The organism is Micromonospora sp. DT231, assembly GCF_049847025.1.
Classification (GTDB): Bacteria; Actinomycetota; Actinomycetes; order Mycobacteriales; family Micromonosporaceae; genus Micromonospora.
On the sequence record NZ_JBNCNO010000003.1, the window covers coordinates 1 to 57671 of the forward strand.

Here is a 57671-nt window from a genome sequence, read left to right on the forward strand (position 1 = left end):
CGGGTGAAGCCGTTGGTGGTGTCGCATGCGTTTCATTCGGTGTTGATGGAGCCGATGTTGGGTGAGTTCGCGGAGGTTCTCGCGGGGTTGACGTGGAATGAGCCGCGGTTGCCGATTGTGGCGGGGGTGGTGGGGGGTGTGGCGGATCATCGGGATCCGGGTTATTGGGTGCGGCATGTGCGGGAGGCGGTGCATTTTCTGGATGCGGTGCGGGCGGGTGAGCGTGCGGGTGTGGATCGGTGGTTGGAGGTTGGCCCGGACGCGGTGTTAGCCGCGCTGCTACCGGGTTGTTTGACTGCTGATCCGGTGGTGATCGCCGCGACCGGCCGCCGCCCCCGGACCACCACTACGCCAACCACCACCACGGCAACCGGCCAGCACGACGCCACCGAAAACACCACCCCCACGGCAACCACCGACCAGCACGGCGCCACCGACAACACCGCCCCCACGGCGTTCGCCGACCCGCAGGACACCACCGAGGCCGCCCCCCGCACGGCGGCCAGCGACCAGCGCGACGGCACCGAGGTCACCACCTCCACGGCGGTCACCGATCAGCGGGATCGCGATGAGGTGGTCACTCTTCTCACTGCGGTTGCCCGGTTGTTCGTGACTGGGACCCCGATCGCGTGGGATGCGATCGTTCCGGCGCCGGATGTGGAGTCGATTCCGGTGGCGCCGACGTATCCGTTTCAGCGGGAACGGTTCTGGTTGGCTCCTAGTCCGGCTGTTGGGGACGCGTCGGCGTTCGGGTTGCGGCCGGTTACTCATCCGTTGTTGTCCGCCGCCGTCACCGTCGGCGAACACCTCGTCCTGACCGGGCGTCTCACGGCCGCCACGACAGCGTGGTTGGGCGAGCACGTCATCGCCGGGACCCCGATCCTGCCGGGTACCGGGTTCGTTGATCTGGCCATCCACGCCGGTGACCAGGTCGGCGCCACCACCGTCGGGGAACTCACCCTGCACGCCCCCCTGACCATCCCCTCCGACATTCAGGTGCAGATCACCCCGACCGGCACCGACGGCCACCACGACCTGACCATCACCTCTCCCACCGGCCTACACGCCACCGGCACCCTCACCACCGGCGTCCTCACCACCGACAGTCGACCAGAAACAGACCCCGACCTCGCCACCTGGCCGCCACCGGGAGCCGAACCCGCCGACATCAGTGACCTGTATCCGGCTCTCACCGCAGCCGGTTACGACTACGGACCCACCTTCCACGGACTCCAGACCGCCTGGACCGACGGCGATCACGTCTACGCCGACGTCGTCCTGCCCGAGGGCACCGACACCACCGGCTACGGCATCCACCCCGCACTCCTGGACGCCGCCCTGCACGCCATGTCCCTGACCCACCAGACCACCGAAACCCTGCTGCCCTTCGCCTTCACCGACGTCCGCCTACACGCCTCAAACGCCACACACCTCCGGGTCCACCTCACCCGCACCGGAGAACGTGAGGTCTCCCTGCTGGCCACGGACACCGCCGGGCTGCCGGTGGTAGCGGTTGGTTCCCTGCGGCTGCGGCCGGTCGAGCAGGATCAAGTCGGTGTCAGGGCGGCGGTGCTTCACAGTGTTCAGTGGCGTCTCCTCGAGGAGGGTGGCAACGTCGAGGTCGACACGACTGTGGCGGCGTTGAGTGGCTCCGGCACGGCGACTGACCGTGCTGCGGAGGCGCTCGGGCTTCTTCAGAGTTTCCTGCGGGACGCACCTGCCGATGCCCGCCTGGTTCTGGTGACCGAGGGCGCCGTGGCGGCCGCCGATGGCGAGACTGTGCGTGATCCCGCCGCGGCCGCGGTGTGGGGGATGGTCCGGTCGGCGCAGTCGGAGCATCCCGGTCGGTTCGCGATCGTCGATGTCGACGAGCCGGGGGCGGCTGGCCTGGCGGGTGCGATCGCTTCCGGCGAGCCGCAGGCTGCGGTGCGCGGCAGCGCGGTGCTGGTCCCGCGCCTTGCGGTCCTTGCGGGCGGGCGTGAGCCGGTCGCCGACGTCTGGGACGGCTCCGGGACGGTGCTGATCACCGGCGGGACCGGGACGCTGGGCACCCTTGTGGCCCGCCACCTCGTGCAGCGGCACGGCGTGCGCAACCTGATCCTCGCCAGCCGCAGCGGAGCGGTACCAACGCCGGGTGAACCGGGCCGCGATGGACAAACAGCGGGCTTGGAGGACCTCGACGCCACGATCCGGGTGGTCGCCTGCGATATCGCCGACCCTGATCAGCTAACCGCCCTCCTCGCCGAGATCCCGGCGGACCGCCCGTTGACCGGCATCGTGCACGCGGCCGGCGTCCTCGACGACGCCACGGTCGAGCAGCTCGATCCGGATCGCCTCGCGGCCGTGTTGCGGGCCAAGGCCGATGCCGCCGTACACCTGCACGAGTTGACCCGCACCGCACCGGTGACGGCGTTCGTCATGTTCTCGTCGGTCGCCGGGGTTCTCGGCGGTGCGGGTCAGGGCAACTATGCGGCGGCGAACGCCGTCCTGGACGCTCTGGCGTCCCTGCGGCACGCGGAGGGCCTGCCGGCGACGTCGATCGCCTGGGGACTGTGGCAGGCGCGAAGCGGTATGACGCGAGCGCTCGCGGATGGTCAGCTGCGCCGGATGGGTGCCGCGGGGCTGCGTGCGCTGCCGGCCGACGAGGGTCTCGCGATGTTCGACGCCGCGGTCGGCTCAGGCCGAGCGGCCGTGGTCGCCGCGGGGTTCGAACCGGCAGTTTGGCGCGCTGCGGAGCCTTCGGCGGTGCCGCTGCTGTTGCGGGCTCTCTTCCCGGGGCGGGCGCGCCGGGCGGCCGAGGCCGGGCGGGCCACATCGGATCTGCTGTCCCGGCTCACCGGGCGGGACCCGCAGGAGCAGGCCGCCGTCCTGGTCGAGGTGGTCCGGACCGCGGTCGCGGCGGTGCTGGGGCACGTCAGCGCGGAGGCGGTGGACCCGGCGCAGGCCTTCAACGAGCTCGGCTTCGACTCACTGACTGCCTTGGAGCTGCGTAACCGGCTTACCGAGGCGACCGGGCTGCGGCTGCCGGCGACGCTCATCTTCGACTATCCGACGTCGGCCGCGCTCGCCGGCAAGCTGCGCACCGATCTGCTCGGTGAGGTGGGGGCCGCGGCGCCCGTGCCGGTGGCCGCGCCCGCGTCCGACGATCCGGTCGTGGTGGTGGCGATGGCGTGCCGCTATCCCGGCGGGGTGCGGTCGCCGGAGGAGCTGTGGCAACTGGTCCGCGAAGGCGGTGACGCCATCGGGCCGTTCCCGGCGGACCGAGGCTGGGACCTGGCCGAGCTGGCCCCGGCGGCGGAGGGCGGCTTCCTCTACGACGGCGACCATTTCGACCCGGCGTTCTTCGGGATCAGCCCGCGTGAGGCGCTGGCGATGGATCCGCAGCAGCGGCTGCTGCTGGAGCTGACCTGGGAGACGTTCGAACGGGCGGGGATCGACCCGGCCACGGTGCGCGGCAGCCGCACGGGTGTCTTCGCCGGCATGATGTACGCCGACTACGGCGCCCGCCTGCACACCATCCCCGAAGGCTTCGAGGGATATCTGAACAACGGCAACGCGATGAGCGTCGCGTCCGGGCGGGTGGCGTACACGTTCGGGCTCGAGGGGCCGACGATGACCGTCGACACGGCCTGCTCGTCGTCGCTGGTGGCGCTGCACCTGGCCGCGCAGTCGCTGCGCCAGGGCGAGTGCGACCTGGCGCTGGCGGGCGGCGTCACGATGATGTCCACACCCAACCTGTTCGTCGACTTCAGCAAGCAGGGCGGGCTGGCCATGGACGGCCGGTGCAAGTCCTTCGCCGCGACCGCGGACGGTACCGGCTGGAGCGAGGGCATCGGCATGCTGTTGCTGGAGCGGCGCTCCGACGCCGAGCGCCGCGGTCACCGGGTGCTCGCCGTGATCCGGGGCAGCGCGGTCAATCAGGACGGTGCGTCCAACGGGCTGACCGCGCCGAACGGGCCTGCGCAGGAGCGGGTGATCCGGCAGGCGCTTGCCAACGCTCGGCTCGCGCCCACCGACGTGGACGCCGTGGAGGCGCACGGCACCGGTACCACGCTCGGCGACCCGATCGAGGCACAGGCGCTGCTGGCCACGTACGGGCAGGACCGGGCGGAGCCGCTGTGGCTCGGCTCGGTGAAGTCGAACATCGGGCACACGCAGGCCGCCGCCGGCGTGGCAGGGGTGATCAAGATGGTGCAGGCGATGCGGCACGGCGAGTTGCCGCCGACGCTGCACGCCGACGAGCCGTCACCGCACATCGACTGGTCCACCGGCAACGTGGCGCTGCTGACCGGCGCACGGCAGTGGGCGCAGCCGGGCCGTCCCCGCAGGGCCGCGATCTCCTCGTTCGGCATCTCCGGAACGAACGCCCACGTGATCATCGAGCAAGCCCCGGCCACCGAGCCGGAGCAGCTGGCCCCGGCAGACCCGGAGCAGCAGGTCCCGGCCGGCTCGAAGGCCGCGGAAGCGCCCCAGCCGCCCGTGATCCCGTGGGTCCTCTCGGCCCGGACGCCGAAGGCGCTCGCCGCCCAAGCAGACCAGCTCGCCGCCCAGGCAGACCAGCTCGCCGGCCACACCTCCGCCGACCCCGCCGCGGTGGGCCTGGCCCTGTTGCGCGACCGCGCCCGCTTCGACCACCGCGCCGTGGTGGTCGGCGCGACCCGCGAAGACCTGCTGGCCGGCCTCGCCGCGCCTCGCACCGGCCGGGTGACACCCGGCGGCAAACTGGCGATGCTCTTCACCGGCCAGGGCGCGCAGCGCGTCGCGATGGGCACCGGCCTGCGCCGCGCCTACCCGGTCTTCGCTGCCGCGTTCGACGAGGTGTGCGCCGGGTTCGAGGGGCTGCTGGAGCTGCCGCTGGCCCAGGTGGTCGACGGCGGCGGTCCGTTGGACACCACCGGATACGCCCAGCCGGCGCTGTTCGCGTTCGAGGTGGCGCTGTTCCGGCTGGTGGAGTCGCTGGGCGTGCGCCCGGACGTGGTCGGCGGCCACTCGCTCGGCGAGATCGTCGCCGCGCACGTCGCCGGCGTCCTGGACCTGTCCGACGCCTGCCGGCTGGTGGCGACCCGCGGACGGCTGATGCAGGCGCTCCCCGACGGTGGGTCGATGGTCGCGGTGCAGGCCTCGGCCGAGGAACTGGTGGGCACCCTGGGTGAGGCGTCGCTGGCCGCGGTGAACGGACCGGCCGCGTGCGTGATCTCCGGTGCGGCGCAGGACGTCGCCCGGGTTGCCGACCACTGGCGGCGGCAGGGACGGCGGACCAAGCGGCTGCGGGTCAGCCACGCTTTCCACTCCGCGCTGATGGAGCCGATGCTGAGCGAGTTCGCGGCGCTTGTGGAGACGCTGACGTTCCACGAGCCGACCGTGCCGGTCATCTCCAACGTGACAGGTGGCTGGGCCGACCACACCGATCCGGGTTACTGGGTGCGGCACGTGCGGGAGGGGGTCCGCTTCCTCGAGGGCGTACGCACCGCCGAGGCCGCCGGCGTGACCCGGTGGTTGGAGCTGGGCCCGGACGGCACACTCGCCGCGATGGTGCGCGACTGCCTCACCGACACCCCGGCCGTCGTCTCGGCCGCGCAGCGCGCGGGCCGCGACGAGCCCGCCACGCTCCTCACCGCGCTCGGCGACCTGTTCGTCACCGGTACGCCGGTCCTCTGGGAACGCCTCTTCGACGACACCCGCCCAGCCCACGTCGACCTGCCCGTCTACCCGTTCCAGCGGCAGCGCTACTGGTTGGAGAGCCCGAACGCGGGCGTTCGCTCCGCGGCGGAGAGCCGGTTCTGGGCGGCCGTCGAGGGCGGCGACCCGGCAGGCCTCGCCGCGGTGCTCGGCGCCGACGAACCGGCGATCGCGGCACTGCTGCCGTTGCTCGCCGAGTGGCGGCGCAGCGAGCCGGCCGGCGCTCCGGTCGTGGACATCCCCGAGCCGCTCGCGGAGGGCGGCGAGTCGCTCACCGACCGGCTCGCCGGCCTGAGCGCGGCGGACCGCGAAGCGGAGCTGCGGAACTTCGTCACCGGGCAGGTCGCGGCCGTGCTGGGCCACGACGCCACCGCCGCGATCGGCCCGGACGACGACTTCATCGACCTGGGCTTCGCCTCGCTCTCCGCGGTCGAGTTGCGCAACCGCCTGCAGGCCGCGGCCGGTGTCGAGCTGCCGGCGGCCCTGGCCTACGAACACCCGTCCGTCTCGGCGGTGGTCGCGTTGCTGCGCGACCTGCTCGCCGCACCCGCCCAGCCCTGACACCCCCGGTAAGGAGCACCGATGGAGTTCAGCCTCTTCTACTTCGCCGACGACAGCGTGGGTTCCGCCGCTCCCGGCGCCGATCCGCGCCGCTACCGGCTGCTGCTGGAGGGTGCCCGGTTCGCCGACACGCACGGCTTCAGCGCGGTCTGGACGCCCGAGCGGCACTTCCACCCGTTCGGCGGCCTCTACCCCAACCCGGCGGTCACCGCGGCCGCGCTCGCGACGATCACGGAGCGGATCCGGATCCGCGCCGGCAGCGTGGTGGCGCCGCTGCACGACCCGATCCGGGTCGCCGAGGAGTGGATGGTGGTCGACAACCTCTCCGGCGGCCGCGCCGAGGTCTCGTTCGCCTCCGGCTGGCACCCGTCGGACTTCCTGCTCCAGCCGGGTAACTACGACCAGCGCCGGGAACTACTGGTGTCCACGGTGGATACGGTGCAGCGGCTGTGGCGCGGCGAGGAGGTGGAGCGCCGCGACGGCCGGGGCGAGCCGATCCGGGCCCGCGCGTACCCGCCCGCCGTGCAGCCCGAGCTGCCCGTGTGGCTGACCAGCGCGGGCAGCACCGGCACCTTCAAGGCGGCCGGCGCGATGGGTGCCGGCGTGCTCACCCATATGCTCCAGCAGGACCTGACGACGCTCGCGGCCAACATCGCCGAGTACCGGGCCGCCCTCGGGGGGCGTACGGGGAAGGTGGCTCTGATGTTGCACACCTTCGTGGGCGCGGACACCGCCGAGGTTCGATCCGTCGTACGGGAGCCGCTGAAGGCCTATCTGGCCAGTTCGGCGGAGCTGTTCTCCGGCGCTTCCGCGGCGACCGGGCAGGATCTCGACCCGGCGCTGTTGGAGGAACTGCTGGATCTGGCCTTCGAGCGCTACTTCACGGCGGGCGGCCTGTTCGGCTCGGTGGAGCACGCCGCGGCCATGGTGCGGCGTGTGCGGGAGATCGGGGTGGACGAGATCGCCTGCCTGATCGACTTTGGTATTCCGGCCGACACCGTCATCGACAGCCTGGGCCACCTGGACGAGTTGCGCGCCGCGAGCGCCGCCTGAGAGCGCCGGGCCGTTCCGCCGAGCGGCGGAACGGCCCGCGTGGGTTGCGAGGTCAGGGCTGCTCGGAGGGGTCCAACTGGAGCCACACCGGCAGGTTGCTGCGGCCGCCGACATCGAGCTTGCGGTAGATGCGGGTGAGATGCTGCTCGACGGTGCTGTTGGTGATGAACAGCTTGTGCGCGATCTCCCGGTTGGAGTAGCCGTGCGCGGCCAGGACCGCGACCCGGTGCTCCGCCTCGCTGAGGACGGTCGCCGCAGCCTCGGGCGTGGCGTCGACCGGTTCCGCCCGGCTCGGCTGCAGCTTGGCGATCAACGGCTCGGCCCGGCAGACCCGGGCGAGATGGTGTGCGCGCCGGGCGGTCATCCGGGCCCGGTTGGACTCGCCCATCGCGTAGTAGGTCTCGCTGAGGTCGGCGAGCGCGTGGGTCAGCTCCAGCTTGTCGCCGGAGGTGTGCAGCACCTGCACGGCCTCGGACAGGATGGGCACCTGTTTGCGCCGGCTGGAGGTCTGGGCGAGCGCGCGCAGGGCGGCGCCTCGCACCCGGGCGGAGACGGCGCGCCCGGCGGAGATCTGCGCCTCGAGCATCGCCCGCGCCGACCGCGTCTCGCCGAGCTGCAGCAGCGCGCGGGCGGCCCCGACCTGCCACAGCGACTGGGTCTTCATGCCCCAGCGGTCGAGGCGGTCGCCGATCGCGCGGAAGTCGTCGAGGGCCTCCTGCGGCCGTCCCTGCGCGAGCCGCAGACGGCCGCGGGTGTACAGGAAGCCGAGGCCGAACGACGTCTCCATCATGGTCTCGGGGTGCGGCTGCTCCAGGATGTCGGCGGCCTGCTCCACCCGGCCCATCTCGATCATCGCGAGGACCAGCGCGGCGCGCGGGGTGCCGATCGCGACGCCCCAGCCGCTCGCCGGGATGCGGGCGAGCGCCGACTGGGCGCGCCGCTCGGCGGCGGGCAGGTCACCGAGCCGCAGCGCGGCCTGGGCCCGAATGCTGTCGAGGATCGCCTGCCACATCGGCGCCTCGGCCAGCCCGGTCCGGGTGCCGAGAACGTCGCACCAGGTCAGCGCGCGGTCCGGTTCGTCGAGGTAGAGCAGGGCACCGAGGGTGGGCAGGATCGGCTCGACCATGCGCGGGTCCAGCAGCGCGCGTTGCAGCAGGCGTTCGACCAGGGCGAGGGCTTCGTCGCCGGGCTGGCGCAGCGCGACGGTGAGCGTCTGCGCGCCCCGGGTCCGCGGGCCGGTGCCGCGGCGGGCCGACGCCCGTTCGGCCAGTTGCTGGCCCAGGCCGGGCGCCATGAACCCGAGCCAGGCGCCGGCTTCGTCGAGCGCGAGCAGTACGGCCGAGTCGGGCTGCCCGTCCGAGGTCAGCCGGTCCAGCGCGGCGGTGGCGTCGGCGGTGCGCCCGTACCAGAAGAGGTGTTTGACGGCGAGGATCGCCGGGCGGTCGCGCAGCCGGCCGTCGGCCAGGGCGGTGACCAGATCGTCCAGGTGGCGTACGCCCGCGTCCGGCCGCGTCCACCACTCGGCGTGCGCGAGCAGCGCCACAGCGGTGGCGTGCTGGGTCTCGTCGGCCGGTGCCCGCCCGGCGCATCGCAACTGCGCCAGTGCCTCCTGCGGCGCGCCGTCGTGCAGGGCCTGACCGGCGGCCTCGATGAGCACACCGGCCGCCCACGGGTGGGTGACGTCGCCCGCGGCGACCAGGTGCCGGGCGACCGTGCGGGGCGCCGCCCCGGCCTCGTGCAGCGCCTCGGCGGCCCGCAGGTGCAGGGGCCCCCGCGCCGCCGCGGTGGTGCCGGCCAGGACCGTCTCGCGGGCCACGGGGTCGCGGAAACGCCCGGCGTCGACCAGCCCGGCGTCGGCGAGGGCGGCGAGCGCGGCCTTGGCCTCCGGCGCGTCCAGGCCGAGGATCGTGGGTAGCAGTTCCGGTTCGCTGAACGGGTCGAGCACGGCCAGGGCCAACCCCACCGTGCGGGCGCTCTCGGGGAGTCGCCCGAAGACTGTCTGCACGGCCCGGGTGAACGCCTGTCGTTGCGCGGCGGCGGGCTGCTGCTCGTCGGTGAGCAGGGCGTGCAGCAGCAGCCGGCTGCCGCCGGTCGCGGCGTGGTAGCGGGCGGCGCGGTTCCAGGCCTGCCGGTCGTCGAGGCGCGCACCGATCAGGTCGGCGACGCGGGGGAGTGACAGCGCCGCGAGCCGGACGTGCCGGCAGTGGGGCAGGGCCAGCAGCTCGGCCGTGGTGGCGGTGTCGAGCGTGAAGTCCTCCTCCAGCACGAGCATCAGCCGGGTCCCGGCGACGCGCCGTGCCAGGCCGAGCAGGCAGTGCCGGGAGGCCGGGTCGAGGTGCTGCGCCGCGTCCACGCAGATGATCACCGGCTGGCGCTCGGCCAGGTCGAGCGGGATGCGGCGCAGGCTGTGCAGCAGTTGGGCGGCGCCGTCCTGGGCGTCGTGGTGGTCGAGGTCGGTAAGTGTCGCGCCGAGGGTGCCCTCGCCGAGCAGTTGGGCCATCCCGGCCGCCCGCGGTGACACCCGGCCGGCGCCGTGTAGCAGGCGAGCGATCACCGCGAGCGGCGCGTCGCCGGCGGCGGCGGTGGTCCGCAGCACGAGGGCGTCACGTGCCACCGGACCGGCGAGGAAGTCGTCGATCAGCTCCGTCTTGCCGCTGCCCGGAGGGCCGCTGATCACCGCCGCGCAGCCGCGTCCCGCGCGGAAACCGGCGCCGAGCCAATCGAGCTGTGCGCGTTCGTCGTCGCTTTCGACAATGCGGTCTCGGACACGTGTCATGGATGTTTCTTCCCCGTGAAGATTACCTGACAAAGGCCTGCATGAATCCAGTTAACGGTTCTCCCAAGTAATCTTGCCTACGTTCTCACGGCGTTCGCAAGGGCATTCGTCGTAGCTGAATCCCGACTCGTCGACGTCGGGCGGGGCGACGACCCGGCAGCGGGGACCTGCCCGGTGGCCGGACGCGCGACCCGGCTGCGGTGGCGTGGACGCCGCTGGCGCTGCGACCAGGACGGATGCCCGCGCCGGTCGTTCACCGAGCAGGTGTCGCAGGTCCCGGACCGGCGACGAGGTGGTTGCGGCAGGCCGCCAGGGGCGGTCGGCGACGTCTGTCACACCACGTGCGGGCCACCCGAGCGCCGACCGCGACCGCACCGATGGGCGAGGGTTACTCGACCAGGTCGAAGGCCGCGCCACTGCGGAAGCAAAAGGTGTGAGTTTCCTGCGAGTCACCGATGTAGGGGTGGGCAGGGGTGCCTTACCCGTGGGTATCAACCTAGGATTCCGGCCGCAATTGAAAACGCGCGGCAGACCTGCCGCGCGTTGCGTAAAGAATGAGCGTGTTATCAGGCGCGGGCCACGGCCGAAGCGGCCGCGGCCATAACCTGGATGACCTGCGGTGCCTGCTCGACGATGAAGAAATGCCCGCCGGGCAGGATGTGCATGTCGAACCCGGCCGTGGTGTGGTCGCGCCAGGCCCGCGCCTCCTCGAGCGTCACCTGCGGGTCGGCGTCACCGGTGAAGACCGTCACCGGACAGTCCAGCGGCACGTCGTGCCCGTGTCGGTACGTCTCGATCGCCCGGTAGTCGGCCCGGACCGCAGGCATCGCCATCTGCATCACCTCGGGGTTGGCCAGGGCGTCGGCCCTGGAGCCGCTGAGTGACCGTAGCTCCGCGATGATGCCGCGATCGTCGCGCAGGTGCACCGTCTCGGAGCGATGCCGCGACGGCGCCCGACGCCCCGAGGCGAACAGGCGCAGGGGCGCGCGGCGCTGGGCCAGCTCGTAGCCGACCACGGCGCCCATGCTGTGCCCGAAGACCAGCAGCGGCAGGTCGTCCAGTCCGGACACCACCTCCGCCAGCTCGTCGGCGATCGCGGCGATGGTCGGCAACGGACGCTCGTGGTGCCGGTCCTGGCGCCCGGGATACTGCGCCGTCACCACCTCGACCCGCGGTGCCAACGCGCGCGACACCGGCAGGTAGAAGCTGGCCGAGCCGCCCGCGTGGGGCAGCACGAGCAGCCGTACCTCGGCCGTGGGCGCCGGCGCGAACCGGCGCAGCCAGGCGTCCGCGTCGGGCCGCATCTCACTGCTCCCCGCGGATCAGCGGCGCCAGCTCGGCCGGCGACGGATGCGTGAAGACGTCTGCGAGCTTCAGCCGAACCCCTGTCACGCCCTCGATCCGTTGGACGAGCTGGGCGGCGAGCAGAGAGTGGCCGCCGCTGACGAAGAAGTGGGTGTCCGCCGTGACGTCGTTGCGCTCCAGCAGCTCGCGCCAGAGCGTCAGCAGCAGGCGGATCGTCTCGTCGGCCGGTTCGTCGACAGCGGACGGAGGCGCGCCGTCGGTGTCACGGAGACGGCGCTGCTCCGCCACCCGGGTCAGCGCGATCGTGTCGACCTTCCCGTTGACGTTTGTCGGCAGCGCGTCGACCACCACCACGTCCTGCGGCACCGACGACCGCGGCAGCCGGTCGGCCGCCAGCCGCCACGCCTGCTCGGCCAGCTCCGGTCCGGCCGCGGACTCCAGGAACGCGACCAGGATGCCGTCCGCGACCGGATCGCCGACGACCACCACCGACGCGGCCTTCACCTCCGGGTGCCCGGTCAGCACGGCCTCGATCTCGCTCAGCTCGATGCGGTTGCCCCGCAGCTTGATCTGCCGGTCACCGCGTCCCAGCGCTTCCAGCGTCCCGTCGGTACGCCACCTCGCCGCGTCCCCGGTGCGGTAGAAGCGCCCGTACTCCGGGTGGTCGCCGAAGCGCCGCGCGTTCAGCTCGGCACGCTCGTGGTAGCCGATCGCCACGCCGTCGCCCGCGATGCAGAGCTCGCCGCGCAGGCCGATCGGCAGCGCGCGACCGTACGGGTCGGCGACGAAGACCTCGGTGTTGGCGATCGGCCGCCCGATGTCGATGACGTCGGGCGCCGGGTGCCCGATCTCCCCGGCCGTGGACCAGATCGTCGTCTCGGTCGGCCCGTACACGTTCCACAGCCGGCAGCCGGTGGCGGCCAGGCTCGCGGCGAGCGCGGCCGGCAGCGGCTCACCGCCACACAGCACCCGCCGCCCGGCGAGCGTGGGCGTCAGGTCACCGGCGATCAACCGCCAGCTCGTCGGCGTCGCCTGCAGCACGGTCACGTCGTGCCGCTGGACCAGCGCGGCCAGGGCCGCGCCGTCGGTGCGCAGCTCGTCCGGCGCGGTGACCAGCCGCCCGCCGGTCACCAACGGCAGGAACAGCTCCAGCGCCGAGATGTCGAACGCGAACGTGGTGAGCCAGAGCGTCGCGTCGTCCGGCCCGGCTTCCAGCTGCGTGGCGAAGTGCCGGATCAGGTTGCCGAGACTGCTGTGGCTGATGCGGGTGCCCTTGGGCCGCCCGGTCGACCCGGACGTGTAGATCAGGTAGGCGCAGGTGCCGGCGCCCGGCAGCACCGCCTGCTGGGGGACACCCTGCTCCGGCCCGCACGTCGCCATGGGCAGGGTCGTCACGCCGGGCAGGCCGACGCCGGGCGCCGCCAGCACCGCGCGCGCGTTCGCGTCCTCGAGCTGGTACTCGACGCGCGCGGCCGGATGGTCCGGGTCGAGCGGCAGGTAGGCGGCGCCGGCCAGCCACACGCCGAGCGCCGCCGCGGCGAGCTCCGGGCCGCGCGGCGCGGCCAGCGCCACCACGTCGCCCGCGCCCACGCCGTGCGCCACCAGCGCCTCCCGGGTCCGCTCGGCCGTGTGCCAGAGTTGGCCGCGGGTGACGGCGCGCTCCCCGTCCACGCACGCCACCACGTCCGGGCCGGCGGCGACGAGCGCGGCGACCGCCTCGAGGACGGTCGCGGGCTGCACCGGCCCGGCCGTGTCGTTGGCCGCGTCGATCGCTGCCCGGTCTCGGGGGGCGAAGACGTCGATCTCGCCCATCGGACTGCCGTCGTCCTCGGCGAGCGCCACCAGCAGCGAGTCGTAGCGCTCCAGCATCAGCTCCACCTCGTCGTGGCCGAGCACCTCGGTGTAGTAGACCGCCCGCACCCGTACCGCGTCGGCGGTGGAGAGGATGAAGAACTCCAGGTCGAACTTGCTCGCGCCGTTCTCCACCCCGATCGGGGTGGCGCGCATGCCGTCCAGCTCGAACGGCTGCAGCCCGTCGGCCGGCACGTAGTTGAACATGTGCCGGAACAGCGTGGTCCGCCACGCGCCGCCGGCCCGGGCCACCTCGGGCAGCAGCCGGTCCACCGGAACGTCGGCATGCGCGAGCGCCTCGAAGAACGTCGCCCGTGCGCGGGCCACCAGGTCGCCGAACGCGCGCTCCGGGTCGACCTCGAAGCGCAGCGGGACGGTGTTGATGTGGTAGCCGATGGCGCGCGGCGCGTCCGGCGGCCGGACGTTGACCGGCGTGCCGATCACCAGGTCCGCGGGGCGGCCCGGCTCGTCGGCAAGCGGCGCCGCGAGACCAGCGCCGTGCCGGGCCAGCAGCAGCCCGTACGCGGCCAGCATGATCACCGCCTCGGGGGCGCGCAGCCGCTTCTCCAGCTCCTTGACGCTCGCCCGCGCCCGGTCCGACAGCAGGCGGCTCAGGTGGCCGCCGGTCAGCGTCGGCTGGGCCAGGTCGGGCCTGCCGCACCACAGGTCCAGGGATTCGGAGTCGGTGTCGCGGACCTGCCCGCGCCAGTAGTCCAGGCTCTGCTCGCGGACGGGCACCTCGGGCGTCGGCGGCACCGTGGCCAGCAGCTCCCCGGGCACCTCGTCGCCGGCCCGCAGCGCCTCGTACGCTCGCGTGAACTCGTCGACGAAGATCGACGTCGACACCGTGTCGAAGACCAGGTGGTGCACGACCAGGCAGAAGATGTCCCCCTGCGGCCCGCGGAAGATCCCGGCACGCAGCAGCGGTGTGCCGTCCGCGGCGAACGGGCGGGCGGCGTACGCGTCCAGGGCCGCGTTGACGTCGTCGGGGTCGTAACCGCCCGTCTCGATCGTCACCGACGCGCTGTCGAGCACCCGCTTGCGCAGCCCGCCCTCCTCGTCGAAGACCGTCCGCAGGATCTCGTGGCGCAGCACCAGCCGGTCCAGCGCGCCCTGCGCGGCGTCCTTGTCGAGCAGGCCCGGTACCGAGAAGGCGTACGAGATGTTGTTCGCCGGTGTCCCGGGCACCAGGGTCTCCAAGACACGCAGCGACTTCTCCTTCAGCGTCGCCTCACGGTGTGCGTTACCGGCTGCAGGTTGCATGGATGCTCCGCTCACGGTGGCAGGAGTGGTTATCGGAGGAGTCCGTCGACGACCTTGGCGACGCCCGGGTCGCGCAGCAGGTCGGCGTGCACGAGGTCGAACCGGACCTCGTCGGCGACCAGGCCGGCCCGCTCCGCCTCCGGTACGAGGTTGAGGCCGTTGTTGGGCGAGGCCGAGCTGATCGCCGTGGCGCCGGTCCAGACGGGAGCGGGCTCGATCTGGACCGCGGCGGCCAGGAACGCCAGGAACGAGCCGAACGTGGCGGCGAACTCGTCCTTGCGGGTGTCGTCGATGCCCAGCCGGTCGAACGCCGGCCCGGCCTCGCGGCGGAACACGCCCTTGAGTTCCTGGCCGAGCAGCCGCAGGTCGCTCTGCCGCTCCTGGGCCACCCAACCGAGGCGCTGCGCGTTGCCGATCTCGTCGGCCGAGAGCACCGTCGACATGTTGCCGATCACCTTGTGGAACTGGCCGTACATGCCCAGCGGGGTGACCGCCTCGGGGTCGAACAGGATGACCTGCGGCCGCTGCTGCCACCGGGAGATCCGGTCGGCCATGGTGGTCGCGTAGTTGCTGCCCGCGCAGTAGCCGAAGCAGGCGCGCACCACCGGGCGGCGCTCCTCGATCTCCGAGAGCCACCAGTCCGCGTAGTCGGTGCCGGTCATGTCGGTCTCCGTGCCGACCGGCGGCGGCACGGTCTCCCAGATCGCGTACCCGCCGGTCAGCAGCGGCGCGAGATCGGTGAACCCGGCCTCGGGGCGTCCGGTGGCGAAGAAGTCGGTGGCGAGGACCACCTCCGGCGCCGATCCCTCGCCTGAGGTCAGGACGTTCCAGTTGCGCAGCGCAGCCATGGTCTCTCCTCGGGGCAGGGCGCGATTCTCGCGTCACGCTATTGACAGCGGCAGCGGCGCAGTACCCCTATCGACCCGGCACCAGGACCGCGGTCACCACGAGACCGCCGGTGACCAGATAGCGGCCGTGCAACGTCTTCAGCCCCGGATCGCCGCCGTCGGCCGTGACGTGACCCACGAACGTCCGGGTGGCCGGGTCGATCGTCAGCCGCGCGTCCTCGAACTCCAACTCGCGCCGGGTCAGCGGGAACCACGCCTTGTAGATCGACTCCTTGGCGCTGAACAGCAGCCGGTCCCAGTGCGTCGACGCGTCGGCGCGCCGCAACCCGCGCAGCATCTCCGGCTCGCCCGCGGCGCTTATCGACGCGGCCACGCCCTCCGGCAGCGGGCCGTGCGGCTCGGCGTCGATGCCGACACCGGCGGCATGCGCGACGCGCGCCACCGCGGCGGCGCGGTAGCCGCGGCAGTGCGTGATGCTCCCGGCCACGCCGGCCGGCCAGCGGGGTTCGCGGCGCGGCCCGGGCAGAATCGGCGCGGGCGGGAAGCCGAGCCGGGCGAGCGCCTCCCGGGCGCAGCGGCGGGCCGTGACGAACTCCTGCCGACGCGCCGGCACGGCCCGGTCGACAAGCCTCTCCTCGCCGGGGAAGCAGGGCTCGTCGGCCACGTCGGCGAAGGCTTCGGCGCACGCCACCGGCTCCGGCAGCAGCAGCTCGATCACGGCTGTCCCTTGAGGATCAGCCGCAGCGGGTCGGGCGCCGCGCCGCGCCTGCGCCACTCCCGCGGGTAGCCGAGCGACACCTCCTCGAAGCGGACGCCGTCGTAGTGGGTGGTACGCGGGATGTGCAGATGCCCGTACACCGCCGCCACCGCCCGGAACCGGGTGTGCCAGTCCGCGGTCAGCTCGGTGCCGCACCACTGGGCGAACTCCGGGTACCACAGCGGATCGGTCGGCGCGCGCAGCAGCGGCCAGTGGTTGACGAGCACGGTGACGGCGTCCGGCGGCAGCGCCTCGAGCCGGCGGCGGGTGGCCGCGACGCGGGCCCGGCACCACGAGTCCCGGTCCGGATACGGGTCCGGATGCAGGAGCTGCTCGTCGGTGCAGACCACACCCGACTCGTACGCGATCCGCAGCGACTCCGCCTTTGTCGTCGCTCCCGGCGCCCGGAACGAGTAGTCGTAGAGCAGGAACAGCGGCGCCACCGTGACCGGGCCGTCGGCGGAGTCGAACACGGGGTACTCGTCCTCCGGCGTACGGACGCCGTGCTCGCGGCACATGTCGACAAGCGCCTCGTAGCGCCGCACGCCGCGCAGCCGGACCGGATCGCGGGCGTGTGTCCACAGCTCGTGGTTGCCCGGCGACCAGATGACCTCGCGGAAGCGGCTCTTGAGCAGGCGCAGCGTGCGTTCGATGTCGGCGAAGATCTCACCGACGTCACCGGCGACCACGAGCCAGTCGTCGTCGGCGTGCGGCGCGATCCGGCCGAGGATCTCGCGATTGTCCGCGTACGACACGTGCAGGTCGCTGACCGCGAAGAGGGAGCCCGGCATTGCCCCGATGCTGTCAGACCAGAACCCCCGCGTGACCCCCTATTCCGGGTGCCACCGCCGGGAACTGGGGTAGGCAGCCGCCGCGCCACCCGGGCATGTTGTGCGTCGAGACGATCGACACGAGGGGCTGGTGCCATGACAGCGGCCGTTGACCAGTGGCGCCGGCAGGCTCTGGCCGCGCTGCGCCGATCGGGTGACGCCACCGAGACCACGCCGCTCGACCAGGTGGCGGACCTGCTGGCGACGCGGACCTACGACGGGCTGCGCATCGACGCGCTGCGTACGCCGCACGACCCCGCGACACCGCCGACCGGGCTGCCCGGCCGGTGGCCGTTCGTGCGGGGCACCCGCGCCGCGGGCGGGTGGGACGTGCGGCAGCGCCATGGCGGCGAGGAGCCGAAGGACGTTCGCGAGTCGATTCGCGACGATCTGGACAACGGCGTGACGTCGGTGTGGCTCGATGCCGATGCCGACGCCCTGCCGGAGTTGCTCGACGGTGTGGACCTGGGACGGGCCGGTGTGACGCTGGACGCCGGCGCTGACTTCGCCGCGGCCGGTGCCGCGTTTCTGCGGCACCTGCCGGGGGACCGCGTCGGCGGGCTGGGCGCCGATCCGCTGGGCTGGCGTGCCCGTACCGGCGCGGAAGCCGACGTGCGCGCCGCTGCCGCGCTTGCGGTCCGGTGCGTGGCCGAGGCGCCGACGCTGCGCGCGATCACCGTCGATGCGACCGTCTACCACGAGGCAGGCGGCTCGGACGCGCAGGAGCTCGGCTGCGCGGCCGCCACCGGCGTCGCCTACCTGCGCGCGCTCACCGACGCGGGCCTGACCGTCGAAGACGCACTGCACCAGCTCGAATTCAGGTACGCCGCCGACGCCGACCAGTTCGCGACGATAGCCAAGTTCCGCGCGGCCCGCCGCATCTGGTCGCGGATCGCCGAGCTCTGCGCGGCCCCCGACGCGGGCGGCCAGGTGCAGCACGCGGTCACGTCGGCGGCGATGATGACCGTCCGGGATCCGTGGGTGAACCTGTTGCGCACCACTGTCGCCGCGTTCGCCGCGGCGGTCGGTGGCGCGGGCGCGGTGACGGTCCTGCCGTTCGACGATCGCCTGGGCCAACCGGATCCGGCGGCGCGGCGTCTGGCCCGCTGCACGCAGCTGGTGCTCCTCGAGGAGGCCCACATCGGCCGCGTCACCGACCCGGGCGGCGGTTCCCACTACGTCGAGCACTACACGCAGGAGCTCGCCGAGGCGGGCTGGGACTGGTTCACGACCATCGAACGCGCCGGCGGCCTGGCGGCGGCGCTGGACTGCGGCCTGATCCCCGACCGGCTCGCCGCCACCCGGGCGCGGCGTGCGGAGAACATCGCCCACCGCCGCGACCCGATCACCGGCGTCAGCGAGTTCCCCGACCTGGACGACGTGCCGCCCGAACGGCTGCCCGCGCCGGCGCCGCCCGGCGGGGGCCTGCCCCGGTACTTCTACGCCGAGGCGTTCGAGCGGCTGCGTGACCGCGCCGACGCCCATCCGTCCCGGCCGGTGGTGTTCCTGGCGACGCTGGGCGCGCCGGCCGTGTCCGGGGCGCGCGCCACGTTCGCGGCGAACCTGTTCGCGGCGGGTGGAATAGCCGTGGTCACCGGCCCGGTCGAGGAGTTCGCCGCTTCCCGCATGGCCGTGGCCTGCGTCTGCGGGCCCGACGAAGCGGTACCGGCTGCCGTGGCCGCGCTGCGCGAGGCGGGCGCGAAACGGGTGTGGGTCGCGGGCGGCGATCTGCGGCAGGGGTGCGACGCCGTCGAGGTTCTCACCCGTTCGCTCGACGATCTGGGAGTGCGGCCATGATTGCGGACTTCACCACGGCGTCACTGGCCTCGGACCGCCGGGCGGACTACCCGCCGGACACGCAGCCACCGCCCACGGAGCCGGCGTGGGATACGCCGGAAGGCATCGAGGTCGCGCCGCTCTACACAGGTGCCGAACAGCTCGACTCGTGGCCCGGGCTCGCGCCCTACCTGCGTGGCCCGTACCCGACGATGTACGTCAACCAGCCGTGGACCATCCGGCAGTACGCGGGCTTCTCCACGGCGCAGGAGTCCAACGCGTTCTACCGGCGTAACCTCGCCGCCGGGCAGAAGGGCCTGTCCGTCGCGTTCGACCTGCCCACCCACCGGGGCTACGACTCCGACCACCCCCGGGTGGCCGGCGACGTCGGCATGGCCGGCGTGGCGATCGACTCGATCCACGACATGCGGCAGCTCTTCGACGGCATCCCGCTCGACCGGATGAGCGTGTCGATGACGATGAACGGCGCCGTCCTGCCGATCCTCGCCCTCTACATCGTCGCCGCCGAGGAGCAGGGCGTCGCACCCGAGCGGCTGTCGGGGACCATCCAGAACGACATCCTCAAGGAGTTCATGGTCCGCAACACCTACATCTACCCGCCCGAACCGTCGATGCGGATCACCTCCGACATCCTCGCCTACACCTCGCGGCGGATGCCCCGCTTCAACTCGATCTCCGTCTCCGGCTACCACCTGCACGAGGCCGGCGCGAGCGCGGACCTCGAACTCGCCTACACCCTCGCCGACGGCGTCGAGTACCTGCGCGCCGGGCAGGCCGCCGGGCTGGACGTCGACGCGTTCGCACCCCGGCTGTCGTTCTTCTGGGCCATCGGCATGAACTTCTTCATGGAGGTCGCCAAGCTCCGCGCCGGTCGGCTGCTCTGGACCCGCCTGGTCCAGCCCTTCGGCCCCAGGGACCCGCGCTCGTCGAGCCTGCGCGCGCACTCGCAGACCTCCGGCTGGTCGCTGACCGCACAGGACGCGTTCACAAACGTCATGCGTACCTGCGTCGAGGCGATGGCCGCCACCCAGGGGCACACCCAGTCCCTGCACACAAACGCCCTCGACGAGGCACTCGCCCTGCCCACGGACTTCTCGGCCCGCATCGCCCGCAACACCCAGCTGCTGCTGCAACACGAGTCCGGCACGACCCGCGCCATCGACCCGTGGGGTGGCAGCGCCTATGTGGAGCAGCTCACCCGGCAGTTGGCCGACCGCGCCTGGGAGCACATCAGCGAGGTCGAGGCGGCCGGCGGCATGGCCCGCGCGATCGGCGAGGGCATCCCGAAGCGGCGTATCGAGGAGGCGGCCGCCCGCACCCAGGCCCGCATCGACTCCGGCCGGCAGGCGGTGATCGGGGTCAACAGGTACCGGTCGGCGGCGGAGGGTCCGATCGACGTACGCAAGGTCGACAACGCGGCGGTACGGGCCGGTCAGGTGGCCGCGCTGCGCCGGCTGCGCGCGGAACGGGACCAGGACGCCTGCACCGCGGCGCTGGGCGCGTTGACCGCGGCGGCGGCCTCGGACGGCAACCTGCTCGCGCTCGCGGTCGACGCCGCCCGCGCGCAGGCGACCGTCGGGGAGATCTCCGCCGCCCTGGAGCAGGTCTACGGCCGGCACACCGCCCGGATCCAGACCGTGTCCGGCGTCTACGGCCGGGAGGCGGGCCCGTCGCCCGCCCTCGAACGGGCCCGCGCGGCCGCCGCCGCGTTCGCCGAGGCGGAGGGCCGCCAGCCGCGGATCCTGGTCGCGAAGATGGGCCAGGACGGCCACGACCGTGGGCAGAAGGTGGTCGCGACCGCCTTCGCCGACCTCGGCTTCGACGTCGACGTCGGCCCGCTGTTCGCCACACCCGCCGAGGTCGCCCGCCAGGCGGTCGAGGCCGACGTGCACGTGGTGGGCGTCAACTCGCTCGCCGCGGGCCACCTGACGCTGATCCCGGCCCTGCGCGACGAACTGGCGGCCCAGGGTCGCCCCGACATCATGATCACCGTCGGCGGGGTGATCCCCGCTCAGGACCACGCCGCGCTGCGCGCGGCCGGCGCGGCCGCGATCTACCCGCCGGGCACGGTCCTCGCCGACGCCGCCGTCGACCTGCTCTCCACCCTCGGGCAGCGCGGCGGCCATGCCGGCCGACCTTGACGCCATGACCGCCGGGGTGCTCGCCCGCACCCCGGCCTGGGTCGCCCGCGCCATCACCCTCGTCGAGTCCGCGCGCCCCGACCACCAGCGGCAGGCCCGGCAGCTGCTCACCACCCTGGCCCCGCACGCCGGCCGGTCGCACCGCATCGGCGTCAGCGGCGTCCCCGGCGCCGGGAAGTCCACATTCATCGACAGCCTCGGCGGCGTTCTCACCGCCGCCGGGCACCGCGTCGCCGTGCTCGCCGTCGACCCCACCTCGCAGCGCTCCCGTGGCAGCGTCCTCGGCGACCGGACCCGGATGGCCCGCCTCACCGCGGACGCCAACGCGTTCGTGCGCCCGTCGCCGGCGCGTGGGACGCTCGGCGGCGTCGCCCGGGCCACCCGCGAGGCGATCGTGGTGGTCGAGGCCGCCGGCTACGACGTGGTCGTCGTCGAGACCGTCGGCGTCGGCCAGTCCGAGACCGCCGTCGCCGGCATGGTCGACACCTTCCTGCTGCTCGCCCTCGCCCGCACCGGCGACCAACTGCAGGGCATCAAGAAAGGCATCCTGGAACTCGCCGACGTCATCGCCGTCAACAAGGCCGACGGCCCGCACGCCGGCGACGCCCGCGCCGCCGCCCGCGAGCTGGCCGGCGCGCTGCGCCTGCTGCACACGCCGGTGCCGGTCGTCACCTGCAGCGGCCTGGAAGGCCACGGCGTCGAGGAGGTCTGGTCCCGGCTGCGCGCTCACCACGCGCACCTGCGCGCACACGGCGACCTGGGCAGGCGCCGGGAGGAACAGCAGGTGGACTGGATGTGGGCGGCCGCCCGGGACGCCCTGCTCGACCGTTTCCAGGCGGATTCCGCGGTACGCCACACCGCCCAGGCGCTCGAGCGCCGCGTCCGCGACGGTTCGCTGCCGCCGGCCGCCGCCGCAGATCTGATAGTGGCGGCGTACACCGCCGAACCGGACTGATCCGCCGCGACACCGTCGACGGTTGCCGCGCACCGTGCGGGGCCGGCGCCACGAGCGCCGGCCCCGCCGTGGTCTACCCGCTCAGGCGCGGCGGTAGCTGCACTGGAAGGCGAAGTCGTCCACCCGCACGGCACCGCTGCCACCGAGCAGGGAGATCCGGACGAACACCTGGTTGGGACCGTTCGCGTAGCTGGCCACGTCATGCAGCCGCCAGGCGGTGTCGGTGATCCGGACGGTGCGCAGCGAGAGGTAGGTCCAGCTCGCCGGGTCGATCACCTCGACGTTGAGCACCGCCGACCCGCTGACCGCCCGGACGTAGAACCCGCCGCCGCAGGTCGTGGAGTGCCCGGCGGTACGCGGCCCCACGGTGAGCAGCTTGCCCACCCCGGACCAGCCGCCGGCCGAGGTCGTGAGAATGGCGTTGTTCCACCCGGAATGCGCTGTTCCGGTGCCCAGCTCGTAGGCTCCGCTCCCGGCCCCGGAGCGGTGGAACTCCCACACCGCCGCCGGATTCCCCTCGAACCCGTCGGTGTGCGTCCAGAGGTCGGCCTGGGCAGGGCCGACGGCCACGGTCAGGGCCACCGCCGTCGCCGTGACGGCCGCGGCGGTGAGGCGTGCGGCTCTGCTGAATGCGCTTCTCATCCCTGTCTCCTTCGCTCGTCGCCGCTTGTCACGGCGCGCCGTAGATGACGACCTGGTATCCGGTGATCGCCTCGCCCACCGGCTGGTGCCAGGTGCGCGGCGTGGAGTTGCACTGGCTGCCGACCCGGTTGGCGTGCGAGTTCAGCCCGTACGCGGTGTTGCTGGCGAAGAGCGGTCCACCGCTGTCACCGCCGAGGGTGCAGATGTTGGTCTCGACCATCTGGCGTACGGTGCCGCCCGCGCCGTTGACCGTCACGTTGGTCCTGAGCACGGAGCCGCACCTGAATCCGGTGGTCTTGCCCGAGTTGCAGACCGACAGCCCGGTCACGGCCGTCGCCCAACCGTGGATGCTGCGGGTTGTGTTGTTCCACAGGTTGATGACACCGGTCGCCCAGACCGACGGACCGTTCATCCAGATGAGGCCGTAGTCGTTCTCCGGATAGTTGCTCTCCAGCGACGGCCCGACGTCCTGCCCGTTGGGCAGTGTCCAGTGTGGGTAGCCCTGGGTGCAGTGGCCGGCCGTGATGATGTAGTTGAAGGTGTAGTCGGTGGCGGTGAAGCCGACCGAGCACCCGCCCAACGCGTCCGCGCTGGAGATCCCGACGTTCGGCTGGATCTGGCCGGTGCTGGTCTCGAACCGCACCGCCGCGCCGAACTTGCGCGCCGCCGAGCTCTGCGCGGCGTTCTTCGCCCCCGACGCCGGCAGGCTCACCACCACCTGGTTGGTCGCCGGGTCCACCCCCCAGGTCGTGTTCGGTTCACTCGGGGCGGCCTCCAGCGTCCGCTGGATGGACTGGAGTTGCCGGTCGCCACGAGCGACGAGGCGCGCCTTCGCGCCAGCGGCGGTCACCTTCGCGGCGGCCGCGGCGTCGGTGACCGTGACGACGAGGTTGCCGTCGGACAGGTACGCGCCGCCCGAGCTGGCACCCAGTTCGGTGGTCAGTTGGTTGGCGAGTCGCACATTGGCGTTCTCGGCACTGAGCAGCTTCTCGGCGGCAGCGCGGCTGATGCCCCGCTGCGCGGCGATCGCCTCGGCCATGTCCGCCGCCCCGCCCGCCCGGTCCGTGGCGACGCCGCCGACGGTGGCCGGGGCCGCCCGGCCATCGGTGCGGGCCTGATCCGCCGCGCCCCCGGGCTGGGCCGTCCGGTCGGCCGGCCCGGCCGCCGCGGCAGTCGGGACGAAGGCCACCGACGCCACGACGGCGAGTGCCGTTGCGCGCAGGATTCTGCGGCTCGGTCTTTTCGTACGCGGATGGCGGACAACTCGTTCTGACATGCACCGCTCCCATCACGAGGGGACCTGTCGGCCGGGTCAGGAGTCGGACGGCCCGGACCGGACGGCAATCCTCGCAATCGCAAGGGGGCGCTGAGTGGGATGTTGGACGCGACTGGACAGGGCTGGACACCTGGCTCGACGGACGAGGTGACCGTGCCGCCCCGGCGATGTCCGCCGAGGCGGCACGGCCGCCGATATCCGAGCCGTGACGCCTACTCCTTCACACCGATGTTGTCGATCGGGGGAGCGCTGATCAACCGTCGGACGGGCCACACAGTGGTTGCCAGCGCCAGCAGTGTCGTACCGCCGAGCACCGCCACCCAACCGAGCGGCGGGACGTACGGGATCGGGCTGCCGGTCAGTCCGTTGACGACCGCGCTCAGGGTCAGCGCCGCGATCGTCGCGCCGATCAGCACCGCGGTGCCGAGCAGCCCGGCCTGTTCGGCCTGGACCATGCTCCGAATCTGACGGCGGGTGACCCCGACCAGTTGGAGCAACGCCAACTCGCGGCGGCGGGCCAGCGTGGCCATCACCATCGTGGTGGCCGCCGCCAACGCCGCGTACCCCACCATCACGCCGATCAGCAGCCGGTTCAGCCAGGCGCCGATTGCCATGTCGGTGCCGAGCAGGCGCGTCCGGGTGGCGGCGTCCACAACCTCGGTGCCCGGACGCCCAGCCGACCACGTGGCCAACGCGGTGTCGGCCTCCGGGCCGGCGCTCACCAGGACCTCGTCGTCGGTGTTCCCGGCCGTGTGCCCGGCGACCGTCTCGGCAGCCAGCGTGACGTCGCCGAAGCCGAGGCCACGGCCGTAGATCGCGATGACGTCCAACGTGACGGGTGTGCCGTCGCCCAGCCAGAGTTCCGCCTGGTCGCCGACCTCCCAGCCGGACGAGGACGCCTGCATCGCCGACAGGGCGACAGTGCCCGCCCGCAGGTCGGCCAGGTTGCCCTCGCGCACGGCGAGGTCCATGGTCGACGTGATGCCCGCCGGGTCGACCGACTGCGCGCTGACCGGCTCGATGCCGCCGAGCGCCCGCACCACCACCTGCGTACGGCGCACACCGGTGGCCGCCCGCACCCCGGCCAACTCGCGGACCTCCCGCGCCGCGTCCGACGGCAGCCCACCCGGAGCGACGAGCACCCGCTCGGCGAGGGTTCCCGCGCTGCTCTGCGTGGTGGTCTGCCGTTCCAGGTTGTTCTGCAGGAACCAGACCGAGCCGCCGAACCCCACGGACAGCACGAGGGCGGTCAGGACGGTCGCCATGCCCTGCGCGTTGGCCCGCAGATGTGCCGCGGCCAGGTAGCCGCTGACCCGCCACACCCGCGGCAGCAACGGTGTGAGCAGGCGTGCCGCGTACGCGTTGATCCTCGGTGCGAGCAGCGCCACCGCGATGACGAACAGGTACAGCATGCCGACCGCGCCGGCCAGCGCCCCGGTCGAACCGGTGGCACCGAGCGTCAATGCCCCGGAGGTGCCGGCCGCCGCCAGCGTCAGCACGCCGGCGATCAGCCGCACCCGGCCGCTTCGTCGAGGCTCGACAGCGATCTCGCCGAGCGCCTCGATCGGCTTGATCCCGGTGACCCGGCGCGCGGCGAGAAGCGCGGCGAGCACCGCCACGAGGACCGCCGTACCGACCGCGGCCGGCACCGCGAACAGGCCACCGGCCATCGGGAAGCTGGCCGGCACGAACCCCCGCTCGACCAGCTCGCCGTGCACCCAGTGGGCCGCCAGCAGGCCGGCCGGGCCGCCGATCGCCGAGCCGATCAGGGCGAGCAACGCGGCCTCGGCGACCAGCATGCGGCGCACCTGCCCCGGCGTGGCCGCGACCGCGCGTAGTAACGCCAGGTCACGTCGACGGTGCCGGACGGACAGCCCGATGGTGCCGGCCACCACGAATACGATCAGCAGGACGACGTACCCCCCGAAAGCCGAACCGGCCTCGATGAGCAACGTCTGGGCGGCCTGGTGCTCCGACTGCTCGACGGTCCCACGGTCCTTCCCGCCGTACGTCGTGGCGCCGGCCGCCGTAGCGATCTCGCGTACCGCGCCGGGGCCGGCGCCGGGTGCCATCCGTACGCCGATCGCGTCCACCCGGCCCGGGTGGGCGGACAACCGGGCGGCCTGCGCGTTGGTGAAGAACACGGCCGCCGAGCCGGTGTCGGCGGTGCCGCTCACCAGGTACGACCGCCCGACCCCGCCGACGACCAGGTCGATGCGGTCGCCGGGTGCCACGCGGAGACGGGTGTCGGCAAGCACCTCGTCGTCGGCCCGTGGCGCGGCGCCCGCGGTGATCTGACGACCGGTGAAGGCGTACGTGTCCCAGCCGTGTCCCACGGCAGCGGGTGAGCCGATCAGCACCCGATCGTCGCCGGTGACGGCCGCGACGCCCGGCACCTGGCGGATCCGGTCCACCAGGGCCGCGTCCACAGTGCCGCCCTCGGGCAGCGTGACGGTGCTCGTGGTGGTGTCGCCGCCGAACTCCTTGAACGTGTGGCTGACCGTGCGGTTGGCGACGACCACGTCGGCCGTGGCCCAGAGCCGTGGCTCGGCGCGGAAACGCAGCCCGGACTCGACGAGGGTGCCCATCGCCACCAGGATCAGCACGCCGGCGACGAGGGCGAGCAGCGTCGCGGTGGCGGGGCCGGCGCGGTGCCGCAGCAGGCGGGCGGCGAGGCCGGTCATCGGAGGACCCGCCGATCCAGCGATGCCAGGTGCTCGGCGATACCGGCGGCGCCGAGCTGCGGCAGGTCGGCGACGATCGCGCCGTCGGCCAACACGAGCACGCGGTCCGCGTACGACGCGGCGATCGGATCGTGGGTCACCATCACCACGGTCTGCCCGTGTTCGTCGACGACCGCGCGAAGCAGCGTCAGCACCTCCGCCGCGGTCCGCGAGTCGAGGGCGCCGGTGGGCTCGTCCGAGAAGATCACCTCGGGGCGGGTGGCCAGCGCCCGGGCGATCGCCACCCGCTGCTGCTGGCCGCCGGAGAGCGCGGCCGGCCGGTGGTGCAGTCGGTCGGTGAGGCCGACCCGCTCGACCACCTGGGTCAGCCAGGCCCGGTCCGGACGCACGCCGGCCAGGCGCAGGGGCAGCACGATGTTCTCCTCGACGGTGAGAGCGCCGATCAGGTTGAACGCCTGGAAGACAAACCCGATCCGGGTACGACGCAGCTCGGTCAGGCGGGTCTCGGACAGCCCGGACAGGTCGGTGCCTCCGATGATCACCCGCCCGGAGGTGGGCCGGTCGAGCCCGGCCGCGGTCTGCAGCAGCGTGCTCTTGCCGGAGCCCGAGGGCCCCATCACCGCGCTGAAGGTGCCCCGGTCGAAGGCGACGTCGATGCCCGCGAGCGCGGTCACCTGGTTACGGCCGGCGTCGTACACCCGGGTGAGGTGTTCGACGCGTACCGCCGGTTCGGTGCTCTGTCCCGGATAGTCCGGCATTCTGGTGGCCTCTCTCCGTGTCATCGGCAAGAACTGCGCGCACCAGAAACGCTAAGGACGTGCGAGAACGGCGACCATCCCGTGGACTGCCAGGTCCGGGTACAGCAGGCGCTACCGACGATCGCCGTCCAGGTAGCGCAGCACCGCGGTGACCCGGCGGTCGGCCTGGTCGTCGGGTGGAAGCTGAAGCTTCGAGAAGATGCTGCGGATGTGCTTGTGCACCGCGCCGTCGGTGACGAACAGCCGCTCGGCGATCGCGCTGTTGCCGAGCCCCTCGGCCATCAGCCCCAGCACCTCACGCTCACGCGGCGACAGCTCGCTCAGCGCCGTGTCCGTCCGGCGGTTGCGGGCGAGCAACTGCGCCACCACCTCCGGGTCGATCACGCTGCCGCCGTCCGCGACGCGGTGCAGCGCGGTGAGGAACTCCTCGACCCGGCCCACCCGCTCCTTCAACAGATAACCGAGTCCGGCGGCGCCGACCGAGAACAGGTCGGTGGCGAAGGCCTGCTCCACGTACGCCGACAGGACCAGCACCGCGAGGCCGGGGCGCCGCCGCCGGGCCTCCACCGCGGCCACGATGCCCTCGTCGGTGTGGGTCGGCGGCATCCGTACGTCCACGATCGCGACGTCCGGCGCGTGTTCGTCGACGGCGACCAGGAACTCGCCCGGAGTGCCGGCCGTGGCGACCACGTCCAGATCCTCCGCCCGCAGCAGCAGAGCCAACCCCTCACGCAGCAGCGGGTCGTCCTCGGCGATCACGATCCGCATGGCAGCTCCACGTCCATTCTCGTCGGCCCTCCCGGTGGGCTCGTCAGCGTCATCCGGCCGTCGTACGCCTCGACCCGCCGGCGGATACCGGTGAGGCCGGAGCCGCGTGTCTCGTCGGCGTCGCCGTGCCCGTCGTCCGCGACGCACACCAGCAGCCGGCCGCGCTCGCGGCGCACGGCCACGTCCACCTGGCTCGCGCCGCTGTGCCGGACGACGTTCGTCAGCGCCTCGGCCACCACGAAGTACGCGGTGGCCTCGACCGAGGCCGCGCACCGCACCGCCACGTCCACCTCGAGTCGGCAGGGCACCACACAACTGCCGGCCAGGCCCGCCAGCGCGCCGGCGAGACCCCGGTCGTCAAGCACGGGCGGCAGGATCCCGCGCACCACCGTACGCAGCTCGCCGAGTGCCTGTTCCGCGGCGTCCTGCGCCTGCCCGAGGATCTCGTCGGCGCGGTCCGGATTGCGGCGTACGGCCCGCCGCGCGGCGCCCAGCAACACGTTCACCGCGACCAACCGGTTCTGGGTGCCGTCGTGCAGCGACCGCTCGATCCGGCGCAGTTCGACCGCGTGGGCGTCCAGCGCCGCGGCGCGGGTGGCGGTCAGCTCGGCCACCCGCAGCGACAGGTCGACACCCGGCGGCGGAGGCAGCAGCAACCGGCCCGGCCACGCCTGGAGACGGGCCAGGACCGGGCTGCACCAGATCGCGGCGGCCAGCCAGCCCACCCCGAGCAACCCGACGACGAGTGCGTCGGGCAGTCCGTCGACGCGCCACCAGACGATCCCCGGCTCGCCGGCATCGGCAGGGAGCAGCCGGTAGTACAGCGGGAATGTGACGTACTGGACGGCAGAGAGGGGCAGCACGAGGCCGACCAGCCCGGTCACCAGGCCGACGAGCGAGGACAACCCGACCCAACCGAGCTCCCGGCGGACGAAGGGATCACGCGTCGCCGTCCGCAACCCGGCCGGCACCGGCCCCGGCGTGGGGATCGGCTCGCCCCAGCGGGACAGCCGGGCCCGCTCGCGGTCGGCCACCGAGCGCACCGCCCGCAACGCGCCGGGTGCCGCCAGCAGCCCCACCCCGCCCAGGCAGGCCACCGCCACGATCGCCGCCCAGAGCAGCGCGCCCAGGGCCAGCGTGGCGGTGCCCAGCCCTCCGACGAGGTGCTCCAGGGCGTCGACCGACGCGCGAACCCGGCCCCGCACGTACGCCATCGACCCACCTCCCCCGCCAACATAGGCCACCGTGGGCCCCGCCCGGCAACGCCCGGCACGGAAGGTACAGCCTGCTGTACCACTGTCGTCGAGCTGGCGGGATCGTCCCCGCCGCGCCGCCTGCCTAGCGTTGACGGAGTCGAGGAACGAACGCCCGAGGAGGCTGTCATGACCGACCCGTACCGCATCACCGAGGCCCCGATCGCCGCACCGAAGAAGCCGGGCGGTCTGCTGCGCCCGCTGCTGTGGCTGGTGCTCTTCGTCAGCGCGGCGGCCAACGTGGTGCTGTCGACCGCGGCGGACAACCCGTGGATCAGCTCGGCGTTCGGCCTGGTGGCGCTGCTCTGCGCGGTCGCGCTGATCGTCGACCATCGCCGTAACCGCGCGCGGGAGTCGTAGGGGCGGCGGGCGATGTCGCCGCTCGGGAGCGAGGGGGCCGGGGCGCTGCTGCGCCCCGGCCCCTCCGGACTGCTCCGCGGGTGTGCCGCGGAGGAGGTGTCTCTCAGGTCACCCGCAGCGTTGACCGTTGAGGTCGAAGGCGGTTGGTGCCGGATTGGTGCCGCTCCACGTGCCGTTGAAGCCAATGCTCGTGGACGCACCGGGGGCGAGCTTGCCGTTCCAACTCATGCTGTCCGCGGTGACGCTCGTACCGCTCTGTTTCCAGGTGGCCGACCAGCCCTGCTCGACCTTCTGACCGGTGGTGGGGAAGTCGAAGGCGAGTTTCCACCCGTTGATCGCGGTGGTGCCGGTGTTCTTGATCGTCACGGCCGCGGTGAAGCCGCCCGGCCAACTGTTCGCCGTGTAGCCGACCGTGCAGCCGCCGGTCGGGGTGGTGGGTGCGGTCCGCACGGTCAGGCCGGGTGAGGCCGCCGAGACGTTGCCCGCCGCGTCGCGGGCGGTCACCACGAAGGTGTACGGGGTGTCCGGCGTCAGCCCGGTCACGGTGTACGTGGTGCCGGTGGAGCTGCCCACCTTCACCGGGCCGGTGGTGTCGACCCGGTGCACGTCGTAGCCGGTGACGGCGGTGTCGTCGGTGGACGGCGTCCAGGCCAGTGCGACGCTGTCGCCGGTGATCGTGCCGGCGGTCGGCTTGCCCGGGGCAGTCGGCGCCTGGGTGTCGCCGGGCGTGGTGCCGCGCGGCAGCACCAGGTGGGTGATCGAGTTGGCCGGGAAGGTGGCCGTGAGGCCGCTGGCGGTCACCGGCAGGTCGGCCTCCCGGACGACGCCGGCGAGGTTCGCTGCGCTGTAGCGGTAGACCTCAGCGGTGCTGGCGGAGGCGCCGGTGAGGGCGACCGGGCTGGTCAGGTCGTCGCCGGTCTTGTTGACGACGACAAGGGTGAGCGCCTTGTCGGCGCTGCGCTCGGCGGCGTACACGGCCAACTTGCCCTGGTCGGCGCTCGTCGCCTGGACGGAGGTGTCGCCGAACGTGCCGCCCTTGCCGTCGTAGTTGCGGTAGACGCGGAAGGCGTTGGCCACCGGCTGGTCGGCCGTGGGTGCGGTCCAGAGGGTGGCCAGGTCGAGCCCTTCGCGACCGAAGATGCCGAGGACATCAGCCTGGGCGAGCGCGCCGTTGAGCGACCCGAACGCGCCCCAGTTGTACTCGGTCATCGCGATCTTCGTGCCCGGGTAGTGCTGGTTGACCAGATCGCGCAGGCGCGGGATGTACCGGACCGGACTGTTGATCCAGCTCTCGTCCACGTAGGTCGGGTCCCAGAGCTGGCGCGTCGAACGCAGCCGCAGCGCCTGGGTGTTGGCGTCGCCGGCCGCGTCGCCCAACACGCCTGACTGCTGCGGGTAGAGGTGGACGTCGAAGTAGTCGAGGATGCGTGTGCCGTGCTGCTGCTCGTACTCACGCATCCGGTCCAGGTACCACGGGCCGAGGTCCTGGCCGCCGTGCGCGGCCTTGTCCGGCGGGTTCGACCAGCAGCCGGTGCGCGAGCAGGTGTCCTGGTCGAGACCCGAATAGAGGATCGAGTTCAGGCCCCAGCCGACCGGACCGAGCGTCTTCGCGCCGGGGTCGGCAGCCTTGATCGCGGCAGCGTACTCGTAGGTGCGGTCGCGTAGCTCGTCGTAGCCCAGCCCGGTGGGGCGGACATCGCGGTGGGTGGAGTGCCACAGGTCCGGCTCGTTGTCCAGGTTGTAGAACTGGACCCCGCCGTCGGCGGCGGCGCCGAACTGCCCCTTGAGGTGGTTGACGAAGTCGGTGGCGTACTCCGCACCGACGGCGACGCTGGTGTCCTCCGGGTCGGTGCCGGTGACAGGTGACCCGTCCGGCTTGATGCCGTTGCCACAGTCCGGTGCCCAGGTGTCGGTGGACTGCTGCGGGCCGTACTTGGCGACGCTGAAGCCACACGATCGCGACCGGTCCTTGGCGATCCAGCCGAGCATCGGCATCGTCATGACCGTGGCCGCGCCGGTGGCCTTGTTCTGCTGCACGAACCGGTCGCTCTCCGAGCCCTTCGGGAGGTCGGCCGGACTCGGGTTCTCGTTGGGAATGTTCTCGAAATACCAGTCCGCAGCGCGGTTTGTGGTGTCGGTACGGAAGTTGTAGCGGGTGGTGGCGTTGCCGCCGTAGCGGTGCACCGGCAGCCGCAGGTCGCGGGCGAGGGCCTCGTCGGCGAAGTTCATGCCGTAGACGTACGGGCTGATCTGGTGCCGGGCGGTGGTGGTGTCGACGGCCAGTGCCGGGCCGGCCGCGGCCAGGGCGGGCTGCGGCAGGGCCAGACCGCCGAGGGCCGCGGCAAGCACGACCGGGAGTAACGCGGTGGTGGGACGCACGAGCATTCCTTTCCTTTCGAATAGGAGCTCGACGATGGGAGCGCTTCCACAGCGTTGCGCCTTCCCGGCCGCGAGTCAACGCCGGAAGGCTCATTGTGGATCGATTCGATTCGATCACGAGTTGCTCCGCCGAGTCGTGCCCCTGCTCGTGGTTACCCCAGCCGGGGATAGATGCGAGCCACCAGCGATGGATCACGCCGGCCGCGCTCGAAGCTCTCCCACGCCATCGGGTCCTTGCCGCGGTCGGGTTGGTTTCGGGAGTTGCCGGTAGCGGCGCGAACCAGGCCACCCAACGACCGGTCACGCGCAAGTTCCGCATCCTCGTGCGACAGGCCGAACTCGGTGACGAGCTGCTGGTCCAGCTCATCGCCCGAGGTGCCGAGCAGTGTCCCGCTCAGCACAAAGTCCACAACCTCCGCCACCGTGCGGCCCGGTGGCAGCGGGATCGTCAGGTCGTCGGTCCACTCCGGCATGCCTCACCTCTCGGCCCTGTTCATCGACGCGTGGCGTTGCAGCCTACAAGGTGTCAGGCTGCGGGGCGGTAACCGCAGCAGAAGCCCGCTACCAGAGTTGCCGGTAGCGGGCTTCTGCTGCTGAACGGTTTACCTCGGGTGCGGTGCTACGGTGCGCGGCGCGAGCGCCGTGACCGGGCAGTGGCGCCCGCGGATGCGATCGACGCTCAGCGGTTCGTCACCCCGCTGCCAGAGGCTGGCTGGACCTGCTCGAACCGCACCCGGCTCAGCCAACCCGGGAGGTCACTGAGCACGTACAGCTCGCCGTTCACGTCGGCGGCGAACGCCGTCGGCTGGGTGGGGAAGGTGCCGATCTCGGCGGATTCGTAGCCACCCGTGGACTTGGGACGTACGGCGAATGCGCGGGTCGAGCAGTAGTCGCTCGCGATGTAGGTCCCCCGCGCCTCCGGGGTGACGGACCCCCGGTAGACCAGGCCGCCGATGATCGAGCAGTTCTCCGTCATGTAGTGGTCGTACTCGACGACCGGGTCGGTGAGCCGCACGCCCGGCCGGCACTGCGTCTCGTCGAAGACCGGCGTGCCCTCCCGGCAGGACCAGCCGAGGTTCGCGCCACGCTGCCACGGGCGGATGTGGTTGATCTCCTCGATCAGACCCTGGCCGACGTCACCGATCCAGAGCGAGTTGTCGACCGGGTCGATGGAGAACTTCCACGGGTTGCGCAGCCCGTAGACCCAGATCTCCGGCCGCGCGCCCGGCGTGCGGACGAACGGGTTGTCGGAGGGTACGCAGTAGCGCTTGCCCCCGCAGGAGCGGTTGACGTCGATCCGCAGGATCTTGCCGAGCAGGGTGCCGAGGTTCTGACCGGACTTGAACGGGTCGTTCGCGTTGCCGCCGTCGCCGAGGGACCAGTAGAGGTAGCCGTCGCGGCCGAAGGCCACCTGCCCGCCGTTGTGGTTGCCGAACTCGGCGTGCTCCTGGGTGAGCAGCACCTGAAGCCGGTCGGGAGCACCGATGGGCACGCGCGCCAGGGTCAGCGCGCCGGCCGGCAGGCTCGTGTAGGCCACGTAGAGCATGCCGGTCCGCGCGAAGTTCGGCGCGGGCGTGATGCCGAGAAGGCCGCGTTCGTTGTCCGACGTGTCGATCCGGGCGGTCAGGTCGAGCACCGGCTCTGCTGCCAGGCCGGTGTCCGGGTGGTACGCGCGGACGGTGCCGTTCTTCTCCGCGATCAGCATCCGGCCGTCCGCCAGCCCGGTGAGCGCGATCGGACGCTGCAGCCCGAACGCCACCCGTTCGGATACCACGGTCAGTTCGCTGAGTGGCGCCGCACGGGTGTGGGGTGTGCCGGCTGCCGCGGTGCTGGCCGCCGACGCCGGTGGCGACAGAAGCGCGGACAGGGTCAGGATGAGCAGCCCTGCCAGCATGGTGGCCGGGCGATAACGCCGTCGCTGCATGTTCAGCTCCTTGAGCAGGTGGCGGAGGGTGTGGTCGGGGATCGTTCCGGCTCCTGGCGTGACCGGCAGAGCTACCCGGCCCAGGGCGTCAACGCGCCCTGGGCCGGAGTGGTGACGTGCCGGTCGGACCTGCTGGTCAGCTGATGGTGATGTCGCTGCACCACATGTAGGTCTGGTCCAGGTGTGACGCCCTCCAGAGCACGAACAGGATCTGGTTCCCGCTGCGTGCGGGGAGCGAGACGTTGAACGAGATGTTCTGCGCCGGCGCGAACCGCCCCGTCGTCGTGATCAGGTCGAGGTTGCCCCACCCGAGCCGCTGGGTGGCCGGGTTGAACCCCTGCTTGGTGACGTAGACCTGGAAGTAGTCAGCACCGTGGCTGGCCTGGTCGTACATCTGGACCGTGAGGTTGCGGCTGACGGGGGTCGTCTTCCACGCCCCGGGCTGGTTCAGCGCGTTGTTCCTGGAGAGGGCGTTGCTGCACAGTTGCCCATCCGGGGTCTTGGCCTGGTACTGGCCGCCGAGTCCGTCCCGCAGTTGGCTCATCCAGTTCCACATGGTGTCGGGGTTGGCCTGGAACGCCTGCCAGCACATCGGGTCCTGCTGCTGCATGGCCGGGTTCATGTGCTGGCTGCCCCAGGCTTTCCAGCACTGGTACGCGCGAGTCGCCGGATTGATGACCGTGCCGTGCGCCTGAGCCGCGCCGGTGAACGGCAGCGTGCCGACCACCATGGCGAACATCAGGACGAGTGCCTGAAGGGACCGACGGACGGTTGACCGGGGTCGTCCCCCGGATTGAGCGGGCTTGTGTAAACGCACTGTTCATCCTCCGTTCATCGGGACGAGATGTCAGTATGGGAACGCTCCCAAGGCCACTGTTGCATCTATTAACTCAAATATCAATGCCGATCTATCTATAGGTGGATGTGGAGCGAGCTGTCCCGGATCGCCGGATCGATGACGGGTCCCCGTGCCCTGCCCGGCTCTCGCCTCGTCGCCGGTTCTGGTGCGCCGGCAGGCCGGATTGGATGCCCAGGGACAGGTCAGGCGTCGAGCGCGCCGGCCGTCGTGGACGCGTACCGGGGGATTCCTGTGGCTGGCGAAACTGCCTGCCCGACACGGTGTTCGACCACCTGGCGGTGGGGCATGCGAGCGTCTGTCGCAGTGACACGCTGCCGGCCTGGTGCTGCTCCCGTGCTGGCCGTTCTCAGCACGGTTGCCCCCGCGCTGCGGCGATATGAGCCATTCCAGCACATCTGGGTCCGCCCTCGCAACATAGACGCGCGTCAGTGCTGGCTCGGTCCGGCCCGCCGGCGACCATCCGCGGGTGGCCCACCTGGCGGGGAAGCGGGCGAGAAGCGGGCGGGAGGCGGACTGCCCGCCAGCGCAGGCAGCTGTGGGCACTGTTCCGGGCTCCCGGATTCGGGCAGTTGAGGTCCGCCGGCGCGCTGTGGCTCCACGAGGGGCCAGCGGTAGCCGCGGAACTGCTGGGGGTGCTACCGGATTACCTGTACGACGACCTGTGCGGGCGAGAGGCGCTGCGGGTCCTCGCCGCGATGGGGTCGCACGCGCGGCCGGTACTCGACCGGATGGATCGATTCGTGGCCTCCCGGCACCGAGCCGGGATGAACATCGGCGACTTCGACGCCGAGATGCGCGCGGACGAAATGCTGCACGCCGCCGCCGTCGCCACCCGCCAGAAGATCGCCGAATAGGTCGCTCTCGTACGTCCGTCTCTGCGTGCTGCCCCGAACCGTTTCAGGACACTGGCGTTCAGTCCCAGAAGTTGAACAGCAGCTCACCGACCGTGGTCGGCTTCCAGTAGCCGATCTGGTCGTGCTCGGCGCGGTCGAGGGCGCTCAGGTCGACCTGTGCCAGGGGGGTCTGAAGCTGGTCGACGGTGAGAGCCTGGGCGTCGGTCAGGTCGGTGAGGGCGGCGGCGAGGCCGGGGTGGTCGACGAACGTCAGCATGACGTCGCCCTTGGTCCGGGGGCGGGCGAAGGCGATGAACGGCACGATCGTGTGTCGTAGCATCGCGACGCGGTGCCGGTCGTCGGCGATATCGACGGTGTGGAAGTTCGGCGTGACGCCGGCAGGAGTCACGCCGGTGACGGTGGCGTCAACGGCGCGGGCGGCGTGGCGACAGGCGGCGGTGAAGACCCTGAGGTCCGCTTCGGCGCCGGGTGGCGGGTTGACGCCTGTGGCTCCGGGCGGCAGCTTCATGGTCGGGCTCTCTCGTCGTGGTCGGTCCGGCGATGCCGTCTACTTCGTCGTATCCAGCGGCTGACCGGTCAAGACGCTGTAGCCGACAGTTGCCAAGATCATGACGCCGCCCGCCGCGATAGCTATGCCGACCAGCCGGTCCAGCAGGATGAAGCGCGCCAGGCGCTCCTCGTGCGGGGCGTCTGGTAGCCAGCGCCACGGCGGAACTCGCCGTAGCGCGCCCGCGGCGGACATCGAGCGCCGGATGTGCCACTCCGTCACGCCGCGGAAGTTGGTGGCCAGGGCGACGCCCAGAAGGCTCACCGCCGGGCCGGTGACGACCGCCGCCACGACACGCCATGTCTCCATCTGACCCCTCCGGTGTGGTCACCGGATCTTAGTTGACCATCCGAGCAGTTGGGTGACGGTAGGCGCGGACGCCAACGGACCGGCCTGGACGCTGATGGTGCAAGCAGATCGAATGGATTCGATATAGCATCGCGGCGGGGCAGTGTTACTCCGCAGGGCGTACGGCGCGGAGTGATCGCCATCCACCGGGCGGACCGGGCCGCCGGCGGTGGCCACCGATTCGGGCGCGGCTGGGTTGACGCCGGCTCGGCGTCACCTGCGGCGTGCTGGTCCAGCGCAATGGACCAGACAGAACACCGAGGAGAAAGCACAGATGAACGACGTACCCGCGCAACCGAAACGCCGAACCAGGCGTGCCGCCAGACTGCTCCTGGGTGGGGCCTGCGCCCTGGCGATCACCGTGTCCTCGATGGCCCTGGCGACCTTCGCCAGCGCCGATCTCAGCGGACCGCCCGGGACCACCCTGAAGGCCGCCGCCGAGCGCAGCGGCCGGTACTTCGGCGCCGCCATGGGGTCGGACCGTCTCACCGACTCGGGCTTCCTGACCATCGCGAACCGCGAGTTCGACATGATGACGGCCGTCAACGAGATGAAGCCCGACGCGACCGAGCCCAACCCGGGCCAGTTCGACTTCCGTCGCGGTGACGCGATCTACAACTGGGCCACCGAGCGCGGCATGCGCTTCCGTGGTCACACCCTGGCCTGGCACGGCCAGCAGCCTAGGTTCTGGGGAGGTCTCAGCGGCAGCGCCCTGCGGGCCGCGATGATCAGCCACATCAACGGCGTCATGGCCCACTACAAGGGCAAATTCGCCTACTGGGACGTGGTGAACGAGGCCTACGCCGAGAACGGCAGCCGGCGGTCGTCGAACCTGCAGGCCACCGGGAACGACTGGATCGAGGTGGCGTTCCGGACCGCGCGGGCCGCCGACCCGAGCGTGAAGCTGTGCTACAACGACTACAACATCGAGAACTGGACGTACGCCAAGACGCAGGGCGTCTACAACATGATCAGGGACTTCAAGGCCCGCGGCGTCCCGGTCGACTGCGTTGGCCTCCAGACCCACTTCACCGGTGGCAGTTCGCTGCCGGGCAACTTCCAGCAGACGCTGTCCAGCTTCGCCGCCCTCGACGTTGACGTGGCGTTGACCGAGGCCGACGTCACGAACGCCTCGACCAGCCAGTACCAGGGCCTGACGCAGGCCTGCATGAACGTCCCGCGCTGCGTGGGCATCACGACGTGGGGCATTCGGGACAGCGATTCCTGGCGGGGCAACGAGAGCCCGCTGCTCTTCGACCGCAACAGCAACCCCAAGGCGGCGTACACCGCAGTCCTCAACGCTCTCAACGCCGCCTCCACCACCGTGCCGGGAACGACCCCGACCACTGCTCCGCCGACGAGCGCTCCGCCGACCTCTGCTCCGCCGACGAGCGCTCCGCCGACCTCTGCTCCGCCGACCTCTGCTCCGCCGACGTCTGCTCCGCCGACCACCGCTCCGCCGGGTGCCTGTAGCGCGACGTACCGGATGGTCAACAACTGGAGCGGTGGCTTCCAGGGCGAGGTCACCGTGGCCAACAACGGTTCGACCACCCTCAGCGGCTGGACCGTACGGCTGACGCTGGCCGGTGGGCAGACCATCGCCAACGTCTGGAACGGCATCAACACCGGCACCAGCGGCACGGTCAGCGTCCGCAACGCCGAATACAACAGGTCTCTCGGCGCGAACGCCTCGACCACATTCGGCTTCCTGGTCAACGGCAGCAGCACGGCGCCCGGCGGCCTGTCCTGCACCAGCCCCTGACCCGCGACACGTACCGGCCCTCCGCGTCAGGAGGCTGACGGGCTCGGAGCCACCGGCTCCGGGCCCGGGTGCCGTCGTGGTCGGCGATGGCCCGGGTCAGTTCCCCGAGGCGAGAGGCGCCACCCCACCGCAGGCGGCGATCGCCTGCGCGGCCGCGGTCTGGACCTGCGGGGACGGATCGGACAACGCCGCGGTGGCCGTGGCCAGCAACGTCGGCACGATCTGCCGACAACCGAGTACGGCCCGGACGTAGAGGGCGCCCTGCAGCCGCCCGTCCTCCCAGATCCCCTCCTCGTCGCCATCGGCGAGGGCCTGGGCCAGCGCGGCGTCCACGTCGAAGTCTGGCTCGGGCAGGTCTCTGTCCGCGCTGCTGCCCGCCTCGGCCACCGCGGCCAGGAAGGTGAGCAATTCGGCACGCATGCCGGGATCGGCCACCCGCTGGTCCGCGAGGAGCGCGGCCACAGAGAGGGCGGCCGGCGGGGTCGCCGTCCACGGTGTCCCCTGGTGGATGATCGCCGACCGCAGGTGTTTGAGCGCCCTCGCGCGGGCCGCCGGGTCGTCGCCGACGAGCGCCGCCAGATGGCCGGGGGTGTCCACGGCGAGGCCGTAGGCGTGTAGCAGAGTGCCGTACTCGGTCACGGCTGAAAAATACCCGGTCCGCGCCGAGGTTCCCATCGTGCACGGCCGCCATGGCGATCATCGACATCTGCCACTACGATCCGATATCGACGAATCACCGAGCGTTGATGTGCGCCGTCCGTCAACCCCGGACGCTGGCAATCCGGTGCCGCGACGAATGTGGCGCCGGCCTGAGGATCACGCCGTCTCGACGAAGGAATCCGGATGACGGAGAGCGCGCAGACCACCGAGAGCCGAATCGTTCCGCCCGCGCGGCCGTACCCGTTCAGTGTGCCCGACCGCCTCGTCGTCGACCCGACCTACGGCGAGCTGCGCGACAACGAGCCGATGACCCGGGTGAAGCTCCCCTACGGCGAGGAGGCGTGGCTCGCCACCCGCTACGAGGACGTCCGCACCGTCCTCGGCGACGTGCGGTTCGGCCGGGCCCCGGCCGTCCAGCGCGACGAGCCCAGGCTCACCCCACGCCAGCAGTACAGCGGCATGCTGACCATGGACCCGCCCGATCACACCCGGCTGCGCCGGCTGGTGGCGAAGGCCTTCACGGCACGTCGGGTCGAGGCGCTGCGACCCCGAACCCAGGAGATCGCCGACACTCTTGTCGACACCATGGTCCGGCTCGGTCCTCCGGCCGACCTGGTGGAGCACGTCGCCACGCCGCTGCCGATCCAGGTGATCTGCGAGTTGCTCGGGATCCCGTACGCCGACCGCGACCGCTTCCACACCTGGTCCGAGGCGATCGTGTCGACCACCAGCCTGCCCATGGAAACGATCCAGGAGTACCTGAACAGCCTCTGGGGCTACATCGGAGATCTGGTCGCCGAGCGCCGCCGCGAGCCGGGGATCGACGACCTGCTCGGCGCGTTGGTGCGGGCCCGCGACGAGAATGAGGATCGGCTCAGCGAGACCGAGCTGGTGGAGCTGGCCGGCGGGCTGCTCGCGGCCGGCCACGAGACCACGGTGACCCAGATTCCCAACTTCGTCTACGTCCTGCTGCACAATCCGGACCAGCTCGCTCGGCTGCGGGCCGACCCGTCGCTGGTGCCCGCCGCGGTCGAGGAACTGCTGCGGTACGTGCCGCTCGGCGTCGGCTCCTCCTTCGCCCGCTACGCCAAGGAGGACGTCGAGGTCGGCGGGGTGCTGGTCCGGGCGGGTGAGCCGGTTCTCGGCTCACTGTCCTCGGCGAATCGCGACGGTACCGTCTTCGCCGACCCGGACCGGCTGGATTTCGACCGCGAGCAGCACCCGCACCTGGGCTTCGGGCACGGCGTGCACCACTGCGTCGGCGCGCAGTTGGCCCGCATGGAGTTGCAGGTCGCCGTCTCCACCATCGTGACCCGCCTGCCCGGATTGCGGCTCGCCGTCGGGGAAGCCGAGCTGGAGTGGAAGCGGGGCATGTTGGTGCGGGGCCTGCTCGGCATGCCGGTGGCCTGGTGAGCACCGCATGGCGGATCGGGGTGGACTCGCACCGCTGCATCGGCACGAGCATCTGCGCCGGCACCGCGCCCGAGCACTTCCGCATGGTCGGCGGCCGGTCCGCGCCGCTGGCCGACGTCGTCGTCCCGGCCGAGGTCGTCCTCGACGCCGCCGAGTCCTGCCCGGTGGAGGCGATCACGGTCCGCGACGCTACCGACGACCGGCTGATCGCCCCGGAGGAGTGACCCGAGACCTAAGGCCTGTTTCATCAGAACTGGCCGGCCTGCGGCAGGCCGACCGCTTGATCGTCGACGGGGCACGGGCGTCGGAGGCTGCGAGCAGCGGTGTCATTCGGCGGGTGGGCTGAGGAAAGCGTGCGGCGCTCCGGGCTTCTCGGTGAGGCTGTACGGGGGCTCCCGTAGGCCGTCGCGCAGGCTCTTCAACTCGTCGATCAGCCGCGTCATCGCGGCGGCCTCGTCTCGATCCGCCTTGATTGGCGCGTAGCCGGACACGATGTTCTTGTGGTTGCCGCCGGGGAGGATGACTGGGAACACGCGGCTGTGATCAAAGTAGTACCGGTGCGCGTTGATCTCTCTGACGACCCAGTTTTCGGTCTCGGGCTTCACCATGACGTGGGGCGACACAAGCGCTACGAGCGCCCGAGACTGGCGGATTGCCTCCGCTATCCGGTGCGGGAATTCCTCGCCGGTTCTCGGGACGTCGCGGAACACGTGCAGTCCTGCGTCCTTCAACGCGCTCTGCCACCGGTCAGCGGCTTCCGCGTCGCCCCCGTTGTACGAGATGAACGCGTCGTACTCGAAACAACTGGCGGCGGTCAGGCGAAGATCTCGGTAGAAGGCGTCACGCTGCTGGGCGTCCAAGCCAAGGAGCCCGCTCTCGCGGAGGTAGAGAACCGTCACCGGCTCTTCCTCGATGTGGAATTCGCGCTTCGGCAGAACTATGGTGCCGGGTAGGTTGACCCAGAGGAGCGGGTAGCCCTCACTTTCTGGCAGCGGCCGCCTGTCGAGATCGGAGGGTTCCGACCGTGTCGCCTCTCGCAGTTGTCCGCCGACGAGCAGGTACGCGCCATGACCTGTGCTCGGATCGCCCTCCACGTTGCGCCCCTGGTTGTCTTCCTTGCGGTAAGCATCCCGCACCAGGTCGTACGCGAAATGCGTTGACCTCGTACGCTCTATCTGAATCAGGTCGCAGTGCTGCTCGATCTTTGCGCGAATGTGTTCCCAGGAGCGCCCTGCGCGAGCGAGGGGGCGGGAGTTGTCGTTTCCTCCGAGGAACTGGACTCGCGGCCCGACGTGTTCGAGCGCTCGTGCCCGCATGAACGCGCGTACGTTCGTCCACACATCTGCGGGCAGCCGAGCTTTCAGCTCTTTGATGTCGAAGGTGAGCAGGGTCGTGTCGGTCAGTGCGACCAGATCGGCTGTCCTGCGCCGCGACATGGCGAACGCCAGCTCACCGACGATCTCACCCTCCTCGTGGATGAAATCCGGTTGGGCCAGGCTCGCCGCGTCGCCCTTTCTGCCGGGCAGGTAGACCCCCACCTGGCCACGCAGGATGACGAACATCGTCTCGCCGCCATCGCCAGTGCGGCAGACATATTCGTTGTAGGCCCTCTCGACAAGTTGACCGGCCAAGATGACGTCGCGGAGATCCGTCTGTGTGAGGTGTTCGAAGAACGGGTTCGGCTGTCCCCGTACCTCCGCCCGGAGATAGCCCAGATGGCGGCGCTGCAGCTTCCGAATCGCCGCTTCCGCCTCCCCGTCGCTGCTGTCAATCTGCAGGATGCGCTTCGCCCAGTAGATGGTCTCCCATCCCGCGCCCGTTCTCTCCGCGGATCCCAGCCGTCGGCGGTCCTCCTCCGTCGGGTCGTCCCAGGCCGAGCGGTCCTCGCCAACGGACATGAGTTCGAGGTGTTGTTCCTGGCCACTCTTGTCGCGGAGCCTCCGCTCGCAATCGAAGACAACACGCGTGGCAAGGTCTGCGTCCTCGATCGCCCGGCGGAACGCGCGGGATACCAACACGCCAGCGGCCGGCCCGCGGCTCAGGAGCCATCCCGCTGTGTTGATGCCGGCGCCTACCGGTTGCCGGCGGCCGTCCGCGCCGGCCAGAAATCGCACCGGGCCGGCATGCGCGGTCACCCGTAAGGGAACTTTCTCGTTTATCGACCACCTGCGCAGTGCCACCACAAGATCAAGCGCGGCACTTTGCCAACCGCTGCCACAGAAGATGACGTGACCACCGTCCCCACCGGACGCCCAGACGGCGTTGTCCGCGCCCACGGTCTCCATCGCTTCGGCGACGATGTGGTTGACGGCGGCGATGCGGCTCTCCTGAACCTGAATGTCAACGGTTGCGGAGTGGCCGACGATGTCGCACGAGACGATAGGGACCACGGAGTCGTCGGGTGTCGTCTGCGTGGCCACGTCGCCTCCAAGGTCCATTTCGGTAGCACAGTTGGGTACGGACCAACCTGTCCGATCGGCCGCTTCGAGTCAAACCGATCCCGAACAGCGATGTCGAAAGCGGATGCGGGTTGTGTCGATCGCGGGCAGATCCTTCTTCGTCCGCGATCTGATTGCGTACGATCAGCGGTCCGCCCCTCGCAGCCCATCCGAGGAGACCCCCGATGCGTCCGTCCATCGCCGTCGTCGGTAGCGCCAACCCGGACCGTGATTACACGCCGGACATGAAGGAGATCGACCTCGTGCCCGGCGCCTGCGAGGCGGTCGGCCGGGAGTTGGCGCGAGCCGGGTGCGATCTCATCGTGTTCTCCAGCAGTGACAACTACATCGAGAAGGATGTCGTCCGCGGTTACCTGGCCGCGGTGCGGGTCGAGGACGGCGCATCCGTCATGGTGAGGGCGCCGTTCGACCGGGTGACGCCGTTCGATGTTCCGCCACATCTCACGCACGTCCTGCGCGTCCTACCGGACTCGGCCGAGGAGTGGGAGGTGTCGTACTACCGGGCTGTGTTCGAGGCCGACGGCCTCATCGTGGTCGGCGGCGGCCGGGCGACCCGGATCGCCGGGATCCTGGCGGTCGCCCGGCGCATCCCGCTCGTCGCGATGGCCCATTTCGGAGGCGCCGCGCTCAGCGTCTGGCAGCACCTCGACCGACACCAGAACGATGCCGCGCCCGAGGCGATCAGCCGGATGGCGGCGCCCTGGGGCGACGACGCGGCCGAGCAGCTGGTGGCCAGCCTGTCGGAGCAGCGTTCCCGGATGCGGGAGGCGGAGCGGGCCGCACGGCGGGACCACTCCCGCGTCCGGCGTGCGCGGACCGTCAACGGCCTGGTCGCCGCGGCGGCGATCGCCGTGGCGTTGCTGACCGTGGTCCTGGCGTACGGCACCGGTACGACCCTCACGGCGGTGGGATACCTGATCGGCGGCTCGCTGCTGATGGCCGCTGCCGGCGCCCTGATCAACGACGCTTCCGGGGAGGAGCCCAACCTGCCGTGGTCGCTCGCCCGCGGTCTGGGCGCCGGGACCCTGGCCAGCATGCTGTACCTGGGCTCGCAGACCCTCACCAACCCTGACCCGCTGGACGCGGAGGCCACCCGGCGGCTCGCCTGGCTGCTCATTCCGCTGGGGCTCACGGCGGGGTACACACTGGACCGGGTCTTCGCCCGGCTCCGCACCGTCGACGCGCTCGCCGAAAAGCCGTTCTCCCAACCCTAGGGTGCGGTCCGGACAGGACGGCCGGTCCATCCTCGACGCACCCGCACCGCCGGGCACGTGCGGCAAGGCCGATGGTGGCCTCTCAGTGGACTGTCGGGTCGCCCTTCGGGCGATGGCCGCCGCGCCGCGGGCGCGTAACGTACGGTGTCGAAGCGGTGACCTCGGTTCACGCAGCGTCGAGAGGAGCATCATGATCGCCGAAACGGTGGAATGCGCCTACTGCGGGCAACCCAAGTCGGATCGCGTGCGCAAGTGCCCGCACTGCGGCAACGGCTGACGAGCCGCTACCGCACCCGCATCTGCATGACTCGCCCCTCGGGGTCGGTGCGAACCTCGAACGGACGCTGATCGGCAGTGCCCTCCGCGGACCACGACCCGTCCACCAGTTGCATGACCTGCAGGGTCTCGATCGTCCGGTACCCGACCGACGTGAGGTGGACCGTGATCGCCGATGCGATGCTCGCGGCGCTCGCCGGTGGACGGGGTGCCAGAAAGCCACGTGCGCGCAACTGAAGCGCCACGGCCTTCAGTACGTCGTAGGTGAAGTTCCCGGCAACACCGGCCAGGACGGCGTCACGGAGGAAGTCGGCGACGCCGAGAGTGTGGGCCCCGTCGGACAGTTCCTCGCCGGCAACTCCGTCCAGCACCAGGGAGGAACCGTCGTCCAGCGGCACGATCAGTTGCGTCATGCGGACATGCTGGCAGACCCGCGCACCGTGAGTGTGGGAAGGATCGCGTGGAGGGTTACGTACCTGGGCGAGTGTGGTGGCTCGGTTTCTGGCAGACCGCCGAGCAGGCCCACTGGTGGCTCAGCGCGGACACGCGCCGGCCCGACAGCGTCACCCCACTGGCCGTTGGCTCCATCGATCTCGACCGGCTGACCGAACCCCTGGCCGCCCTGGCGGCCTCGCTTCCGGGCCTCGTAGCCACGGAACGGGCGGCGCTCGACGACGTCGACCGCCGCATCGGGGAGGGACTCCCGCAGGGCGACGATCCGGCCTCGACGGCTGCCGCCATCGCGAGCCGCATAGAGCTCCTCGGTGAACGGGTCGCGCTCCGCAACGCCGCCGCACGACGCGCCTGGACCGGTGCGATGGTCGACCCGACCAGCAACCTCGCGCTGTTCCGCGAACTGGGCCGCATCTTGCTGCCGCCGGAGCTTCGAGAACGGATCAGGACGGCGGACGCCGACGACACGACTCTCGTCGTAGCTCCCGGCCCCGGCCTGTCGAACGTGCCGTGGGAGCTTCTCGTCATCGACGACGACCAGGACGTCCGGCTCGTCGAACGGGTCGGTGTTCTCGGTGGAATCAGCCCGGCCCTGCTTGTCAACCTGGCCAGGCCGGCCCGACCCTTCGCCGGCAGCGGCCCCGCCGTACGGGTCGTCGACCCCACCGCGGCCGGAAGTCGAACCGGTGGCGGACGCATCTACCCCGACGGGGTGCCCGAGGCGTGGCACCGCCGCAGTGGCGACGGCGACGCGCTGCTCGGTGCGGGTACGACGGCTGGCTGCTCACCCTCGGAGCTGTCCGCGGCACTCCGGTCGGAGGCGTGGGCCCGCCTGGTGTTCGTCGGCCACGCCTCGGCCACCGACCCCCTGATGCCGACCTCGGCAGGACTGGAGTTGGCCGTCGACGCGGCGACCGGGGACTCGCGGCTCACCGCCGGACAGTGGCTCCGGGACCCCACCCGGTGGCCCGCCCCTCGCCGAGTGGGCTTCGTCGCCTGCCAGTCCGACGACGCCGGGTACACCGAGCAGATCGGCCTCACCCTCGCGGCGTTGAACGCGGGCGCGCGTACCGTGATCGCCACCCGTTGGAGCCTGCCGAGCGACGGTTCGGAGCGCCTTGTGGCCGGCGGCACGCCGATCGGGTCGGCCACGACCGCGCTCGCCCTGGCCGTCGACGCGGCGCTGGGAACGTCCGATCCCGTCCGGGCCGTCGGCGAGTGGCAGCGGGATCGGCTGAGATGCTGGCGTTCCGCGAGCAGCGACGCCGAACGCCGAAAGCACGCCCCGTTGGTGTGGTCGGCGTTGGTCACCTACGACGTCCCGGACGCCGCGGTCACCGCGATCCCCGGGCTCGACCAGCCCATGGGGCGGGCGCCCGCGCCCCGGTCACCACGGCACCACGTCCCCCCGGTGCGACCGGCCGGCGACGCCGCCGAGGCGGCGAAGGCCAGCCTGGCGGCCGGAGTGGCCGCGTTCGGCCGCGCCGACTGGTCGGAGGCTCGCGAGCACTACCTTGCCGCCCTCGCCGCCTTCACCGCCTGCGACGACCGGAAGGGCATCGCCGACGCCACGACAAACGTCGGCAATGCCGCCTTCTTCCTGGGAGACCTGGAGGAGGCTGCCGACCGGTACCAGACGGCACTGCCTCTGTACCGGGACCTCGACCTGGATCGACAGGTGGCCGTCGTCGGGCAGAACCTGGGCAACGTGTCGTTTCAGCGCGGCGAACTGGACGTCGCCGCGGATCAGTACCGGGCGGCCGCCGAAGCCCTGCTGCGGGGCGGGTTTCGTCGTCATGCGGCGGACACGCTCGTGAACCTCGGTGCCGTACTGATCGAACTCGGCCGCCCGCACCTCGCCCTCGAACACCTGGGCCAGGCGGGTGACCTGTACCGGGAGACGTGCGACGAGAGCGAACTCGGTGGCAAGCTCGCCGAAGTCGATCAGAACACCGGGTTGGCGCTGGCCGGGGTGAAGTCCTTCGAGCGCGCCCGCGCCCACCTCATCGCCGCCCTGGAACACTGGCAGACCGAGGAACCGTTGGCGGAGCGGGCCGCGCGCGCCAACCACAACCTGGGCCTCGTCGCGTTTCGGGCGGGCGACCTGCCGGAGGCGCAGCTCAGGTACTCCCACGCGCTGGAGCACTTCCAGTCGGTGGGCAACGAGCACGAGGCGGCCGACGCCAGGCTCGGCCTGGGGACCGTCGCCCGCCACCGGGGCGACGTGAGCGAAGCCCGCGCGAACTTTCGGCAGGCACAGGAGCACTACCGCAGAACGGGGCAGTGGCTGGCCTACGCCCAGGCCTCGTTCAACGAGGGGCTGACCCATCCGAGCGACAGTGGCCAGCGATTCGACCTGCTGGCCGGCGCGTGGGCGGCGATGCAGTCGATGTCGTGGCGGCTCGCGCACGTCAGCGAGCGGGCGGGGTGGCGCGCCGCGCTCGACCACGCCAACGACGAGGTGCTGGAATCGGCTCGTCTCGGTGGCCGCGACCGCCAGTTCGCCGAGGTGCTCGAGTCGCTGCGAATAGCCGGCACGCTGCGCCGCGTCGCGCCGACACCGCTGACTCCGGCGCGCCCGACGGAGGTCGACCGGGACGCCCCGTTCGTCGCACCGCTGCCGTCGATGACCCTCTCCGCCGAGCCGGTCCTGCCGTGGACGCCGTCGTCGGCCGCCGACGAGGCGCCCTGCGACGCGCCACCGTGGATCGACTGCGGCTGGCCGCCCACCCTTGTCGACGTCGTCACGCGCGCCGAGGAGATCATCGCCGTTGCCGGGCCGACGACACTTCCCCTGCGCAGGGGCGCCGTATCGCTGATCCCGCTCCTGCACCGCGACCCGCACCCGGACGAGGAACCACAGACGAGGACCGACCAGACGCGGACAGCACGGGTACGCGTTCCGCCCCGACCACGGAGGTAGCCCACACATGTTCCCCCTCGAGTTGGCGCACCACGCCAAAGGCACGCCCGTGGAGACCCTGCACAAGGTCGTCGGGGCGGTAAGCCTTGTGATCACCGTGCAGGGTTCCGGTGATCTCGGGCAGATCGTCGGTGACCTGATTGAGGTGGCACCCCGCCTCGCCGAGGACCACGAGGTCAGAGCCGACGGCCTGATCATCAGTCGGGTGGGCTCGTACCGCGTCTTCTGGGGTGCCCTGAAGTGGCCCGGCGGAAGCCTGGCCATCCTGGCCCCACTCTCGGCCTACGAGGAACAGGACGTCAGCGAGTGGACCCGGCACTTCATGAACGAGGTGCTCAACCCGATCCAGACCCTGTCGCAGCGCGGTTATTCCGTTGGGGGCGGCGGCAGTGGACGGGTGACCGAAAGGGATTTCTGCCGCGCCTTCCAGCAGGCACACACCTGAGGCCTGGCCGGACCGGCTCCACAGGTCCGCGGCGGGTCCGTCGGCGGCGTACGCGCTCGCCGACGGACCGCATCGCGCCGAGGTTTACGGTTTGCGGGCGAGGAGCCCGACAAATGTGTGATAGGTGTCGGTCTGCGTCGGAGCGGGCGCATCCGGCTCCGGACGCCACTCGGCGAGCGGGACCAGTCCCGGCTCCAGCACGGTCAAGCCATCGACGAACGAGAGGATCTCCTCGTCGGTACGCCAACGGCCGGTGCCCAGCGACTCGTTGAAGACCCGCTCGACCTCGCGGGCCTTGCGGGAGCCCTCCGGGTCTCGCTCGGCGGGGTCGCGGAAGTGCGAGATCGCCACGTAGCTGCCGGAGGGCAGCGCGTCGATCAACGCCGCCGCCACCGCCCGCGGATCCTCGTCGTCACCGAGGTGGTGCAGGATCGCGAACAGCAACAGACCGATCGGCCGGTCGAAATCCACGAACCGGCGTACGTCCGGGTGGTGGAGGATGTCCTGCGGCGCCCGAACGTCCGCCTGGATCACCGTCGCGGTGCCCTCCGAGGCGAGCAGGGCTCGGCCGTGTGTCAGGACGATCGGATCGTTGTCCACATAGACGACCTGAGCCTTCGGGTTGTGCTCGGTGGCGACCTCGTGCACGTTGCCCTGGGTGGGTAGCCCCGATCCGATGTCGAGGAACTGGTCGATGCCCGCCTCGGCGACCAGGAAGCGAATCACCCGACGCAGGAAGGCCCGGTTCGCCTGGCCGGCCGCCGGCCCGTCGGGCGTGATCCGCAGGGCGTGCTCGGCGACCTGCCGGTCGACCTCGAAGTTGTCCTTGCCGCCCAGGAAGAAGTCATAGACCCGGGCCACGCTGGGAATGCTGGGGTCGATGCCGGGGGGTGCCGCCTTGTCGAGGGTCACAGGCGTCTCCGTTCGTCGGGGGAATGGCGCAGGCTGAGATCTGCGGGCGGTGCCGGAGTTGCGGCGAGTGTAGCGATCGGGAGAGTCGATTTCCGCCCCGACTTCGCTACGCGGCACCAACAGGAAGCCCTCAGTGACGACGCCCCTTACGACGAGCAGGACAGCGGCGGCGAGCAACGCGAGGCCCATGATCCGGCCAAGCCGCTTCGATTCGGTGGTGTTGGCGGCCCGGTGGACACGCACGCCGCTCACCGCCGGGACCCAGGATCAGCAGGTGCGCGTCTGCCAGCTCACCTTCGTCGCGAACATGGGCACATACAGGTCCCCTCCTTCGCCGGCGCGAGCGCACAGTACGCCGGACATCTGCGACCCATTGAGGTACGTGTAGGACCAGCTGATCTCGGCGTTCCGGGAGGTGTGGTTGTAGAAGTTGAAGGCCGGGACGTTGCCGGACCATTCGCTGCTGGTCACCAGAGACGGAGTCGCGATGGGGCCCTCTGCCGGGTGGTCCCAGTTGGGCCAGGTGCAGAACGTGCCGCGCGGGCAGTTGCCGGGTAGCCATTGTCCGGCTGATGCCTGGGCGGTCGCCGCCGAGGCGGGGACGGTGGCCAGTACGCCGGCGACGGACAGGGCGAGGGCGAGGGATTTCAGCAGCACGGAGCACCCACTTCGATAGGCATCGATGGATTGATCCGAGATTACCGGTGGAAATTTGCGCCGTCAACAATCTGGCGATCTCGTCTGGGCGCGGCGCCCCGTCCGACGGCGGCAGAGCCGGCCACGAATACCCGCCGCCAGGACACCCGTCACCGGAGCGACCGGCAACGGGCGTCGTGGCGATCGCCCCCGAGGGTCAGGAGCAGGTCTTGCCCTTGTTGATGCAGGTGACGATGCGTTGCATGGTCTGGGCGGAGTTGACGTTGACGAAGTCGTTGTGGTCGGAGAAGGGGTTGTGGTTCTCCTCGGGGAACGAGTCGAGGGCGTACTGGCCCTTGACCTGCACGCCGCGAGCGATGTCGTAGGCCACGGTGATGCGCAGCTGCGGGATCGCCTGGAAGCCCTGCGGGCAGGCGCCGGTGGCCTTGTCGGCGAACGCGACGTGGTTGCGGTGGTTGTCGCTGTCGATGCTCTTGCCGTCCCAGCAGCCGGGGAAGTCGTGCACGCGTTGCACCCGGCTGCCGGCGGGGCAGATCGGGTACTTGTCGGAGAGCCGATCGGTGAAGCCCGAGCAGGTCCAGGTGGCACGGGCGTTTGCCGGACCGCGGCTGGTGGGCTTGGCGTCGCCGGTGAGGGCCCGGAGGAACTTCGGCATCGGCACCACCTTGGCGACCGGGTTACCGCGGTACTCGATCAGCACCTGCGCCGGGCGGACGATGCCGCCGGTGTTGCCGGGCAGTTCGAAGTTGGGTCCCTGCGGATCGGGCAGTGCGGTTGCCGTGCCGGGCGCGCTGCTCGGTGCCGCCGGGGTGGCGGGGGCCTGGTCCAGCCTGCAGGCGGCGAGCGCGTCGAGACCCTGCGGTCGGGCGCCCTGCCGCCCGATCGCGATGGCGATCCGGTCGAGCGCGGCGGCCCGCTTGGCGCGCAGCGGTCCGAGGATGGCGTTGTCGACGAAGGCCGGGCCGCCCTGGCCACGGCTGCTGACCAGACGTTCGTTGGCCTCGGAGACCTGCCGGTCGAGGTCGTCGAGATTGCGGTTCACCTCGGCAAGAGCCCGATTGGGTACGCCAGGCAGCCGGTCCCGTACGGCGGGGCACTGAATCCGCGGATTCGCGGCCTGGGCGGCGTTGGCGCTCGCCCGGTGGGCGCTGTCGGGCATCCGGGCGTGCATGTCGTCGTAGCTGACGTCACAGTCGACAAGCGAGACCAGGCCGGGCTGGTTGCCGCCGCCGGCGGTGATCGTGCTGCTGATCTCCTTGAGCAGTACGGCCCGGCGGGCCCGCAGCGCATCGGTGACCTCGCGGTTGAACGCCGCGTCGATCCGGCCCCGGCTGGCGGTCATCCGCTGGTTCGCGGCGGCCTGCTGGCGTTCCAGTTCGGCCAGCAGGCGGTCGACGGTGTCGCGGGCCGAGGCGGGGACGGCCCGCAGCCTCTTGCCGACCGAGGGGCAGACGACCATCGGTTGGGTCTGGGCGAGGGCCTGCTGGACGTGCCTGCCGCTGCGGACGGTCTTGTCGATGCGCACCACGGGCCAGAAGTAGGACGACTTGTCGCCGTTGCGGCAGGTGGTGCCACTGGCGTCCAGGTCGGCGTCCGAGGAGTTCGCGGTGATGGCCAGATTGCCGACGAAGTCGTGGACGTGTTCGGCGCCGTTGCGGATGCCGGGCTGGGCCACCGGGTTGTCCGGGCTGAACTTGCCGTTTTCGTTCGTGCCGCAGTCGACGGTGAACCGGCCTGTCGACCCACCGGCGGCCGGCCTCGGGTTCCGCACGTTCGGCGGCACGTTCTCGATGGGCACGAACTGGTCCAGGCTGGTGGCGGCATCCGCGGTGCCCCGGCCGCCACTGGAGACGAAGGTGGCGGTGAGCGCACCGGTGGCCGCCAGCACGAGCACGGCCATGGCGAGCCGGACCGGCCGGGTCTGGACCAGCGCGGTCCCGTTTCTTCTGCGGTTCATCGGAATCTCCTCAAAGCCGCAAGCGGCTCCGGTGATGTGCTGTCCCCAGTCGGTACGGGCCGACGACCGCGCAACGGTCAACGGCCGTCGGGCACGTCATGGTTCGGTAAGAAGTCCGGCGGGCGGAGCGAACCGCTACAGCAGGCCCCGCTCGCGGATCAGGGCGAGCCGGTCCGGTGGCAGGCAACTGGTCAGGTTCCGTTCCAGGTCAACCAGTTCGAGGTCGACCGCGTACACCACGAAGTCGTCGGTGACCGGCAGCGTGGCCGACCAGTCGCGCAGGTTCAGCCGAGCCGCGACCGCGCACAACAGTCGCCGGAGGGTCTCGGATCCGGCCGAGACGTCGGGGTCGTCCGCGTCGAGTAGGGCGAGTTCCTGCCGGATCAGCCGCGACGGCCCGAGGTCGATGTCGGTGCTGGTGTCGAAGTCCGCCGGCGACCAGGCAGCGCGGGCTTCCACCGTGCGCAGCTCGTCCCGTTCGTCGGTGGTGGCGGCGCTGATGCCGAGCGACAGCTGCGCGGGCCCGGCATAACTGAGGGCGAGACAGGCGACCGGGTCGTCGACCGGCAGCAGCGCCGCCGCGTCCGGAATCAGGGCCACCAACTCGTCTTCGAGGGCGCGGCACGCCGCGTCGAGGTCGAACCCCGCCGGGGGCCGGACGTACAGCTCCCGCGACCTTCTGCCGGTGACCTCGACGAGCGCGCGCAGGCCGTGGTCGTCATGCTCGGCCACCAGGATGGCAGATGGGTGGCCGTGGCGCTCGATCTCGACGCGACTGATCCGCCCATCGGTGTACGTGTACGTCTCGCGCCCCGAGCCGTGCCGCGCGACCATGTTCGCCGCGCGCATCAGCCCATCGTCGAAGCGGTACTCGTGCAGGTAGATCGGGCCGTCCGTGTCGAAGTGCGCTTCCTCGACAACCTCGTGGCCGTGGCGGAAGAACGTCTCGTAGTACAGGCGGCCGTGCAGGAAACCGCTGTACTCCTGGACCACTGCCACCCGGCCCTGGGCATCGAACCCGAGCCGCAGGACGTCCGCATCCACCGGCGGACGAGCGTCCAGGCGACGCCCGGGCCTGAGCAGGTCCCGCTCGAAGCGCAACGGGCGCAGATCAAGACCGGGCCAGGTGTACCAGTCCCACGACGCGACGAGCGCGGTTGCCTCCCGTTTCCGGGATTCGTATCCGTCGGCGAGCTGGGCGAATCGCGCCGCGACGTCAGGCATGTCCAGGAGCGTACGGCTCACCTCGCCGGCCAGACCTGACGCGTACCTCCGGATCTGCCGTGCGGCGCACGGCGCGGGCCGTGCCCACCGGCACCCGCCTGCGGGAGGTGATCCCTCGGCTGGGGGACGACGTCCGGCCGCGCCGGTTCGTAAGGTTGCCACCTGGCACCCCTGATCGAGACCGCGCCATCGCTTCTGGCGGTGGAGCGCCGCGGCTTCTGGTCCGGACGCCCACGGTGTCCGCGAACCTCTCCCGGCGCTCACCGGCGACGATCGACGCCGCCAACGCGGCCCGGGGACCACTGCTCGTGCTGGCCGGCGGAAAGGACCACAGTGCGCCCGCGGCCGTCGTCCGGGCCACGGTCAAGCGATACCGCGCCTCCTCGGCGGTCACCGACTACCAGGAGTTCCCCGACCGCGGGCACTCGATGCCGATCGACAGCGGCTGGCGCGAGATCGCCGACGCCACGCTTGTGTGGATGCGACGCCACCTCCGGTAGCCGCCCAGGTGCGCGCAGGCCGGTCCGGCAGCCCCTCCGCAGGTCAACCATCGACGAGCGCGGGGAAGTGTTCGCCGCGGTTGAGGCGGTCGACGAGGTCGAGCACGGCAGCGTGCCCGCCGCGCGCTTCCGCCCACCGGTACACCCGGCAGGCCGCTGTGGCGTACACCTGCTCATCCGAACTGGCAGCGCGTAGCCACTCGGCCAAGCTCTGCGGCAGTGACGCGGCCGAGGCGTTGCGGCAGCGGTCAGACGAGCCAGTGACCGGCACGCATCAGGTCACGACCGGCGATCTCGTTCTCCTCCCGCCACGCCTGGATCCGCCGAGGTGTCACTCGGAAGTACGCGTAGCGGGTGGTGCCGACGCGCGCGTCCCAGAGCCTCGCGGCGAAAGCGTCGGCCAGATCGACAGGCACAGTTTCGCGCGAGAACGTCTCGACGGTGCCTTCGATGAGCACCACGTCGCGGGTCGTACCGACCGACATCCGCACTCGTTGCGAGGCACGTAGATTGCGCGCGGTCGGGCTGGACTCGGCTGTGGCCAGGGTCAGGGCCTCGCCGTCCCAGAGGAAGGAGAGCGGCACCAGGTGGGCGTTGCCCTCCCGGTCCGCTGAGGCGACCCACGCGTCCAGGTCGCGACCGAGGCGGGTGAGCGTGTCCTGCTTCCGTTGCTGCGCAGTGCGCGGCGCTTCGGCTGCCACGCCGAAATCCTCCCATCCCGCGTGGGTTCCTCGCGGTCCCGGACGACGTCGACCAGCCGGGTCCTACCCTGATCACTCCAGCCCCGCCCGCCACGCGTCGCGGTGCGCGTCGAGGTAGTCGGCGGTTGCCAGCCAGTAGGGACCGTCCTCGGTCCAGATTCTGGCCCACGGCTGACGCTGTTGGCGGGCGCCCTCGCGCAGTAGGTCGTACATTGCCCTGGCGCGGCGGCCCAACAGCACGGCCAGCGCCGGACGGGAGGCGTCGTCGAGACCGTAGCCGTCGACGAACGCCCGCAGCCGTGCCGCCGACTGCGGCACCGGCCGGTCCGCGCGCAGACCGGCCATGCTCTGCGCGGCGTACGCGAGGTCCCACAGTCGCGAGCCTGGCGCGACCCCGTCCCAGTCGATCAGCACCCAGCCCCGATCGGACCTGACCAGGTTCCAGGGCGCCACGTCGTTGTGGCAGACCAGCTCCTCCCGGTCGGGCGGGATGGCCTGGCTCCAGCTCGCGCCGGCCGGCGGTACGAAGCTGGCCAGCGCCTCGTGCAGGTGCGCCAGCAACTGCCCGATCGAGCGAAGCTCGGGGGTGGAGTAGGTGCCGGACGCCGCACCCATCTCGCCCGGGACGTATTCCAGCACCTGCCTGCCCTGCTCGTCCCGGCCCAGCGGACGAGGGCACGCGGTGAACCCCACGGCGTGCAGGTGGTCGAGCAGCAGGTCGACGGTCTCCGTCCAGGGCCCGGCGGGCCGACGAACGGTGTCCCCCACTCGCACGACCCCGGCCGTGACGTTGCCCTGCAACACTTCCTCGCGGCTACTCACCCCGACATTCTGCGCCGTCGCCCTGGTGTCGGAGGTTCTCGGGGACGGGTAGCGCGTACCTCTCGGCCTGCGCCGTGGTCCGGGGTTGCTGTTGCCAGGGATCTCCGGTCGCGCCGGCGGCGAGGTGTTCCTCGTAGCTGGCCACTTTGCCGTTCACGAGATCGAGGCAGTCGCCCAGCCGCGCGAGCTGCTCGGTGATGTGACGCCGGTGCTCGCGGAGCAGCTCGAGCCGTTCGGCCTCGTTGCCGCTGCCCTCGCGGACGAGTTGGGCCAGGCGGCTGATCGTCGCGAGCGGCATCCCGGAGGCGCGGAACTTCACGCAGTTCGCCAACCACTCCACGTCCCAGGCGCTGTAGACACGCCTGCCGGACCCGTCCCGCCGCACCTCGCTGGCCAACAAGCCCCTGCGCTCGTAGAGCCGCAGGGTGTGCACGCTCAACCCGGTGCGCCGCGCCACCTGTCCGATGCTCAGGTCATTCTCCGACACGACGCCGACCGTAACCCGTTGACCTAGACCGCGGTCCAGCACCTAGCTTCGCTGACATGACCAGCGACACGACCCACACCATGTTCGGCGCCCACAGCACGACCGAAGACGTCCTCGCCGGTGTCGACCTCAGCGGCAGGACCGCCGTCGTCACGGGCGGTTACTCCGGTCTCGGTCTGGCCACCACCCGCGCACTCGCCCGGGCCGGGGCGCGGGTCGTCGTCCCCGCTCGTCGGCCGGACGCGGCACAGCAGGCGCTCAGCGGCGTGGCCGGGGTCGAGGTCGACCAGGTCGATCTCGCCGACCTCGCCTCCGTCCGCGCGTTCGCCGAACGGTTTCTCCGCGGTCATCCCGCCCTCGACATCCTGATCGCGGGAGCCGGGATCATGGCGTGCCCCCAGACCCGGGTCGGACCCGGCTGGGAGGCGCAGTTCGCGATCAACCACCTCGGCCACTACGCGCTTGTGAACCTGCTGTGGCCGGCGCTCACCGCCTCCGGTGCTGCTCGTGTCGTCTCGGTCGCCTCCGGGCGCGACCCGTCGTGGCGGATCCGGTGGGACGACGTGCAGTTCGAGCGCGGCTACGACAAGTGGGAGGCCTACACCCAGTCGAAGCTCGCGAACATCCTGTTCGCCCGCCACCTCGGCCTGCTCGGCAGACCGCACGGGGTCCGCGCCTTCTCCGTCAACCCCGGCTACATCCAGACTCCGCTGCAACGACACCTCGCGGTGGAGGAGATGGTCGCCGCCGGCTGGATCGACGTGGACGGGACTCCCGCGCCGGGCCTGTTCAAGACCGTCGAGCAGGGCGCGGCGACCCAGGTCTGGGCCGCCACGTCACCCCACCTCGACTCGTACGGCGGCGACTACTGCGTGGACTGCCAGGTCGCCGGCGCCAGCCCCGACGACAGCGGCCCGGCGGCCCGGCTCTGGGCGCTCTCGGCCGACCTGACCGGACTCGACCTCGTCGACCGCGCCTGACCCGTACGCCTCATCGGCGGTGGCCAACTGCCGCGCCAGCCGATCCCGGCCACTCTTGATCAGCTCCCCGTACGCGTCGTCGCCAAGCGCCCCGATCCCCGCCTCGGCACGCTGGAGGCATTCCCGGGCACGCGACCCCGCGTGGACCTTCACCTACTAGGCGACGAGCGCCCGGGTCGCCGCGTGCAGCCGCTGTCGCGCGGTGCGGTCGTAGGCCTGCTGGTGGGCCCGGGCGTCGTCGAACCGGTCGAAGTAGCGACCGGTCACTCCGTCCAGAGCGGGGTCCGCGACGAGCCGCAGTGTCGGCAGCACCCCGGCGTCGACGGTGGTGATCGGGGTGAAGCCGCCGGCGCGTACCAGCGGGGTGTCCATGAGGTGTGCGGGGTGTACGGCGTTGACTGTCACCACGTCGGACGGCACCTCGGCCGCCAGGTCGAAGGTGGACATGATCATCGCGAGTTTCGCCCGGCAGTACGCGACGACCGCGTCGTAGGTGCCGTTCTCGAACCCGAGGTCGTCGAGGTCGACGGGGGCCTGACCCATCGACGCCACGTTCACGACGCGGGCCGGAGCGGATGTGGTCAGGAGCGGTAACAACTCGGTGGTGAGCAGGTAGGGCGCGAGATGGTTCACGGCCAGAAGCAGTTCGTGGCCCTGTCGGCTCACGTCGCGTCGGGCCGGGTCGGTCGCGCCGACGGCCGCGTTGTTGACAAGGACGTCAAGTCGAGGCTCGCGTTCGCGTACGCGTGCTGCCAGAGCGCGGACCTGGTCGAGGTCGGCCAGGTCCGCGAGGTACGTACGCACTCCGGCGTCAACGCGCGCAACTCGTCGGCGACGGCGTCGAGCCGGGCCTGGTCCCGTCCGTGCAGCAGGAGTGTGGCCCCGCGGACGGCGAGGTCGCGGGCCAGGTGGTGGCCGACGCCACTGGTGGCGCCGGTGATCAGTACGACCTTGTCCTTCACGATGCCTCCGCATCTTGATGCCCATCAAGGACTTGACGGTAGCAACGATCCTGACACCTGTTCAACCCGATACGATCCCGTTGTGGAAATGCCTGCCGACGAACGCCTTGGCTTCGACATCAAGCGCGCCGAACAGGCGCTGATGGCGGCCAAGGCCGCGGCGCTGCGTCCGGCCGAGTTGACTGTCGCTCAGTACGCGGCACTGTTCGCCCTCGCCGACAACCCCGGCATGTCCGGAGCCGCGCTGGCGCGGGCCTGCCTGGTGACGCCCCAGGCGATGACCGGCGTCCTCAAGGCGCTGGAGGATCGAGGGCTGGTACGACGCTCGCCGCACCCCTGGCACCGCCACGTCCTGGAGACCAGCCTCACCGAGAAGGGTCGCGCCACGCTGCTCCG

At 71.4% G+C, this 57671-nt stretch carries 47 protein-coding genes and 1 pseudogene (1 of these 48 running past the window's edge); 17 read left to right on the top strand and 31 right to left on the bottom strand.

Features of this window, described 5'->3' with window-relative positions; all coding sequences use genetic code 11:
- Positions 1 to 309 precede the first annotated feature (309 nt).
- Positions 310 to 6240, top strand: a complete 5931-nt coding sequence (locus tag ACPXBU_RS08260) for an SDR family NAD(P)-dependent oxidoreductase (RefSeq protein ID WP_425757571.1) — start codon at positions 310 to 312, stop codon at positions 6238 to 6240.
- A 21-nt stretch (positions 6241 to 6261) separates the two neighbouring features.
- On the top strand, positions 6262 to 7293 hold the full coding sequence (locus ACPXBU_RS08265; protein ID WP_425757573.1) for a MupA/Atu3671 family FMN-dependent luciferase-like monooxygenase: 1032 nt from the start codon (positions 6262 to 6264) through the stop codon (positions 7291 to 7293).
- A 52-nt stretch (positions 7294 to 7345) separates the two neighbouring features.
- Here the strand turns inward: ACPXBU_RS08265 and ACPXBU_RS08270 are convergent, their stop codons facing one another.
- The 6 genes from ACPXBU_RS08270 to ACPXBU_RS08295 all read right to left on the bottom strand — a co-directional run bounded on the left by ACPXBU_RS08270 (position 7346) and on the right by ACPXBU_RS08295 (position 16884).
- Positions 7346 to 10069: a LuxR C-terminal-related transcriptional regulator gene (locus tag ACPXBU_RS08270; protein WP_425757575.1), complete on the bottom strand. Its 2724-nt coding sequence runs from the start codon at positions 10067 to 10069 to the stop codon at positions 7346 to 7348.
- A 566-nt stretch (positions 10070 to 10635) separates the two neighbouring features.
- Entirely contained in the window at positions 10636 to 11373 is a 738-nt protein-coding gene (locus tag ACPXBU_RS08275) for a thioesterase II family protein (RefSeq protein WP_425757577.1), read from the bottom strand.
- Position 11374: 1 nt separating this feature from the next.
- On the bottom strand, positions 11375 to 14488 hold the full coding sequence (locus ACPXBU_RS08280) for a non-ribosomal peptide synthetase (RefSeq protein WP_425757579.1): 3114 nt from the start codon (positions 14486 to 14488) through the stop codon (positions 11375 to 11377).
- Positions 14489 to 14517: 29 nt separating this feature from the next.
- Entirely contained in the window at positions 14518 to 15336 is an 819-nt protein-coding gene (locus tag ACPXBU_RS08285) for a hypothetical protein (RefSeq protein WP_425757580.1), read from the bottom strand.
- Positions 15337 to 15403: 67 nt separating this feature from the next.
- Entirely contained in the window at positions 15404 to 16054 is a 651-nt protein-coding gene (locus tag ACPXBU_RS08290) for a 4'-phosphopantetheinyl transferase family protein (protein ID WP_425757581.1), read from the bottom strand.
- Positions 16051 to 16884 carry a metallophosphoesterase family protein gene (locus ACPXBU_RS08295; RefSeq protein ID WP_425757582.1) on the bottom strand — a complete coding sequence of 278 codons (834 nt, stop codon included), beginning with the start codon at positions 16882 to 16884 and terminating at the stop codon, positions 16051 to 16053. The genes ACPXBU_RS08290 and ACPXBU_RS08295 overlap by 4 nt, the downstream gene beginning before the upstream one ends.
- Before the next feature lie 135 nt (positions 16885 to 17019).
- On the opposite strand from ACPXBU_RS08295, the gene ACPXBU_RS08300 reads away from it, so the two are divergent.
- From ACPXBU_RS08300 to meaB, 3 genes are read left to right on the top strand one after another with little or no spacing between them, the layout of a single operon-like run.
- Positions 17020 to 18720 carry a methylmalonyl-CoA mutase family protein gene (locus tag ACPXBU_RS08300; protein ID WP_425757583.1) on the top strand — a complete coding sequence of 567 codons (1701 nt, stop codon included), beginning with the start codon at positions 17020 to 17022 and terminating at the stop codon, positions 18718 to 18720.
- Entirely contained in the window at positions 18717 to 20861 is a 2145-nt protein-coding gene (scpA, locus tag ACPXBU_RS08305) for a methylmalonyl-CoA mutase (protein ID WP_425757584.1), read from the top strand. Before ACPXBU_RS08300 ends, scpA begins: the two co-directional genes overlap by 4 nt.
- Entirely contained in the window at positions 20845 to 21816 is a 972-nt protein-coding gene (meaB, locus tag ACPXBU_RS08310; protein WP_425757585.1) for a methylmalonyl Co-A mutase-associated GTPase MeaB, read from the top strand. Before scpA ends, meaB begins: the two co-directional genes overlap by 17 nt.
- 81 nt (positions 21817 to 21897) lie before the next feature.
- On the opposite strand, the gene ACPXBU_RS08315 is transcribed toward meaB, so the two are convergent.
- From ACPXBU_RS08315 to ACPXBU_RS08340, 6 genes are all read right to left on the bottom strand, one after another.
- Positions 21898 to 22458: a hypothetical protein gene (locus ACPXBU_RS08315; protein ID WP_393367141.1), complete on the bottom strand. Its 561-nt coding sequence runs from the start codon at positions 22456 to 22458 to the stop codon at positions 21898 to 21900.
- Positions 22459 to 22486: 28 nt separating this feature from the next.
- Positions 22487 to 23734 carry a S1 family peptidase gene (locus ACPXBU_RS08320; protein ID WP_425757586.1) on the bottom strand — a complete coding sequence of 416 codons (1248 nt, stop codon included), beginning with the start codon at positions 23732 to 23734 and terminating at the stop codon, positions 22487 to 22489.
- A 212-nt stretch (positions 23735 to 23946) separates the two neighbouring features.
- Positions 23947 to 26418, bottom strand: coding sequence for an FtsX-like permease family protein (locus ACPXBU_RS08325; protein WP_425757587.1), 2472 nt, complete (start codon positions 26416 to 26418; stop codon positions 23947 to 23949).
- Positions 26415 to 27176: an ABC transporter ATP-binding protein gene (locus ACPXBU_RS08330; protein WP_425757588.1), complete on the bottom strand. Its 762-nt coding sequence runs from the start codon at positions 27174 to 27176 to the stop codon at positions 26415 to 26417. Before ACPXBU_RS08330 ends, ACPXBU_RS08325 begins: the two co-directional genes overlap by 4 nt.
- Before the next feature lie 111 nt (positions 27177 to 27287).
- Entirely contained in the window at positions 27288 to 27944 is a 657-nt protein-coding gene (locus ACPXBU_RS08335) for a response regulator (protein WP_393367148.1), read from the bottom strand.
- Positions 27932 to 29158, bottom strand: coding sequence for a sensor histidine kinase (locus ACPXBU_RS08340; protein WP_425757589.1), 1227 nt, complete (start codon positions 29156 to 29158; stop codon positions 27932 to 27934). Before ACPXBU_RS08340 ends, ACPXBU_RS08335 begins: the two co-directional genes overlap by 13 nt.
- Positions 29159 to 29326: 168 nt before the next feature.
- On the opposite strand from ACPXBU_RS08340, the gene ACPXBU_RS08345 reads away from it, so the two are divergent.
- Positions 29327 to 29557, top strand: a complete 231-nt coding sequence (locus ACPXBU_RS08345) for a hypothetical protein (RefSeq protein WP_425757590.1) — start codon at positions 29327 to 29329, stop codon at positions 29555 to 29557.
- A 108-nt stretch (positions 29558 to 29665) separates the two neighbouring features.
- Here ACPXBU_RS08345 and ACPXBU_RS08350 read toward each other — a convergent pair whose 3' ends face one another.
- The 3 genes from ACPXBU_RS08350 to ACPXBU_RS08360 all read right to left on the bottom strand — a co-directional run bounded on the left by ACPXBU_RS08350 (position 29666) and on the right by ACPXBU_RS08360 (position 33860).
- A complete protein-coding gene (locus ACPXBU_RS08350) occupies positions 29666 to 31936 on the bottom strand; it encodes a glycoside hydrolase family 44 protein (RefSeq protein WP_425757591.1) in 2271 nt (756 codons plus the stop codon).
- A 152-nt stretch (positions 31937 to 32088) separates the two neighbouring features.
- On the bottom strand, positions 32089 to 32409 hold the full coding sequence (locus tag ACPXBU_RS08355) for a hypothetical protein (RefSeq protein ID WP_425757592.1): 321 nt from the start codon (positions 32407 to 32409) through the stop codon (positions 32089 to 32091).
- Between the two features lie 206 nt (positions 32410 to 32615).
- Positions 32616 to 33860, bottom strand: a complete 1245-nt coding sequence (locus tag ACPXBU_RS08360) for a PQQ-dependent sugar dehydrogenase (protein WP_425757593.1) — start codon at positions 33858 to 33860, stop codon at positions 32616 to 32618.
- Positions 33861 to 33878: 18 nt separating this feature from the next.
- Here ACPXBU_RS08360 and ACPXBU_RS08365 point away from each other — a divergent pair, with 18 nt between their 5' ends.
- Positions 33879 to 34004 (top strand): hypothetical protein, encoded by a 126-nt coding sequence (locus tag ACPXBU_RS08365; protein ID WP_425757594.1) that lies wholly within the window; start codon positions 33879 to 33881, stop codon positions 34002 to 34004.
- On the opposite strand, the gene ACPXBU_RS08370 is transcribed toward ACPXBU_RS08365, so the two are convergent.
- On the bottom strand, positions 33997 to 34599 hold the full coding sequence (locus tag ACPXBU_RS08370; protein ID WP_393367161.1) for a lytic polysaccharide monooxygenase auxiliary activity family 9 protein: 603 nt from the start codon (positions 34597 to 34599) through the stop codon (positions 33997 to 33999). The two genes, ACPXBU_RS08365 and ACPXBU_RS08370, sit on opposite strands and share 8 nt — an antisense overlap.
- Positions 34600 to 35288: 689 nt before the next feature.
- Between ACPXBU_RS08370 and ACPXBU_RS08375 the strand changes: the two genes are divergently transcribed.
- Positions 35289 to 35573: a hypothetical protein gene (locus ACPXBU_RS08375; RefSeq protein ID WP_425757595.1), complete on the top strand. Its 285-nt coding sequence runs from the start codon at positions 35289 to 35291 to the stop codon at positions 35571 to 35573.
- Positions 35574 to 35631: 58 nt separating this feature from the next.
- On the opposite strand, the gene ACPXBU_RS08380 is transcribed toward ACPXBU_RS08375, so the two are convergent.
- Both ACPXBU_RS08380 and ACPXBU_RS08385 read right to left on the bottom strand, forming a co-directional pair.
- Complete coding sequence (locus tag ACPXBU_RS08380) at positions 35632 to 36081, bottom strand: hypothetical protein (RefSeq protein WP_425757596.1); 450 nt, start codon at positions 36079 to 36081, stop codon at positions 35632 to 35634.
- A gap of 39 nt (positions 36082 to 36120) precedes the next feature.
- Positions 36121 to 36429: a hypothetical protein gene (locus ACPXBU_RS08385; protein WP_425757597.1), complete on the bottom strand. Its 309-nt coding sequence runs from the start codon at positions 36427 to 36429 to the stop codon at positions 36121 to 36123.
- Positions 36430 to 36742: 313 nt separating this feature from the next.
- On the opposite strand from ACPXBU_RS08385, the gene ACPXBU_RS08390 reads away from it, so the two are divergent.
- Entirely contained in the window at positions 36743 to 38230 is a 1488-nt protein-coding gene (locus tag ACPXBU_RS08390) for an endo-1,4-beta-xylanase (protein ID WP_425757598.1), read from the top strand.
- Between the two features lie 96 nt (positions 38231 to 38326).
- On the opposite strand, the gene ACPXBU_RS08395 is transcribed toward ACPXBU_RS08390, so the two are convergent.
- A complete protein-coding gene (locus ACPXBU_RS08395) occupies positions 38327 to 38869 on the bottom strand; it encodes a hypothetical protein (RefSeq protein WP_393367171.1) in 543 nt (180 codons plus the stop codon).
- Between the two features lie 204 nt (positions 38870 to 39073).
- On the opposite strand from ACPXBU_RS08395, the gene ACPXBU_RS08400 reads away from it, so the two are divergent.
- Together ACPXBU_RS08400 and ACPXBU_RS08405 are read left to right on the top strand one after the other, a co-directional pair.
- The gene (locus tag ACPXBU_RS08400) at positions 39074 to 40303 is read left to right on the top strand and encodes a cytochrome P450 (protein WP_425757599.1); all 1230 of its coding nucleotides are present in this window, start codon (positions 39074 to 39076) and stop codon (positions 40301 to 40303) included.
- Positions 40300 to 40527: a ferredoxin gene (locus ACPXBU_RS08405; protein ID WP_425757600.1), complete on the top strand. Its 228-nt coding sequence runs from the start codon at positions 40300 to 40302 to the stop codon at positions 40525 to 40527. The genes ACPXBU_RS08400 and ACPXBU_RS08405 overlap by 4 nt, the downstream gene beginning before the upstream one ends.
- 102 nt (positions 40528 to 40629) lie before the next feature.
- Here the strand turns inward: ACPXBU_RS08405 and ACPXBU_RS08410 are convergent, their stop codons facing one another.
- On the bottom strand, positions 40630 to 42723 hold the full coding sequence (locus ACPXBU_RS08410) for a TIR domain-containing protein (RefSeq protein WP_425757601.1): 2094 nt from the start codon (positions 42721 to 42723) through the stop codon (positions 40630 to 40632).
- Positions 42724 to 42926: 203 nt separating this feature from the next.
- Here ACPXBU_RS08410 and ACPXBU_RS08415 point away from each other — a divergent pair, with 203 nt between their 5' ends.
- Positions 42927 to 43976, top strand: coding sequence for a hypothetical protein (locus tag ACPXBU_RS08415; RefSeq protein WP_425757602.1), 1050 nt, complete (start codon positions 42927 to 42929; stop codon positions 43974 to 43976).
- Positions 43977 to 44260: 284 nt separating this feature from the next.
- Here the strand turns inward: ACPXBU_RS08415 and ACPXBU_RS08420 are convergent, their stop codons facing one another.
- Positions 44261 to 44665 (bottom strand): hypothetical protein, encoded by a 405-nt coding sequence (locus ACPXBU_RS08420; RefSeq protein ID WP_393367183.1) that lies wholly within the window; start codon positions 44663 to 44665, stop codon positions 44261 to 44263.
- A gap of 47 nt (positions 44666 to 44712) precedes the next feature.
- Between ACPXBU_RS08420 and ACPXBU_RS08425 the strand changes: the two genes are divergently transcribed.
- A complete protein-coding gene (locus ACPXBU_RS08425; protein WP_425757603.1) occupies positions 44713 to 47628 on the top strand; it encodes a CHAT domain-containing tetratricopeptide repeat protein in 2916 nt (971 codons plus the stop codon).
- Between the two features lie 7 nt (positions 47629 to 47635).
- Complete coding sequence (locus ACPXBU_RS08430; RefSeq protein WP_425757604.1) at positions 47636 to 48073, top strand: hypothetical protein; 438 nt, start codon at positions 47636 to 47638, stop codon at positions 48071 to 48073.
- An 84-nt stretch (positions 48074 to 48157) separates the two neighbouring features.
- Here ACPXBU_RS08430 and ACPXBU_RS08435 read toward each other — a convergent pair whose 3' ends face one another.
- The 4 genes from ACPXBU_RS08435 to ACPXBU_RS08450 all read right to left on the bottom strand — a co-directional run bounded on the left by ACPXBU_RS08435 (position 48158) and on the right by ACPXBU_RS08450 (position 52823).
- Complete coding sequence (locus ACPXBU_RS08435) at positions 48158 to 48985, bottom strand: SAM-dependent methyltransferase (protein ID WP_393367189.1); 828 nt, start codon at positions 48983 to 48985, stop codon at positions 48158 to 48160.
- Positions 48986 to 49252: 267 nt separating this feature from the next.
- Positions 49253 to 49642, bottom strand: a complete 390-nt coding sequence (locus tag ACPXBU_RS08440) for a hypothetical protein (RefSeq protein ID WP_425757605.1) — start codon at positions 49640 to 49642, stop codon at positions 49253 to 49255.
- Positions 49643 to 49838: 196 nt separating this feature from the next.
- Complete coding sequence (locus ACPXBU_RS08445; RefSeq protein WP_425757606.1) at positions 49839 to 51599, bottom strand: DUF1996 domain-containing protein; 1761 nt, start codon at positions 51597 to 51599, stop codon at positions 49839 to 49841.
- A gap of 135 nt (positions 51600 to 51734) precedes the next feature.
- The gene (locus ACPXBU_RS08450) at positions 51735 to 52823 is read right to left on the bottom strand and encodes a hypothetical protein (protein WP_425757607.1); all 1089 of its coding nucleotides are present in this window, start codon (positions 52821 to 52823) and stop codon (positions 51735 to 51737) included.
- A gap of 236 nt (positions 52824 to 53059) precedes the next feature.
- Between ACPXBU_RS08450 and ACPXBU_RS08455 the strand changes: the two genes are divergently transcribed.
- Positions 53060 to 53323 carry an alpha/beta hydrolase family protein gene (locus ACPXBU_RS08455; RefSeq protein ID WP_425757608.1) on the top strand — a complete coding sequence of 88 codons (264 nt, stop codon included), beginning with the start codon at positions 53060 to 53062 and terminating at the stop codon, positions 53321 to 53323.
- Positions 53324 to 53366: 43 nt separating this feature from the next.
- Here the strand turns inward: ACPXBU_RS08455 and ACPXBU_RS08460 are convergent, their stop codons facing one another.
- The 4 genes from ACPXBU_RS08460 to ACPXBU_RS08475 form a co-directional block, all read right to left on the bottom strand.
- Positions 53367 to 53492 carry a hypothetical protein gene (locus ACPXBU_RS08460; protein WP_393367197.1) on the bottom strand — a complete coding sequence of 42 codons (126 nt, stop codon included), beginning with the start codon at positions 53490 to 53492 and terminating at the stop codon, positions 53367 to 53369.
- A 79-nt stretch (positions 53493 to 53571) separates the two neighbouring features.
- Positions 53572 to 54024, bottom strand: coding sequence for a pyridoxamine 5'-phosphate oxidase family protein (locus tag ACPXBU_RS08465; protein WP_393367198.1), 453 nt, complete (start codon positions 54022 to 54024; stop codon positions 53572 to 53574).
- Between the two features lie 72 nt (positions 54025 to 54096).
- Entirely contained in the window at positions 54097 to 54846 is a 750-nt protein-coding gene (locus tag ACPXBU_RS08470) for a phosphotransferase enzyme family protein (RefSeq protein ID WP_425757609.1), read from the bottom strand.
- Positions 54839 to 55333 (bottom strand): MerR family transcriptional regulator, encoded by a 495-nt coding sequence (locus ACPXBU_RS08475; RefSeq protein ID WP_425757610.1) that lies wholly within the window; start codon positions 55331 to 55333, stop codon positions 54839 to 54841. Before ACPXBU_RS08475 ends, ACPXBU_RS08470 begins: the two co-directional genes overlap by 8 nt.
- 56 nt (positions 55334 to 55389) lie before the next feature.
- Here ACPXBU_RS08475 and ACPXBU_RS08480 point away from each other — a divergent pair, with 56 nt between their 5' ends.
- Positions 55390 to 56313, top strand: a complete 924-nt coding sequence (locus ACPXBU_RS08480; RefSeq protein WP_425757611.1) for an oxidoreductase — start codon at positions 55390 to 55392, stop codon at positions 56311 to 56313.
- Positions 56314 to 56469: 156 nt separating this feature from the next.
- On the opposite strand, the gene ACPXBU_RS08485 is transcribed toward ACPXBU_RS08480, so the two are convergent.
- A complete protein-coding gene (locus ACPXBU_RS08485; protein WP_425757612.1) occupies positions 56470 to 57117 on the bottom strand; it encodes an SDR family NAD(P)-dependent oxidoreductase in 648 nt (215 codons plus the stop codon).
- Positions 57118 to 57182: 65 nt separating this feature from the next.
- Positions 57183 to 57275: pseudogene (locus tag ACPXBU_RS08490) on the bottom strand (hypothetical protein); the annotation flags it as partial.
- 88 nt (positions 57276 to 57363) lie between these two features.
- Between ACPXBU_RS08490 and ACPXBU_RS08495 the strand changes: the two are divergent.
- Positions 57364 to 57671: the 5' portion of a MarR family winged helix-turn-helix transcriptional regulator gene (locus ACPXBU_RS08495; protein ID WP_425758002.1), read on the top strand. 151 nt of this gene lie beyond the right edge of the window; the window shows 308 of its 459 coding nt (coding positions 1-308); it begins with the start codon at positions 57364 to 57366; the stop codon falls past the right edge of the window.

Excerpts from the sequence above, each read along its gene's own strand:
- ACPXBU_RS08265 (WP_425757573.1), top strand. The coding sequence starts at position 6,262 with ATGGAGTTCAGCCTCTTCTACTTCGCCGACGACAGCGTGGGTTCCGCC.
- ACPXBU_RS08270 (WP_425757575.1), bottom strand. The coding sequence starts at position 10,069 with ATGACACGTGTCCGAGACCGCATTGTCGAAAGCGACGACGAACGCGCA.
- ACPXBU_RS08275 (WP_425757577.1), bottom strand. The coding sequence starts at position 11,373 with ATGCGGCCCGACGCGGACGCCTGGCTGCGCCGGTTCGCGCCGGCGCCC.
- ACPXBU_RS08280 (WP_425757579.1), bottom strand. The coding sequence starts at position 14,488 with ATGCAACCTGCAGCCGGTAACGCACACCGTGAGGCGACGCTGAAGGAG.
- ACPXBU_RS08285 (WP_425757580.1), bottom strand. The coding sequence starts at position 15,336 with ATGGCTGCGCTGCGCAACTGGAACGTCCTGACCTCAGGCGAGGGATCG.
- ACPXBU_RS08295 (WP_425757582.1), bottom strand. The coding sequence starts at position 16,884 with ATGCCGGGCTCCCTCTTCGCGGTCAGCGACCTGCACGTGTCGTACGCG.
- ACPXBU_RS08300 (WP_425757583.1), top strand. The coding sequence starts at position 17,020 with ATGACAGCGGCCGTTGACCAGTGGCGCCGGCAGGCTCTGGCCGCGCTG.
- scpA (WP_425757584.1), top strand. The coding sequence starts at position 18,717 with ATGATTGCGGACTTCACCACGGCGTCACTGGCCTCGGACCGCCGGGCG.
- meaB (WP_425757585.1), top strand. The coding sequence starts at position 20,845 with ATGCCGGCCGACCTTGACGCCATGACCGCCGGGGTGCTCGCCCGCACC.
- ACPXBU_RS08315 (WP_393367141.1), bottom strand. The coding sequence starts at position 22,458 with ATGAGAAGCGCATTCAGCAGAGCCGCACGCCTCACCGCCGCGGCCGTC.
- ACPXBU_RS08320 (WP_425757586.1), bottom strand. The coding sequence starts at position 23,734 with ATGTCAGAACGAGTTGTCCGCCATCCGCGTACGAAAAGACCGAGCCGC.
- ACPXBU_RS08325 (WP_425757587.1), bottom strand. The coding sequence starts at position 26,418 with ATGACCGGCCTCGCCGCCCGCCTGCTGCGGCACCGCGCCGGCCCCGCC.
- ACPXBU_RS08330 (WP_425757588.1), bottom strand. The coding sequence starts at position 27,176 with ATGCCGGACTATCCGGGACAGAGCACCGAACCGGCGGTACGCGTCGAA.
- ACPXBU_RS08335 (WP_393367148.1), bottom strand. The coding sequence starts at position 27,944 with ATGCGGATCGTGATCGCCGAGGACGACCCGCTGCTGCGTGAGGGGTTG.
- ACPXBU_RS08340 (WP_425757589.1), bottom strand. The coding sequence starts at position 29,158 with ATGGCGTACGTGCGGGGCCGGGTTCGCGCGTCGGTCGACGCCCTGGAG.
- ACPXBU_RS08345 (WP_425757590.1), top strand. The coding sequence starts at position 29,327 with ATGACCGACCCGTACCGCATCACCGAGGCCCCGATCGCCGCACCGAAG.
- ACPXBU_RS08355 (WP_425757592.1), bottom strand. The coding sequence starts at position 32,409 with ATGCCGGAGTGGACCGACGACCTGACGATCCCGCTGCCACCGGGCCGC.
- ACPXBU_RS08360 (WP_425757593.1), bottom strand. The coding sequence starts at position 33,860 with ATGCAGCGACGGCGTTATCGCCCGGCCACCATGCTGGCAGGGCTGCTC.
- ACPXBU_RS08370 (WP_393367161.1), bottom strand. The coding sequence starts at position 34,599 with ATGTTCGCCATGGTGGTCGGCACGCTGCCGTTCACCGGCGCGGCTCAG.
- ACPXBU_RS08380 (WP_425757596.1), bottom strand. The coding sequence starts at position 36,081 with ATGAAGCTGCCGCCCGGAGCCACAGGCGTCAACCCGCCACCCGGCGCC.
- ACPXBU_RS08385 (WP_425757597.1), bottom strand. The coding sequence starts at position 36,429 with ATGGAGACATGGCGTGTCGTGGCGGCGGTCGTCACCGGCCCGGCGGTG.
- ACPXBU_RS08390 (WP_425757598.1), top strand. The coding sequence starts at position 36,743 with ATGAACGACGTACCCGCGCAACCGAAACGCCGAACCAGGCGTGCCGCC.
- ACPXBU_RS08400 (WP_425757599.1), top strand. The coding sequence starts at position 39,074 with ATGACGGAGAGCGCGCAGACCACCGAGAGCCGAATCGTTCCGCCCGCG.
- ACPXBU_RS08415 (WP_425757602.1), top strand. The coding sequence starts at position 42,927 with ATGCGTCCGTCCATCGCCGTCGTCGGTAGCGCCAACCCGGACCGTGAT.
- ACPXBU_RS08420 (WP_393367183.1), bottom strand. The coding sequence starts at position 44,665 with ATGACGCAACTGATCGTGCCGCTGGACGACGGTTCCTCCCTGGTGCTG.
- ACPXBU_RS08430 (WP_425757604.1), top strand. The coding sequence starts at position 47,636 with ATGTTCCCCCTCGAGTTGGCGCACCACGCCAAAGGCACGCCCGTGGAG.
- ACPXBU_RS08445 (WP_425757606.1), bottom strand. The coding sequence starts at position 51,599 with ATGAACCGCAGAAGAAACGGGACCGCGCTGGTCCAGACCCGGCCGGTC.
- ACPXBU_RS08450 (WP_425757607.1), bottom strand. The coding sequence starts at position 52,823 with ATGCCTGACGTCGCGGCGCGATTCGCCCAGCTCGCCGACGGATACGAA.
- ACPXBU_RS08480 (WP_425757611.1), top strand. The coding sequence starts at position 55,390 with ATGACCAGCGACACGACCCACACCATGTTCGGCGCCCACAGCACGACC.